The sequence below is a fragment of the Streptomyces sp. NPDC006309 genome (assembly GCF_040613095.1).
Classification (GTDB): Bacteria; Actinomycetota; Actinomycetes; order Streptomycetales; family Streptomycetaceae; genus Streptomyces.
In genome coordinates this window covers 369609-424990 of sequence record NZ_JBEXRO010000004.1, presented here as the reverse complement: position 1 = coordinate 424990, position 55382 = coordinate 369609, and the positions used below count along the sequence as shown (strand labels likewise).

Genomic DNA, 55382 nt, shown 5'->3' with positions numbered 1-55382 from the left:
GCCGGTGGGGTCCGGGTCCAGGTCCGGGCAGCCGCCCACCACGGAGGCGCCCATCTTCACCGCGTCCCGCAGCACCGCCAGCCCGTCCGCCCCGGCCACTCCGGTCAGCAGCCGGGGCATCGCCACCGCCGTCAGCTCCGCGAGCCCCCGCAGCGACCGCCGGGCCCGCAGGACCGCGCCCAGCGCACCGAGCCCCTGGACGTCACCCACGCGCACGTGCGCGCGTACCGCCGTCGCCCCGTGCCCGAGCTGGAGCAGGGAGGCCTCCGTCACCCGACGCTGGATGTCCTCGGGCGCGTACGACACCGGGCCGGGGCGCTCGGCGGTCAGGGCGGTGTCGCCGTGGGCGTGCGGTTCGGCCGGGGCAGGCAGGAGCAGGTAGCCGCTCAGGTCCACGCGCGCGGCGGCCGTGCGGGCCGGGCCCGGGGCCAGGCTGCCGGTCGTGCCCACCGCCTCGATGCGCCCGCCGCCCAGCCGTACGTCCACGGTCCGCCCGTCGGTGAGCCGGGCCCCGCTGAGCAGGAGGGCGCCCGCATCGGACGGCCCGGACGAGCCCGGCGAGTTCGACGGCGGTTGCGGCTGCGGCTGACTGTCGGGCATCGCGCTCCAGGGGCGGGGCCGGGGGATCGGTCGGACCGGGGTCGGGGGATCCCGGGGCCGTGCACGCCCCAAGATCACGCAGAGTGAGTCGAGCCTAGGGTGGCGAGCCGCGCGGGGCGCGTAGGAGCGCAATAGTCGTACCGGCGTGGTCCGCCCCGGGTGGTACACGTGTCGCCCACCCGCGTGGCCTGTGCCACGCACGGCGGCGTCCGGACGCACGATGACGCCGTCCGCCGCGTTCCTGGCCTGCCGCGCCCGGGCCCGGCGGGCACCCCGCCCGAGGCCGAGGAAGCCGGTGAGAGGCCCGGGAAGCGGGCCGCGACGGGCGGTGGGATACGGATTTGGGTGAACGGCGGCGGACCGTGTAATGTCTTCATCGCTCGCCCCAATAGCTCAGTCGGCAGAGCGTCTCCATGGTAAGGAGAAGGTCAACGGTTCGATTCCGTTTTGGGGCTCTGGTGTGAGAGGTTCCCGTCGTGAGACGGGAGCTGATCTCATCAAAGCGGTGTAGCTCAGTCGGTAGAGCAAGCGGCTCATAATCGCTGTGTCACCGGTTCAAGTCCGGTCACCGCTACTGACAGTAGCCGATTGCGGGGTCGGTCCTTCGATCGGCTACTCTTGCTTGCGTTGAACCAGTCCATCCGTTCGTCTTAGGAGCACTCACGTGGCTGCCACCGACGTCCGCCCGAAGATCACGCTGGCCTGCGTGGAGTGCAAGGAGCGGAACTACATCACCAAGAAGAACCGGCGTAACAACCCGGATCGTCTGGAGATGAAGAAGCACTGCCCGCGTTGCAATGCGCACACCGCGCACCGCGAAACGCGATAAAACAGGCTCGTCCGTGAGGCCGTCCCCTTCCGTGGGGGCGGCCTCACGGCGTTTTCACCGGCCAGGCACCCCGCCCCGCCCGCGCCCGGCCCCCTGCGCATTCCATGGCCGGCTTCCGGCTAATTTGGGGCCAGCACAGCAGACATCAGGAGGTGCGGGCCATGGCGCTCGACCAGTCCTTCGTGGGACGGACGTACCCGCCCACCGAGCCCTACGAGGTGGGCCGGGAGAAGATCCGCGAATTCGCCGAGGCGGTGGGCGAGACCAACCCGGTGTACACCGACCCCGAGGCCGCCAAGGCGCTGGGTCATCCCGACGTGATCGCCCCGCCGACGTTCGTGTTCTCCATCACGTTCCGGGCCGCCGGTCAGGTCGTCCAGGACCCGCAGCTGGGACTGGACTACAGCCGCGTGGTGCACGGCGACCAGAAGTTCGCCTACGTCCGCCCGGTCCGCGCCGGCGACCGGCTCACGGTCACCTCCACGATCGAGGCGATCAAGTCCCTCGCGGGCAACGACATCCTGGACGTCCGCGGCGAGGTGCACGACGAGACGGGCGAACGCGTCGTGACCGCCTGGACCAAGCTCGTGGCCCGCGCGGCCGAGGAGGCGTGAGGACACGATGACCGCGAAGATCGCGTACGACGACGTCGAGGTCGGCACCGAACTGCCCGCACAGAGCTTTCCCGTGACGCGCGCCACGCTCGTGCGGTACGCGGGCGCCTCCGGGGACTTCAACCCGATCCACTGGAACGAGAAGTTCGCCAAGGAGGTGGGCCTGCCGGACGTCATCGCGCACGGCATGTTCACCATGGCCGAGGCGATCCGGGTGGTCACCGACTGGACCGGGGATCCCGGCGCGGTCGTGGAGTACGGCGTCCGCTTCACCAAGCCCGTCGTCGTCCCGAACGACGACCGGGGCGCCCTCGTCGAGGTCAGCGCCAAGGTCGCGGCCAAGCTGGACGACAACACCGTGCGCGTCGACCTGACCGCCATGAGCGGCGGCCAGAAGGTGCTGGGCATGTCCCGGGCGGTCGTACGCCTGGCCTGACGGCCGGCTGCCTGCTGGAGGTAAAGGGGCGTCCTCCCTCGGGGGGCGCCCCTTACACCGAGTGGGCGCCCCTTGTGCGTACGCCCCCGCGCGGTGGCGGCTTGCTCAGTTAGTGATTGAGTACTAACTTAGCTGCATGGCCAGGATGAGCGCAGAGGAGCGGCGCGAGAGCGTCGTCCGCGCGGCGACCGCCGAGTTCGCGCGCGGTGGTTACCACGGCACCTCCACGGAGGCGATCGCCAGACGGGTCGGTGTCTCGCAGCCGTACCTCTTCCGGCTCTTCCCGAGCAAGAAGGCGATCTTCCTGGCGGTGGCCGAGCGCTGCGTGGAGGACACCATCCGGACCTTCGAGGAGGCCTCGGAAGGGCTGCGGGGCGAGGAGGCCCTGCACGCCATGGCGGACGCGTACACCAAGGTCATCGCGGAACGGCCGGAGCGGCTGATGATGCAGATGCAGATGTACGTCGCCGTGGCGTCCGCGGAGCAGGAGGGTGACCGCGAGTTCGGCGAGAGCGTGCGCGCCGGCTGGATGCGGCTGTGGGACACCGTACGGCTGGTGCTCGGCGCGGACGTCGACGGGACGACCGAGTTCCTGGCGTGCGGCATGCTCATCAACTGCCTCGTGGCCATGGGTTTCCCGCCCGGGCACCGGGTGTGGGAGGGGCTCTACCCGTCGGCCCGGCCCACGGGCCACCTGAAGGCGTAGCCCGATCGGGAGGGCGTCCCATGTGTCCTCCCACCGGGCGTCGCACTCCTCAGGGGCCGTCCACGGCCGCGCAAGTTAGTAATGGATAACTAACCGGAATTACCCGCTCAGGGGGAGCGATGCCACAGAAGACCGCAGCACCCGACACCACCACACCGTCCCGCGCGGGCGCCGTGTGGGCCCTCGTCATCACCAGCGTCGCCGGCTTCATGGCGTCCCTGGACAACCTCGTCGTCACCACGGCGCTGCCCTCCATACGCCAGGACCTCGGCGGCGCGCTGGACGACCTGGAGTGGACCGTCAGCGCCTACACGCTCACCTTCGCCGTCCTGCTGATGACCGGCGCCGCGCTCGGCGACCGCTTCGGACGCCGCCGGCTCTTCGTCGCCGGACTCGCCGTCTTCACCGGTGCCTCCGCCGCCGCGGCCCTGGCACCCGGCATCGGCTCGCTGATCGCGGCCCGCGCGGTCCAGGGCGTCGGCGCGGCCGTGATGATGCCGCTCACACTGACCCTGCTGACCGCCGCCGTCCCCGCGGCCAGACGCGGCACCGTGTACGGCATCTGGGGCGCCGTCAACGGGCTCGCCGTCGCCTCCGGGCCGCTCATCGGCGGCAGCCTCACCGAGCACGTCTCCTGGCAGTGGATCTTCTGGCTGAACGTCCCGCTCGGTCTGGTCGCGCTGCCGCTCGCCCGGCTGCGTCTCACGGAGTCCTACGGCGCCGGCACCCGGCTCGACGTCCCCGGCACACTGCTCGCCAGCGGCGGGCTCTTCGGAATCGTGTACGGGCTGGTCCGCGGGCCCGCCGACGGCTGGACCGACCCGGTCGTCCTGACCGCGCTGACGGCCGGCGGAGCGCTGCTGGCGGGCTTCGTGCTCTACAGCGCGCGCGCCGTGGCCCCCATGCTGCCCATGCGGCTGTTCCGCTCCCGTGCCTTCGCCGGGATCAACGCGGCCGGCCTGCTGATGTTCGTCGGCATGTTCGGCTCGATCTTCCTGCTCAGCCAGTACATGCAGGGCGTGCTCGGCTACTCGCCCACCGAGGCGGGCCTCAGGATGCTGCCGTGGACCGGCATGCCGATGCTCGTCGCGCCCGTCGCCGGGATCCTCTCGGACCGCATCGGCGGCCGGCCGGTCGTCGCCGCGGGCCTGTTCCTCCAGGCGGCCGGCCTCGGCTACATGGCCCGGGTGGCCACCACGGACGCCTCCTACGCCGTGCAGCTGCCCGCCCTGATCATCAGCGGCGTCGGCATGGCCCTGTACTTCGCCCCGGCCGCCGACCTGGTCATGTCCAGCGTCCGCCCCGAGGAGCAGGGCATCGCCTCCGGCGCGAACAACGCCCTGCGCGAGGTGGGCGGCGCGCTCGGCATCGCGGTCATGGCGTCGATCTTCTCCGCGCGGGGTGGCTACGGCTCCGCCCAGTCCTTCGTGGACGGGCTGCGGCCGGCCCTGGTCACCGGCTCGGCGGTGGTCGCCCTCGCCGCGGTCGCGGCCCTGCTGATCCCGGGCCGCCGCGGCGCCGGCCGGTCGGCGCGGGCGGCCGGACAGCCCTCGGCACCGGTCCTCGAGACCACCTCGGGCTGACCCGGCACCCGTAGGGGGAGACGGCGACCGCGGAAGAAACAGCGTGCACGCGCGCGTGGCGGTTCGCCACCCCGTGACGTGCGCGCGGCGGTTCGCCACCCCGTGCCCTGCCCGGTCCCGCGACATCAGCGGGACACGCGGGGGAGGGGCCCCGCCCGTCGCCGGCCCGTTCGCGTGCGTGCGGCATGCGGGGCGGTCGGAGGTGTCGGAGGTGTCGGAGGTGTCTCGTAGTCTTGGGCCCGTGCAGGTACTCCACGACGCTCCCCTCGCCCCGCTGACCACCTTCCGGCTGGGCGGTCCCGCGACGCGGCTGCTGACCGCCACGACCGATGCCGAGGTGATCGCCGCCGTCCGCGAGGCCGACGACAGCGGCACGCCGCTGCTGGTGATCGGCGGTGGATCGAACCTGGTCATCGGTGACAAGGGCTTCGACGGCACCGCACTGCGCATCGCCACGCGCGGTGTCGAACTGCGCGGCACCAGCCTGGAAGTTGCGGCCGGCGAGGCGTGGACCGACGCCGTGGCCCGCACCGTCGAGGCCGGACTCGCCGGAATCGAGTGCCTGGCCGGCATCCCCGGATCCGCGGGCGCCACCCCGGTCCAGAACGTGGGGGCCTACGGCCAGGAGGTGTCCTCGACGATCACCGAGGTGATCGCCTACGACCGGCGCGCCGGCGAGACCGTCACGCTGGCCGGCGAGGAGTGCGCGTTCTCCTACCGCCACAGCCGCTTCAAGGCCGACCCCGAGCGCTACGTCGTGCTCCGGGTCCGCTTCGAGCTGGAGGACGCCGGCGGGATGTCCGCGCCGGTGAAGTACGCCGAAGCGGCGCGCGCGCTCGGTGTCGGGCCCGGTGACCGGGTGCCGCTGGCCGACGCCCGCGAGACCGTGCTGAGGCTGCGCGCGGGCAAGGGCATGGTGCTGGACGCCGAGGACCACGACACCTGGTCGGCCGGGTCCTTCTTCACCAACCCGATCCTCACCGACGAGCAGTTCGCCGCGTTCCACGCGCGCGTGCGCCGGCGGCTGGGCGACGGCGTCGAGCCGCCCGCCTACCCGGCGGGACAGGGCCGTACGAAGACGTCCGCGGCCTGGCTGATCGACAAGGCGGGCTTCACCAAGGGCTACGGCACCGGGCCCGCCCGCATCTCCACCAAGCACACCCTCGCCCTCACCAACCGGGGCGACGCCACCACCGAGGACCTGCTGGCCCTCGCCCGCGAGGTGGTCGCCGGCGTCCGCGAGGCCTTCGGCGTCACGCTGGTCAACGAGCCGGTGACGGTCGGCGTCAGCCTGTAGCCGTACCGGCCCGGTGACCCGTCCGCCCGCGCATCAGGCCGCCGGACGGGTCAGCCAGTCGTCCACACCGGCCAGCAGCCGCGCCTTGACGTCCTGCGGGGCGGCCGAGCCCCGCACGGACTGCCGGGCCAGCTCCGCGATCTCGGCGTCCGTGAAGCCGTGCGCGTGGCGGGCGATCTCGTACTGGGCGGCCAGCCGGGAGCCGAACAGCAGCGGGTCGTCGGCCCCGAGCGCCATCGGGACGCCCGCCTCGAAGAGGGTGCGCAGCGGGACGTCCTCCGGCTTCTCGTACACACCGAGCGCCACGTTCGAGGCCGGGCAGACCTCGCAGGTCACGCCGCGGTCGGCCAGCCGCTTCATCAGCCGCGGGTCCTCGGCGGCGCGCACCCCGTGCCCGAGCCGCGTGGCGTGCAGGTCGTCCAGACAGTCCCGGACGGACGCCGGGCCGGCCAGCTCGCCGCCGTGCGGTGCCGACAGCAGGCCGCCCTCGCGCACAATGTGGAAGGCCCGGTCGAAGTCGCGCGCCAGACCCCGCCGCTCGTCGTTGGACAGCCCGAAGCCGACCACGCCCCGGTCCGCGTACCGCACCGCGAGGCGGGCCAGCGTGCGGGCGTCCAGCGGGTGCTTCATACGGTTCGCGGCGACCAGCACGCGCATGCCGAGGCCGGTCTCCCGGGAGGCCGTGTCCACCGCGTCCAGGATGATCTCCAGCGCCGGGATCAGTCCTCCCAGCCGCGGCGCGTACGACGTCGGGTCCACCTGGATCTCCAGCCAGCCCGAGCCGTCCTTCAGGTCCTCCTCGGCGGCCTCCCGCACCAGCCGCTGGATGTCCTCCGGCTCGCGCACACAGGAGCGGGCCGCGTCGTAAAGCCGCTGGAAACGGAACCAGCCCCGCTCGTCCGTGGCACGCAACTTGGGTGGTTCCCCGCTGGTGAGGGCCTCCGCCAGCGTCTCGGGCAGATGTACTCCGTACTTGTCGGCCAGTTCCAGAACCGTCCCCGGCCGCATCGAGCCGGTGAAGTGCAGGTGCAGATGGGCCTTCGGCAGCTCAGAGAGATCACGTACACGCTCCATTCCCAGATCCTGCCGTATGTCCCCGCCCTCCCGGTAGCCGTTTCCCCGTTCGTGGTCTTGCCCGCACACAGAAGCGGGCCGCCTCCCCGGAGGGAAACGGCCCGCACGCGCGCGTGGAGGGTAAGGAGAGGAACTAGTCCCGCGCCTCCGCCAGGAGCTTCTGCATCCGGCTCACGCCCTCGACGAGGTCCTCGTCACCGAGCGCGTACGACAGCCGCAGGTAGCCCGGCGTGCCGAAGGCCTCACCCGGGACGACCGCGACCTCGGCCTCCTCCAGGATCAGCGCGGCCAGCTCGACGGTGTCCTGCGGGCGCTTGCCGCGGATCTCCTTGCCGAGCAGCCCCTTGACCGACGGGTAGGCGTAGAAGGCGCCCTCGGGCTCCGGGCAGACCACGCCGTCGATCTCGTTGAGCATCCGCACGACGGTCCTGCGGCGCCGGTCGAAGGCCTCGCGCATCTGCGCCACGGCCTCCAGACCGCCGGACACGGCGGCCAGCGCGGCCACCTGGGCCACGTTGGAGACGTTGGAGGTGGCGTGCGACTGAAGGTTCGTCGCGGCCTTGACCACGTCCTTCGGGCCGATGACCCAGCCCACGCGCCAGCCGGTCATGGCGTACGTCTTCGCCACACCGTTGACCACGATGCACTTGTCGCGCAGCTCGGGCAGGAGCGCGGGCAGCGACACGGAGACGGCGTCGCCGTAGACCAGGTGCTCATAGATCTCGTCGGTCAGCACCCACAGGCCGTGCTCGACGGCCCAGCGGCCGATCGCCTCGGTCTCGGCCTCGGAGTACACCGCGCCGGTCGGGTTGGACGGGGAGACGAACAGCACGACCTTCGTCTTCTCCGTGCGCGCCGCCTCCAGCTGCTCGACCGAGACCCGGTAGCCCGTCGTCTCGTCGGCGACGATCTCCACCGGGACGCCGCCGGCGAGACGGATCGATTCCGGGTACGTCGTCCAGTACGGGGCCGGGACGATGACCTCGTCGCCCGGGTCGAGGATGGCGGCGAACGCCTCGTAGATGGCCTGCTTGCCGCCGTTGGTGACGAGGATCTGGGAGACGTCGGGCTCCCAGCCGGAGTCGCGCAGCGTCTTCGCGGCGATCGCGGCCTTCAGCTCGGGCAGGCCGCCGGCCGGCGTGTATCGGTGGTACTTGGGGTTCTTGCAGGCCTCGACGGCCGCCTCGACGATGTAGTCAGGGGTCGGGAAGTCGGGCTCACCGGCGCCGAAGCCGATCACCGGACGACCGGCGGCCTTCAGGGCCTTGGCCTTGGCATCCACGGCGAGGGTGGCGGACTCGGAGATCGCGCCGACGCGGGCGGAGACCCGGCGCTCGGTGGGAGGGGTTGCAGCGCTCATGCCGCCCATCGTTCCAGACCGGAAATGTCCCCGGCACACGGGTTTCACAGACTGAACAGCCACGGGTCGAGTCGTGAACACGGGTCCGAATCCGGCCCCCGGCCAGGACGATCTTCGGTCACGGCGTTCCGGACGGGCGCTTTCTGTTCGACGCCGGGCCGCGGACCACGTACACTCTCACCTCGTTGGCCTTCAGCAGCCGTGTTCCAGCCGGTGCACACCGAGCATCCGGACGGATGCGGTACGTTGGTGGGCAAACAAAGGGTCGTAGCTCAATTGGTAGAGCACTGGTCTCCAAAACCAGCGGTTGGGGGTTCAAGTCCCTCCGGCCCTGCTACACACACCGCCAGGATGTGTGCGCATGTACGTCCAGCAATGCACCGCCGTGCGGCTCAGAAACCGGGCGCGGCACGGCCACGACCCGGGATCAGGTGAGGACTATGACGGACGCCGTGGGCTCCATCGATACGCCTGATGCCCAGGACGAGGTGCCCGAGTCCAAGAAGGCCCGCAAGGGCGGCAAGCGCGCCAAGAAGGGCCCGCTGAAGCGCCTGGCCACCTTCTACCGCCAGATCGTCGCGGAACTCCGCAAGGTCGTCTGGCCGTCACGCAACCAGCTGACGTCGTACACCACCGTGGTGATCTTCTTCGTCGCCATCATGATCGCGCTGGTGACCGTGATTGACTATGGGCTCAACCACGCGGCCAAGTACGTTTTCGGCTGAGCCAAAAGCGAAGGGCGCCGTGGTACCGGCGCCCGTTTTCGCATGTTCCACCCCTATGTATCCAGGAAGAAGCAGCCATCGTGTCTGACCCGAACCTGAACGACGCCATCGAGCCGGACAAGTCGGTGGATGACGAACTCGACATCGTCGAGGGCGCGGACGAACAGGACGAGTTCGAGGCTGCCGAGGCCGAGTCGGGCGAGCCGGCCGAAGAGGCCGCTCTGCACGTCGAGGACGAAGACGGCGATGACGCCGACGAGGCCGACGAGGAGACCGCCGTCGCGGAAGCCGACGAGGACGCCCCCGTCGGCGAGACCGACGAGGACGCCGTCGCGGAGGTTGCCGACGAGGAGCCGGCCGCGCCCGTCGACCCGGTCCAGGCCCTGCGTGAAGAGCTGCGCTCCCTGCCCGGCGAGTGGTACGTCATCCACACCTACGCCGGTTACGAGAACCGCGTGAAGACCAACCTGGAGCAGCGCGCCGTCTCGCTGAACGTCGAGGACTACATCTTCCAGGCCGAGGTGCCGCAGGAAGAGGTCGTCCAGATCAAGAACGGCGACCGCAAGACGATCAAGCAGAACAAGCTGCCGGGTTACGTCCTGGTCCGCATGGACCTCACCAACGAGTCCTGGGGCGTCGTCCGCAACACCCCGGGCGTCACCGGCTTCGTCGGCAACGCCTACGACCCGTACCCGCTGACCCTGGACGAGATCGTCAAGATGCTCGCCCCGGAGGCCGAGGAGAAGGCCGCCCGCGAGGCCGCCGAGGCCGAGGGCAAGCCCGCCCCGCAGCGCAAGCTCGAGGTCCAGGTGCTGGACTTCGAGGTCGGCGACTCGGTCACCGTCACCGACGGCCCGTTCGCCACGCTCCAGGCGACCATCAACGAGATCAACCCCGACTCGAAGAAGGTCAAGGGCCTCGTGGAGATCTTCGGCCGCGAGACGCCGGTCGAGCTGTCCTTCGACCAGATCCAGAAGAACTGAGCATCGCCCCGAGGGCGCCCCACCGGTGACAACCGGGCCGGGGCGCCCTCGGCGTGTGCGCAGCGGGTGCCTGCGGCCCCTCGAGGGCCGCACCCGGTGAGCGGCAACGAGTCGTACGCCGGGGCCCCGAGTGCGCCGGACCCCGGCCGGTACGCCTACGCCCCCGCCCGTGCTGCCCGCCGGAGCCGCGCGGCCGACGGCCCGGAGGGTCCGCGCAAGCCGCCTGACCTGGACGATTTCTTGTCCCGAGGGGACAGCGGCTATCGTTGTGCGGTATGCCATCTGCGGGATCGTGCACGGCATGGATCCGGATGACGCGGATGGCAGTCAACCTCTCAGCAAGGACCCGGAGAGAGCATGCCTCCCAAGAAGAAGAAGATCACGGGGCTTATCAAGCTCCAGATCAACGCCGGTGCGGCGAACCCGGCTCCGCCGGTCGGCCCCGCACTGGGCCAGCACGGCGTCAACATCATGGAGTTCTGCAAGGCCTACAACGCCGCGACCGAGTCGCAGCGTGGCTGGGTGATCCCGGTGGAGATCACGGTCTACGAGGACCGCTCCTTCACCTTCGTCACCAAGACGCCGCCGGCCGCGAAGATGATCCTCAAGGCCGCTGGGGTCGAGAAGGGCTCGGGCGAGCCGCACAAGACCAAGGTCGCCAAGATCACCCAGGCGCAGGTCCGCGAGATCGCCGAGACCAAGATGCCCGACCTGAACGCCAACGACCTGGACGCCGCGTCGAAGATCATCGCCGGCACCGCCCGCTCCATGGGCATCACGGTCGAGGGCTGAACCCCACCCCCAGCAGTCATGCGGCCGTAGCCGGTCGCACGTGGCAGGGCCTGCTCGGCCCAGGGACCACGACTCCTTTCAGAACACACAGGAGCAAGTTGTGAGCAAGCGCAGCAAGGCTCTCCGCGCTGCGGACGCCAAGATCGACCGGGAGAAGCTGTACGCCCCGCTCGAGGCCGTCCGTCTCGCCAAGGAGACCTCCACGTCCAAGTTCGACGGCACCGTCGAGGTCGCCTTCCGTCTGGGTGTCGACCCGCGTAAGGCCGACCAGATGGTCCGTGGCACCGTGAACCTTCCGCACGGCACCGGTAAGACCGCCCGGGTCCTGGTCTTCGCGACCGGCGACCGTGCCGAGGCCGCGCGTGCCGCGGGCGCCGACATCGTCGGCGCCGACGAGCTGATCGACGAGGTGGCGAAGGGCCGTCTGGACTTCGACGCCGTCGTCGCCACCCCGGACCTCATGGGCAAGGTCGGCCGTCTCGGCCGCGTCCTCGGCCCGCGTGGTCTGATGCCGAACCCGAAGACCGGCACCGTGACCCCGGACACCGCCAAGGCCGTGACCGAGATCAAGGGCGGCAAGATCGAGTTCCGCGTCGACAAGCACTCGAACCTGCACTTCATCATCGGCAAGACGTCGTTCGACGACACCAAGCTGGTGGAGAACTACGGCGCCGCGCTGGAGGAGATCCTCCGGCTGAAGCCGTCCGCCGCCAAGGGCCGCTACATCAAGAAGGCCGCGATCAGCAGCACGATCGGCCCCGGTGTCCCGGTCGACCCGAACCGCACCCGCAACCTCCTCGTCGAGGAGGACCCGGCCGCCGTCTGAGCCCTCCGCTCAGCCCGGTAGCCGCGTCAGGTACGCGTAAGAAAAGGGCGGGCCCTGCAACCTTCGAGGTGCGGGGTCCGTCCTTTCTTTGTGCGACCTTTCGTACGACTGTCAGTGGCCTGGGTTACGGTGCAGGCACAGGACTCCAACAGGGGCGGGACCAGATGAACAGCACGACCGTGCGCCGTACGACTCTTTCCATCGCGGTGGCGGCCGCACTGACCGGGGTGGCCGCCTGCGGCTCCTCGCACTCGGACAAGGACGGAGGCGACGCGGCCGGCAAGGGCGTGACGCATGTCAGCCCCATAGCCGCCCTGCGCGCCGCCGAGCAGTCCACCGACAAGGCCGACTCGGCCAAGGTGCGCTCCAGCACGTCCGTCGGCAAGCTCATGGCGATGACCGCGAACGGCGCGCTGACCTGGTCCGGCGGCCTCAAGGGCAACCTCACCATCACGTACACCGGCGGCCAGATGGCCGAGATGATGAAGAAGGCCGGCACCTCGTCGATGGAGGCCCGGTATCTGCCGGACGCCTACTACGCGCACATGAGCGACGCGTACGCCCAGCAGACGGGCGGCAAGCACTGGCTCAGGTACTCCTACGAGGACCTCGCCAAGCTCGGCGGCGCCTCCGGTTCGTACATGAAGGACCAGATCCAGAACGCCACGCCGAACCAGTCCGTGAAGCTGCTGCTGGCCTCGGGCGACGTCAAGAAGGTCGGCGAGGAGACGGTTTCCGGCGTCCACACCACGCACTACTCGGGCAAGGTGAACGTCGCCGACCTCGCGGGGAAGACCAGCGACCTCAGCGCCGAGCAGCTGTCGGCCCTGAAGAAGCAGCTGACCCAGGCGGGCGTCACCACCGAGACCGTCGACCTGTGGATCAACGGCGACGACCTGCTCGTCAAGAAGACCGAGAAGGCCGACACGGCCAACGGTGCCATGACGAACACCACCTTCTTCAGCGACTACGGCGTGAAGGTCACCGCCGAGGCGCCTCCGGCGAGCGACACCAAGGACTTCGCCGACCTCCTGAAGTCCGGCACCGGTACCGGCACCGTCTCCTGACCAGCGACGTGAGCACGGGCCCGGCCCCGGGTCCGTGCCCGCGCCGGGGCCGCGGTGACCGCCCCCGGCCGTGAACACGGCGTACGTCGCCCGCACGCATCGCCCAAGCGCCCGGCCGGGCGCAGGCGGCGCAGGAAACACCGCCACCGCCCTCCGGGCCGGGCCCCGGCCCCGGGGGCACATGCCCGCCGCACACCGGTCCGCCCGCGCCCCGGCCCCGGGGGCACATGCCCGCCGCACACCGGTCCGCCCGCGCCCCGGTCCCCACCGCACACCGGCCCGGTGGGGACAACGGCCCACCGGCACCCGGCCGCGCGGAACACCCGCATCCGGCCGCGCGGCGGTGCCGGCAGCGAGCCGCAGGCCGCACCGGCAGACAACCGCAGGCCCCACCGGCACCCGGCCGCGCGGAACACCGCCACCCGGCCGCGCGGCGGTGCCGGCAGCGAGCCGCAGGCCGCACCGGCAGGAGCCGCGGCCCGCACCCGCCGCCGCTCGTGCGGCGCGCCGGCAGGAAGCCGCAGGTCGGTCCGGCACCAGGGCCGTGCTGTGCACCGGCAGAAGCCGCAGGTCGTTCAACACCAGGCCGTGCTGTGCACCGGCAGAATCCGCAGGTCGTTCGGCACCAGGCCGTGCGGCGCGTCGGCAGGAGCCGCGGCCCGCACCCGCCGCCAGCCGTGCGGCGCACCGGCAGGAAGCCGTCCCGCAGGCTCCCGGCCGGAGGCCGTGCCCGGCCCCGAACGGGCCGATTTGCTCGACAGCGTCCCGGTCCCGTACTCTTCTGAAGAAGCCAAAGACCGCTGGTCGTTGCCGTGCGCTCGAATGAGGGTGCGGTGGCCGAAGGATCCGCTGACAAGTGGACGACCCGCGCAGGTGACCGTGGAAGATCTCCTGGAAACACACGCCATGGCGTGTGCAGCCGGTTGAGTACGCCCCGTGCGCCTGCGCCGGGGCGTTTCGTTTTCCCAGTCCTCCTTCGGGTCCGCGCGGTCAGAATCACCCGGAAGGAGGCCGAGGCTCTATGGCGAGGCCCGACAAGGCTGCCGCAGTGGCCGAGTTGACGGAGCAGTTCCGCAACTCCAACGCTGCCGTGCTTACCGAGTACCGCGGTCTCACCGTGGCGCAGCTCAAGAACCTGCGCCGGTCGCTCGGTGAGAACGCTCAGTACGCCGTGGTGAAGAACACGCTGACCAAGATTGCGGCCAACGAGGCCGGGATCACGACGCTGGACGACCTGTTCAACGGTCCGACGGCAGTCGCCTTCGTCACCGGTGACCCGGTGGAGTCGGCGAAGGGTCTCCGTGACTTCGCCAAGGACAACCCGAATCTCGTCATCAAGGGCGGTGTCCTTGACGGTAAGGCGCTGTCGCCCGACGAGATCAAGAAGCTTGCGGACCTCGAGTCCCGCGAGGTTCTGCTCAGCAAGCTGGCCGGTGCCTTCAAGGGGAAGCAGTCCCAGGCTGCCTCCGTCTTCCAGGCGCTGCCGTCGAAGCTCGTCCGCACCGTGGACGCGCTGCGCGCCAAGCAGGCCGAGCAGGGCGGTGCCGAGTAATTCGGCTCGCTTTCTGACCCGCACCACAGGCGTGGGTCGCAGCGGGCCGACGTACGCCCGCCTTATCCAGTACATCCGGCACCTGCCGATTTGAGTGGAAGGACCGCCACCATGGCGAAGCTCACCCAGGACGAGCTGCTTGCTCAGTTCGAGGAGATGACCCTCATCGAGCTCTCTGAGTTCGTGAAGGCCTTCGAGGACAAGTTCGACGTCACCGCCGCCGCTGCCGCGCCGGTCGTCGTCGCCGGCGGTGCCGCTGGTGGCGCCGCTGCCGAGGCCGAGGAGGAGAAGGACGAGTTCGACGTCATCCTCACCGGCGCCGGCGAGAAGAAGATCCAGGTCATCAAGGTCGTGCGTGAGCTGACCTCCCTGGGTCTGAAGGAGGCCAAGGACCTCGTGGACGGCGCCCCGAAGCCCGTCCTCGAGAAGGTCGCCAAGGACGCCGCCGAGAAGGCCGCCGAGTCCCTCAAGGGCGCCGGCGCCTCCGTCGAGGTCAAGTAACACCCTTCGGGTCCGCAGGATCCGAACACACGCCGCACACGGTTCGCCGGGGCGCTGAAGTCAGTGCCCCGGAGGCTGTAACGCGAACGTACCGAAGAGCGATCATCCATCCGGGTGGTCGCTCTTCGGCGTATCCGGGGAGCCGACCACGGTTACCTTGCACCCGCTACGGCGGGGGGTATGGTGATCTTCGTCGTGTCTCCGGAGGGCCGGCTTCCGGCTGGGGGGCCTTGACGAACCGCACGCAGCGCGCAATTCTCAGGACGCGTCGTCACAAGGATCCGGATCCGAGGCATGGATCGACGACGAAGAGGGCAGTATCAACGTGCGTTGAGGGCAGGATGCCGAGGGCGCTGACGACGACGAGGGTGACGACAACGAGGGTCTTCGAAAACCCGCATTGGACATCAGTGTGCCAAGTGGCTACACTGACCCTTTGCGCTGCCTGTTAGCTGTCCCCTGCCCGTCACCAGGGGTCTGCCCTCTCTTGAGCACAGTCGACCAGAGCCCCCCGACCTGGGGTTTCCGTCTCTGTGCACGAGAGGGACCGGTACGCGCGTAGTGAGTCCGAGCCCTCGGAAGGACCCCCTCTTGGCCGCCTCGCGCACTGCCTCGACCGCGAATATGAACAACGGCGCCAGCACCGCCCCGCTGCGCATTTCCTTTGCAAAGATCAAGGAGCCCCTCGAGGTTCCGAACCTTCTCGCGCTGCAAACCGAGAGCTTCGACTGGCTGCTCGGCAACGACGCCTGGAAGGCTCGCGTCGAGGCGGCTCTGGAGTCCGGTCAGGACGTCCCCACCAAGTCCGGCCTCGAGGAGATCTTCGAGGAGATCTCCCCGATCGAGGACTTCTCCGGGTCGATGTCGCTGACGTTCCGCGACCACCGCTTCGAGCCTCCCAAGAACTCCATCGACGAGTGCAAGGAGCGCGACTTCACGTACGCCGCCCCGCTCTTCGTCACGGCTGAGTTCACCAACAACGAGACCGGCGAGATCAAGTCCCAGACCGTCTTCATGGGCGACTTCCCGCTCATGACGAACAAGGGCACCTTCGTCATCAACGGCACCGAGCGTGTCGTGGTGTCCCAGCTGGTTCGTTCCCCCGGTGTCTACTTCGATTCCAACATCGACAAGACGTCCGACAAGGACATCTTCTCCGCCAAGATCATCCCTTCCCGGGGTGCCTGGCTGGAGATGGAGATCGACAAGCGCGACATGGTCGGTGTCCGCATCGACCGCAAGCGCAAGCAGTCGGTCACCGTGCTGCTCAAGGCGCTCGGCTGGACGACCGAGCAGATCCTCGAGGAGTTCGGGGAGTACGAGTCGATGCGCGCCACCCTGGAGAAGGACCACACCCAGGGCCAGGACGACGCGCTGCTCGACATCTACCGCAAGCTGCGTCCGGGCGAGCCCCCCACGCGTGAGGCCGCGCAGACGCTGCTGGAGAACCTCTACTTCAACCCCAAGCGCTACGACCTCGCCAAGGTCGGCCGCTACAAGGTCAACAAGAAGCTGGGTGCGGACGCCCCGCTCGACGCGGGCATCCTGACCGTCGAGGACATCATCTCGACGATCAAGTACCTGGTGCAGCTGCACGCCGGCGAGACCGAGACCACCGGTGACAACGGCGACTCGATCGTCGTCGAGACCGATGACATCGACCACTTCGGCAACCGTCGTCTGCGCAGCGTCGGCGAGCTCATCCAGAACCAGGTCCGCACGGGCCTGGCGCGTATGGAGCGCGTCGTCCGCGAGCGCATGACGACCCAGGACGTCGAGGCGATCACGCCGCAGACCCTGATCAACATCCGGCCGGTCGTCGCCTCCATCAAGGAGTTCTTCGGCACCAGCCAGCTGTCGCAGTTCATGGACCAGAACAACCCGCTGTCGGGTCTCACCCACAAGCGCCGCCTGTCGGCGCTCGGCCCGGGTGGTCTCTCCCGTGAGCGGGCCGGCTTCGAGGTCCGTGACGTGCACCCCTCGCACTACGGCCGCATGTGCCCGATCGAGACGCCGGAAGGCCCGAACATCGGCCTGATCGGCTCGCTCGCCTCCTACGGCCGGGTCAACGCGTTCGGCTTCGTCGAGACCCCGTACCGCAAGGTCATCGACGGCCAGGTCACCGACGACGTCGACTACCTGACCGCCGACGAGGAGGACCGCTTCGTCATCGCGCAGGCCAACGCCACGCTCGGTGACGACATGCGATTCGCCGAGGCCCGCGTGCTGGTCCGCCGCCGTGGCGGCGAGGTCGACTACGTCGGCCCCGAGGACGTGGACTACATGGACGTCTCGCCGCGCCAGATGGTGTCGGTCGCGACCGCCATGATCCCCTTCCTGGAGCACGACGACGCCAACCGTGCCCTCATGGGCGCGAACATGATGCGGCAGGCCGTGCCGCTGATCAAGTCCGAGTCCCCGCTCGTCGGCACCGGCATGGAGTACCGCTCCGCCGTCGACGCCGGCGACGTGGTCAAGGCCGAGAAGGCGGGTGTGGTCCAGGAGGTCTCCGCGGACTACATCACCACCGCCAACGACGACGGCACGTACATCACGTACCGCCTGGCCAAGTTCGCCCGCTCCAACCAGGGCACCTCGGTCAACCAGAAGGTCATCGTCAACGAGGGCGACCGGATCATCGAGGGCCAGGTCCTCGCCGACGGTCCGGCCACCGAGAACGGCGAGATGGCCCTCGGCAAGAACCTGCTCGTGGCGTTCATGCCGTGGGAGGGTCACAACTACGAGGACGCGATCATCCTGTCGCAGCGCCTCGTGCAGGACGACGTCCTCTCCTCGATCCACATCGAGGAGCACGAGGTCGACGCCCGTGACACCAAGCTCGGCCCCGAGGAGATCACCCGGGACATCCCGAACGTCTCCGAGGAGGTCCTCGCCGACCTCGACGAGCGCGGCATCATCCGCATCGGTGCCGAGGTCGTCGCCGGCGACATCCTCGTCGGCAAGGTCACGCCCAAGGGCGAGACCGAGCTGACCCCCGAGGAGCGCCTGCTGCGCGCGATCTTCGGTGAGAAGGCCCGTGAGGTCCGTGACACCTCGCTGAAGGTGCCGCACGGCGAGATCGGCAAGGTCATCGGCGTGCGCCTCTTCGACCGCGAGGAGGGCGACGAGCTGCCGCCGGGCGTGAACCAGCTGGTCCGCGTCTACGTCGCGCAGAAGCGCAAGATCACCGACGGTGACAAGCTCGCCGGCCGCCACGGCAACAAGGGTGTCATCTCCAAGATCCTGCCGATCGAGGACATGCCGTTCCTGGAGGACGGCACCCCGGTCGACATCATCCTCAACCCGCTGGGTGTGCCGTCCCGCATGAACCCGGGACAGGTCCTGGAGATCCACCTCGGCTGGCTCGCCAGCCGCGGCTGGGACGTCTCCGGTCTCGCCGACGAGTGGGCCCAGCGTCTCCAGGTCATCGGCGCCGACCAGGTCGACCCCGGCACCAACGTCGCCACCCCGGTCTTCGACGGTGCCCGCGAGGACGAGCTGGCCGGTCTGCTCCAGCACACCATCCCGAACCGGGACGGCGAGCGCATGGTGCTCCCGACCGGCAAGGCGCGGCTGTTCGACGGCCGCAGCGGTGAGCCGTTCCCGGACCCGATCTCGGTCGGGTACATGTACATCCTGAAGCTCCACCACCTGGTCGACGACAAGCTCCACGCCCGGTCGACCGGTCCGTACTCGATGATCACCCAGCAGCCGCTGGGTGGTAAGGCCCAGTTCGGTGGCCAGCGGTTCGGCGAGATGGAGGTGTGGGCACTCGAGGCCTACGGCGCCGCGTACGCCCTCCAGGAGCTGCTGACCATCAAGTCCGACGACGTCACCGGCCGTGTGAAGGTCTACGAGGCCATCGTCAAGGGCGAGAACATTCCGGAACCCGGCATTCCCGAGTCCTTCAAGGTGCTCATCAAGGAAATGCAGTCCCTGTGCCTCAACGTGGAGGTGCTGTCCTCGGACGGCATGTCCATCGAGATGCGCGACACCGACGAGGACGTCTTCCGCGCTGCGGAGGAGCTCGGTATCGACCTGTCGCGGCGCGAGCCGAGCAGCGTCGAAGAGGTCTGACGGGAGTCCGGCGGGGCCCTTTCGCACAGGGCCCCGCCGACCCCCAGGCCCCCGTTTCAGACCACAGACTTAACAACCCTGAGAGGGATTGACGCATAGTGCTCGACGTCAACTTCTTCGATGAGCTCCGGATCGGTCTGGCTACCGCTGACGACATCCGTCAGTGGAGCCACGGCGAGGTCAAGAAGCCCGAGACCATCAACTACCGCACCCTCAAGCCCGAGAAGGACGGACTCTTCTGCGAGAAGATCTTCGGTCCGACCCGGGACTGGGAGTGCTACTGCGGCAAGTACAAGCGCGTCCGCTTCAAGGGCATCATCTGCGAGCGCTGCGGCGTCGAGGTCACCCGTGCCAAGGTGCGCCGTGAGCGGATGGGTCACATCGAACTGGCCGCCCCCGTCACGCACATCTGGTACTTCAAGGGTGTCCCGAGCCGGCTGGGCTACCTGCTCGACCTGGCTCCCAAGGACCTCGAGAAGGTCATCTACTTCGCGGCGTACATGATCACGTACGTCGACGACGAGCGCCGTACCCGCGACCTGCCCTCCCTGGAGGCGCACGTCTCCGTCGAGCGCCAGCAGATCGAGAACCGCCGGGACGCCGACCTGGAGACCCGCGCCAAGAAGCTCGAGACCGACCTGGCCGAGCTGGAGGCCGAGGGCGCCAAGGCCGACGTGCGCCGCAAGGTGCGCGAGGGTGCCGAGCGCGAGATGAAGCAGCTGCGTGACCGTGCGCAGCGCGAGATCGACCGCCTCGACGAGGTGTGGAACCGGTTCAAGAACCTCAAGGTCCAGGACCTCGAGGGCGACGAGCTGCTCTACCGCGAGCTGCGTGACCGCTTCGGCACGTACTTCGACGGCTCGATGGGTGCCGCGGCGCTCCAGAAGCGCCTGGAGTCCTTCGACCTCGACGAGGAGGCCGAGAGGCTTCGCGAGATCATCCGCACGGGCAAGGGCCAGAAGAAGACCCGTGCCCTGAAGCGGCTGAAGGTCGTCTCCGCGTTCCTCCAGACCTCCAACAGCCCCAAGGGCATGGTCCTGGACTGCGTCCCGGTCATCCCGCCGGACCTGCGTCCGATGGTGCAGCTGGACGGTGGCCGCTTCGCGACCTCCGACCTGAACGACCTGTACCGCCGTGTCATCAACCGCAACAACCGCCTGAAGCGGCTTCTCGACCTCGGCGCGCCCGAGATCATCGTGAACAACGAGAAGCGCATGCTCCAGGAGGCCGTCGACGCGCTGTTCGACAACGGCCGCCGCGGCCGCCCGGTCACGGGTCCCGGCAACCGCCCCCTGAAGTCCCTCAGCGACATGCTGAAGGGCAAGCAGGGCCGCTTCCGTCAGAACCTGCTCGGCAAGCGAGTCGACTACTCGGCGCGTTCCGTCATCGTCGTCGGCCCGCAGCTGAAGCTGCACCAGTGCGGTCTGCCCAAGGCGATGGCGCTGGAGCTCTTCAAGCCGTTCGTGATGAAGCGCCTGGTCGACCTGAACCACGCGCAGAACATCAAGAGCGCCAAGCGCATGGTGGAGCGCGGCCGTACGGTCGTGTACGACGTCCTCGAAGAGGTCATCGCCGAGCACCCGGTGCTGCTGAACCGTGCTCCCACCCTGCACCGCCTCGGCATCCAGGCCTTCGAGCCGCAGCTGGTCGAGGGCAAGGCCATCCAGATCCACCCGCTCGTCTGCACCGCGTTCAACGCGGACTTCGACGGTGACCAGATGGCCGTGCACCTGCCGCTGTCCGCGGAGGCGCAGGCCGAGGCCCGCATCCTGATGCTGTCCTCGAACAACATCCTCAAGCCGGCCGACGGCCGCCCGGTGACGATGCCGACCCAGGACATGGTCCTCGGTCTGTTCTTCCTCACCACCGACGGCGAGCTGCGTGACACCAAGGGCGAGGGCCGCGCGTTCGGCTCCACGGCCGAGGCGATCATGGCGTTCGACGCCGGCGAGCTGGCGCTCCAGTCGCAGGTCGACATCCGCTTCCCGGTGGGCACCATCCCGCCGCGCGGCTGGACCCCGCCGGCCCGCGAGGAGGGTGAGCCCGAGTGGCAGCAGGGTGACTCGTTCCGGCTGCGCACGACCCTGGGCCGCGCGCTCTTCAACGAGCTGCTGCCCGAGGACTACCCGTTCGTCGACTACTCGGTGGGCAAGAAGCAGCTCTCCGAGATCGTCAACGACCTGGCCGAGCGCTACCCGAAGGTCATCGTGGCGGCGACGCTCGACAACCTGAAGGCGGCCGGCTTCTTCTGGGCGACCCGTTCCGGTGTCACCGTGGCCATCTCCGACGTCGTCGTTCCCGAGGCGAAGAAGGAGATCGTCAAGGGGTACGAGGCGCAGGACGAGAAGGTCCAGAAGCAGTACGAGCGCGGTCTGATCACCAAGGAAGAGCGCACGCAGGAGCTCATCGCGATCTGGACCAAGGCGACCAACGAGGTCGCCGAGGCGATGAACGAGAACTTCCCCAAGACCAACCCCATCTTCATGATGGTCGACTCGGGTGCCCGAGGAAACATGATGCAGATGCGGCAGATCGCGGGTATGCGCGGTCTGGTGTCGAACGCGAAGAACGAGACCATCCCGCGTCCGATCAAGGCCTCCTTCCGTGAGGGCCTGTCCGTGCTGGAGTACTTCATCTCCACCCACGGTGCCCGTAAGGGTCTGGCGGACACCGCCCTGCGTACCGCCGACTCGGGTTACCTCACCCGTCGTCTGGTCGACGTCTCCCAGGACGTCATCATCCGCGAGGAGGACTGCGGCACCGAGCGCGGCCTCAAGCTCCACATCGCGGAGCGGGGCGCGGACGGTGTGCTGCGCAAGGCGGAGGACGTCGAGACGTCCGTGTACGCGCGCTGCCTCGCCGAGGACATCGTCGTCGACGGCAAGGTGCTGGCCCCGGCCGGCACCGACCTGGGCGACGTGCTCATCGACGAGCTGGTCAGGCACGGCATCGAGGAGGTCAAGACCCGCTCGGTCCTGACCTGCGAGTCCGCCGTCGGCACCTGCGCGATGTGCTACGGCCGTTCGCTGGCCACCGGCAAGCTGGTCGACATCGGTGAGGCGGTCGGCATCATCGCCGCCCAGTCCATCGGTGAGCCCGGCACCCAGCTGACGATGCGTACCTTCCACACCGGTGGTGTGGCCGGTGACGACATCACGCAGGGTCTGCCGCGTGTCGTCGAGCTGTTCGAGGCCCGTACGCCCAAGGGTGTCGCCCCGATCTCCGAGGCCTCCGGCCGCGTCCGGATCGAGGAGACCGAGAAGACGAAGAAGCTCATCGTCACCCCGGACGACGGCAGCGAGGAGACGGCGTACCCGATCTCCAAGCGCGCCAAGGTCCTGGTCCGCGAGGGCGACCACGTCGAGGTCGGCCAGCAGCTCACCGTGGGTGCCACCAACCCGCACGACGTGCTGCGCATCCTGGGTCAGCGTGCCGTCCAGGTCCACCTGGTCGGCGAGGTCCAGAAGGTGTACAACTCGCAGGGCGTGTCGATCCACGACAAGCACATCGAGATCATCATCCGGCAGATGCTGCGCCGTGTGACGATCATCGAGTCCGGTGACGCCGAGCTGCTGCCCGGCGAGCTGGTCGAGCGCTCCCGCTTCGAGCAGGAGAACCGTCGTGTGGTCCAGGAGGGCGGTCACCCGGCCTCCGGTCGTCCGCAGCTGATGGGTATCACCAAGGCCTCGCTGGCGACGGAGTCCTGGCTGTCGGCCGCCTCCTTCCAGGAGACGACCCGAGTCCTGACGGATGCGGCGATCAACGCCAAGTCCGACAGCCTCATCGGCCTCAAGGAGAACGTCATCATCGGTAAGCTCATCCCGGCCGGTACGGGTCTGTCCCGCTACCGCAACATCCGGGTCGAGCCGACCGAGGAGGCCAAGGCCGCGATGTACTCGGCCGTCGGCTACGACGACATCGACTACTCGCCGTTCGGCACGGGCTCCGGCCAGGCCGTTCCGCTGGAGGACTACGACTACGGTCCGTACAACCAGTAAGCGAGCGTGAGCCGGAGGGCGGCCATCCCGTTGACGGGGTGGCCGCCCTCCGGCGTGTGCGGCGGGGTCCTGGGGCCGGGCGGCCGGCGCCGGGCGGCACGGGGACCCGAGCCGCCCTGCGGGCCGCTGAGCGGCCGCCTGACGTGCGAGGAGGGGCCGGGCCGGCACGGTGGTCCGGACGGACTCCCGGCTGGTCCGCGATCGCCTGGAGCCCCCCGCGGGCGTACTGTCAAGGTCCGGCGTGCCGGTGCCGACCCCATTTGTTTTGACCGCAGCCAATGAGGTAGGTACGCTCATACCTTGTGCCTGGGGTGTGCCCTGGCTCCTGTGCGTGCCTGTGAACCGCATGGCGAGCCGTGAGCGGCCACCGTGATCTGCGCCCTTTCCGCCTCGCGGCGGGGATCCGGCGGATTCGACACACCCGACCGCGTGGGTCGGCGACGTTCCAGGTTAGCTTCACCATTCGGCACACAGAAACCGGAGAAGTAGTGCCTACGATCCAGCAGCTGGTCCGGAAGGGCCGGCAGGACAAGGTCGAGAAGAACAAGACGCCCGCACTCGAGGGTTCTCCCCAGCGTCGCGGCGTCTGCACGCGTGTGTTCACGACCACCCCGAAGAAGCCGAACTCGGCCCTGCGTAAGGTCGCGCGTGTGCGTCTGACCAGCGGGATCGAGGTCACTGCTTACATTCCGGGTGAGGGACACAACCTGCAGGAGCACTCCATCGTGCTCGTGCGCGGCGGCCGTGTGAAGGACCTGCCCGGTGTTCGCTACAAGATCATCCGCGGTTCGCTCGACACCCAGGGTGTCAAGAACCGCAAGCAGGCCCGCAGCCGCTACGGCGCCAAGAAGGAGAAGTAAGAATGCCTCGTAAGGGCCCCGCCCCGAAGCGCCCGGTCATCATCGACCCGGTCTACGGTTCTCCTCTTGTCACGTCGCTGATCAACAAGGTGCTGCTGAACGGCAAGCGCTCCACCGCCGAGCGCATCGTGTACGGCGCCATGGAGGGCCTGCGCGAGAAGACCAGCAACGACCCGGTCATCACGCTCAAGCGCGCGCTCGAGAACATCAAGCCGACCATCGAGGTCAAGTCCCGCCGTGTCGGTGGCGCGACCTACCAGGTGCCGGTCGAGGTCAAGCCGGGCCGTGCCAACACCCTGGCGCTGCGCTGGCTCGTCGGTTACTCCCGCGCCCGTCGCGAGAAGACCATGACCGAGCGCCTGCTCAACGAGCTCCTCGACGCGTCCAACGGCCTCGGCGCCGCTGTGAAGAAGCGTGAGGACACCCACAAGATGGCCGAGTCCAACAAGGCCTTCGCGCACTACCGCTGGTAGTCGCTACCCACATCGAGACCGAGAGAAGACTGAAGCCTTATGGCTACCACTTCACTTGACCTGGCCAAGGTCCGCAACATCGGGATCATGGCCCACATCGACGCGGGCAAGACGACCACCACCGAGCGGATCCTGTTCTACACCGGTGTGTCGTACAAGATCGGTGAGGTTCACGACGGCGCCGCGACCATGGACTGGATGGAGCAGGAGCAGGAGCGTGGCATCACGATCACCTCTGCTGCCACCACCTGTCACTGGCCGCTGGAGGACGTCGACCACACGATCAACATCATCGACACCCCGGGCCACGTCGACTTCACCGTCGAGGTGGAGCGCTCGCTGCGCGTGCTCGACGGTGCCGTGACGGTGTTCGACGGTGTCGCCGGCGTGGAGCCGCAGTCCGAGACCGTGTGGCGTCAGGCGGACCGCTACGGCGTCCCGCGCATCTGCTTCGTCAACAAGCTCGACCGGACCGGCGCCGAGTTCCACCGCTGCGTCGACATGATCAGTGACCGCCTCGGCGCTCAGCCGATCGTCATGCAGCTCCCGATCGGTGCCGAGGCCGACTTCAAGGGCGTCGTCGACCTCGTGACGATGAAGGCCCTCGTCTGGTCCGCCGAGGCCACCAAGGGCGAGATGTACGACACCGTCGACATCCCGGCCACGCACACCGAGGCTGCCGAGGAGTGGCGCGGCAAGCTGCTCGAGGCCGTCGCGGAGAACGACGAAGAGATCATGGAGCTGTACCTGGAGGGCGAGGAGCCTTCCGTGGAGCAGCTGTACGCCGCGATCCGTCGTATCACCATCGCCTCCGGCAAGGGCACCGGCACCACGGTGACCCCGGTGTTCTGCGGCACCGCGTTCAAGAACAAGGGCGTCCAGCCCCTGCTCGACGCGGTCGTGCGCTACCTGCCGTCCCCGGTCGACATCGAGGCCATCGAGGGCCACGACGTCAAGGACCCGGAGGCGGTCGTCAAGCGCAGGCCGTCCGACGACGAGCCGCTGTCGGCGCTGGCGTTCAAGATCATGAGCGACCCGCACCTCGGCAAGCTCACCTTCGTCCGCGTGTACTCCGGCCGCCTGGAGTCCGGCACCTCGGTGCTGAACTCCGTCAAGGGCAAGAAGGAGCGCATCGGCAAGATCTACCGCATGCACGCCAACAAGCGTGAGGAGATCGACGCGGTGGGCGCCGGCGACATCGTCGCGGTCATGGGTCTGAAGCAGACCACGACCGGCGAGACGCTGTGCGACGACAAGCAGCCGGTGATCCTGGAGTCCATGGACTTCCCGGCGCCGGTCATCCAGGTCGCCATCGAGCCCAAGTCGAAGGGCGACCAGGAGAAGCTGGGCATCGCGATCCAGCGCCTGGCCGAGGAGGACCCGTCCTTCCAGGTCCACTCGGACGAGGAGACCGGCCAGACCATCATCGGTGGCATGGGCGAGCTGCACCTCGAGGTGCTGGTCGACCGTATGCGCCGTGAGTTCAAGGTCGAGGCCAACGTCGGCAAGCCGCAGGTGGCCTACCGCGAGACGATCCGCAAGGCCGTCGAGCGCGTCGACTACACCCACAAGAAGCAGACCGGTGGTACCGGTCAGTTCGCGAAGGTGCAGATCGGCATCGAGCCGCTCGAGGGTGGCGACACCTCGTACGAGTTCGTGAACAAGGTGACCGGTGGCCGCATCCCGAAGGAGTACATCCCTTCGGTGGACGCCGGTGCGCAGGAGGCCATGCAGTTCGGCATCCTCGCCGGCTACGAGATGACCGGCGTGCGCGTCATCCTCCACGACGGTGCCTACCACGAGGTCGACTCCTCCGAGCTCGCCTTCAAGATCGCCGGTTCGCAGGCCTTCAAGGAGGCCGCGCGCAAGGCCAGCCCCGTGCTGCTCGAGCCGATGATGGCCGTCGAGGTCACCACGCCCGAGGACTACATGGGCGAGGTCATCGGTGACATCAACTCCCGCCGTGGTCAGATCCAGGCCATGGAGGAGCGGGCTGGTGCCCGCGTCGTGAAGGGCCTCGTGCCCCTGTCGGAGATGTTCGGCTACGTCGGCGACCTCCGCAGCAAGACGTCGGGTCGCGCAAGCTACTCGATGCAGTTCGACTCCTACGCCGAGGTTCCGCGGAACGTCGCCGAGGAGATCATCGCGAAGGCCAAGGGCGAGTAACGCACCGCGTTAACACGCCGTAGGCTTGACTCCGGAGCCTCATGGGGCAAACAACCGCAAAACGCGGATGTTCGCCCCGGGTTCCGGGCCTTTACAGCAAAGATCACCTGGCGCCGATGAAGTAAGGCGTACAGAACCACTCCACAGGAGGACCCCAGTGGCGAAGGCGAAGTTCGAGCGGACTAAGCCGCACGTCAACATCGGCACCATCGGTCACATCGACCACGGTAAGACGACCCTCACGGCCGCCATTACCAAGGTGCTGCACGACGCGTACCCGGACCTGAACGAGGCCACCCCGTTCGACAACATCGACAAGGCGCCCGAGGAGCGTCAGCGCGGTATCACCATCTCCATCGCGCACGTCGAGTACCAGACCGAGGCGCGCCACTACGCGCACGTCGACTGCCCTGGTCACGCGGACTACATCAAGAACATGATCACCGGTGCCGCGCAGATGGACGGCGCGATCCTGGTGGTCGCCGCCACCGACGGCCCGATGCCGCAGACCAAGGAGCACGTGCTCCTGGCCCGCCAGGTCGGCGTTCCGTACATCGTCGTCGCCCTGAACAAGGCCGACATGGTGGACGACGAGGAGATCCTGGAGCTCGTCGAGCTCGAGGTCCGTGAGCTCCTCTCCGAGTACGAGTTCCCCGGCGACGACCTCCCGGTCGTCAAGGTGTCCGCTCTGAAGGCCCTTGAGGGCGAGAAGGAGTGGGTGGACTCGGTCCTCAACCTGATGGCCGCGGTCGACGAGTCGATCCCGCAGCCCGAGCGCGAGGTCGACAAGCCGTTCCTCATGCCGATCGAGGACGTCTTCACGATCACCGGTCGCGGTACGGTCGTCACCGGCCGTATCGAGCGTGGTGTCCTGAAGGTCAACGAGACCGTCGACATCATCGGCATCAAGACCGAGAAGACCACCACCACGGTCACCGGTATCGAGATGTTCCGCAAGCTGCTCGACGAGGGCCAGGCCGGTGAGAACGTCGGTCTGCTCCTCCGTGGCATCAAGCGCGAGGACGTCGAGCGCGGCCAGGTCATCATCAAGCCGGGCTCGGTCACCCCGCACACCGAGTTCGAGGCGCAGGCCTACATCCTGTCCAAGGACGAGGGTGGCCGCCACACGCCGTTCTTCAACAACTACCGCCCGCAGTTCTACTTCCGCACGACGGACGTGACCGGCGTGGTGACCCTCCCCGAGGGCACCGAGATGGTCATGCCGGGCGACAACACCGAGATGACGGTGTCGCTCATCCAGCCCGTCGCCATGGAAGAGGGCCTGAAGTTCGCCATCCGTGAGGGTGGCCGCACGGTGGGCGCCGGCCAGGTCACCAAGATCCTGAAGTAAGCTCCGCTTGCTCCAGGTCACCAGCTGACCTAGAGGAGGCCCGTACGACTTCGGTCGTACGGGCCTCTTCTGCGTTCGGGCTCGCCCATAGGCTCCTTCAGTGTGCGGACACAACTTCGTCATGGCACGACCGCAGCGCCGTCACGACACGGGGGGCCGCCCGGCCGGTGGGGGAGGCGGAGGCCCGCGTGGTTCGTCCGGCGGGTCGGGCCCTGACCTGAAGGCGTCGCAGGGGCCGTGGACGAAGGCTTCCGGAGTGGCCGCAGAGCTGCGGACGGTCACGCACGCGGGGCTGACCGGACTCAAGACCGCCCACGCGGGAGTCAAGGACGGCACGAGCGGCTTCTCCAGTACCGGAGCGCTCGACGAGATCCTGCCCAGCTGGGAGGGCCGGCTGACCGCGGTGCGCAACGAGTGCGACCGGCTGCACGGTGCCCTCGCCAGGACCGGCCGTGACCTCGGTGAGACGGAGCACGGCGTCGCCGGCGAGGTGAACGCCGTCGACACCGGTTCCACGCCCGACTGGGCGCGGTGAGGCGAGCAATGCCCACATGGCAGCAGTTACGTGATGCGAAGTTCACCGAGTACTTGGACGCGGCCGACGGCTGGAGCGCGGTCAGCAACCGGGCCGACGCCGCACGCGCCCGTGTCGACCAGGAGATGACCGCCCCGCTCCGTGCGACGCAGAAGGGTGAGGCGCAGGCCTCGGCGGAGCGGGATCTGAGCCGGTTGGGCCGGAACTACCAGTACGTGCACAGCGAATGCGGTCTCGTCCGCACGGCCCTGAGCGCATCTCTCAGGCGGTGGGCAGTGCCATCGAGATCGACAACCGATACGCCAAGATCCTGCGCGAGCTGAAGGCGCCGGACGGACTGGCCGTGACCGATGACATGCTCACGGATGCGGCCCACGACATGGGTGACGTCCAGAAGGCGGTCGGCACCTACCTCAGCAAGGACGGCATCCCCCAGGAGAAGTCCGCGGCCGACAACAAGAAGTGGTGGGACGGCATCACGCAGGAGCAGCGTGAGGAGTATCAGAGGCTGTATCCGGCCGAGATCGGCGCACTCGACGGACTGCCGAGCGTCGTCCGGGACTCGTCCAACCGGACCGTGCTGGACGAGGCGCACGCCCAGGTCGAGCGCGATCTCGACGCGCTGGGCCCGGAGCCGGCCAAGTCGATCGTCACCGCGGGCGGGGTGATCCGCAATCCCGGGTGGAGCGCTTGGGATGCCATGGGCGGCAGCAGGTACCGGAGTCAGCTCAAGGGCATGGAAGCATCCAGTCCCGTTTCGACCGGACCGGATCGGCGGCTTGCCGCCGGCCTACTTACTGGGCTTCGACCTCAGGGGCAACGGGCACGTCATCCTGGCCAACGGCGATCGGATACGGCTGACAACACCGCGGTGTTCGTGCCGGGAACGACATCGAGACCGGCAGGCGCCGGAGGTGACATCGGGCGCATGACGCGGGTCTGGAAGGAGGCCAACAGCATGTCCCCGGCCAGTCGACCTCCACCATCACGTGGATCGGCTACGACGCCCCGCAGGACATCGTGACCGACTCCCCCCGAGCCGGGCTACGCCTATCGGGCGGCGCCCGCCCTGGACGGCTTCCTGGACGGCCTCCAGACAGCCCAGGGCGGTCCGGACGCCAGCCACACCACGGTCGTCGGTCATGGCTACGGGACCACCGTGATCGGTGTGGGCGCCAAGGAACACGGCACAGCGGCCGATGACATCGTCGTCGCGGGCAGCCCGGGCATGCTGGTGGGAGACGCGAGTGACCTGGGCGTGGGCAAGAAGCACGTGTGGTCGCACCGAACGCCCTGGAAGGTGTCCACTCCCCACTTCCCACAGGATGGACGTGGACACCGGTGGCCACAGCGGGTATTGGGACGAGGGATCGATGAGTCTCAAGAACCAGTCGGCGGTGGTCGTCGGCCGCTACGACAAGGTCCAGGAGGACAAGTGACCCGCTTCCTTCATGAACGCCCAAGGGTCCACCGGCTCGGCATCGCCGTCGTTGGCATCGTCCTCTCCCTCACCGGAACGGGTTGTTCGAACACCATGGAACACAGCGGAACCTCTGTGCCAGGACACGAGTCCAGCCGACCGAAGACCGCCACCCTGGACGTGGAAAAGGCCAAGGAGAAGGCGAAGGCGGTGTCCAGCCAGATCTACGAGCTGATCGGCATCCGGACCGGCAAGGCCACCCAGCCGGGGCCGAGCATCTCGACGTGTGACCAGGACCCCGAGCATCTCTACAAGACCGTTCACCCCTGGTCCAGTCCGACGGCCGGCCGGGAGAAGGACCCGAAGATCCTCGTCAACGTCGTCTCCGGCTGCTGGCGGGCTCCCAAGGGCACGGACCTCGGCACCCAGTACTGATGCACTTCCGCTCACCCGGGATCACTGGAGAACTTCATGAGGCTGTCCCGGGCGGCGTCGGTGTGGCGCCTTCCGGTTCGGCGTTCGATCGTCCCGGGTTTGACCTACGTCACTCTCGGGGTAATCTCTTCCGCTCGATTGGCGGAGTGCCTGTCCTGTATGGCAGACTGTCCGAGTTGCTCGGTCGAGTGTTGATGCTGCGCGCCTCCCGCCGGGAGGACCGGAAGCGAGTCCCACAGTACTCGTCGCCCTAACTGCCATCACGGCAGCGCTGGGGCGGACGTACGGGAATCTTTCGGGAAGTGCGGTGCGGCACCGGCCAGGCATCCGGTGGGCCTTTCGCCCCCGGCCTACGGTTCCGGAAGGGCCGTGTGCATTCCCCGCAGGGATGTTCGAACAAGGGACATCCGTGTCAGCGGGAGCGCGACACGCCCGACCGCGTGGGTCGGAAGGAAGGATACGGAACCACCGGGTTCCAGAGCGTGAGAAGAGACAGGACTACTGAGTAGCCATGGCGGGACAGAAGATCCGCATTCGGCTCAAGGCCTACGACCACGAGGTCATCGACTCTTCGGCGAAGAAGATCGTCGAGACGGTGACGCGCACGGGCGCGTCGGTCGCGGGCCCGGTGCCGCTGCCCACTGAGAAGAACGTGTACTGCGTCATCAAGTCGCCGCACAAGTACAAGGACTCGCGCGAGCACTTCGAGATGCGCACGCACAAGCGCCTGATCGACATCCTCGACCCGACTCCCAAGACCGTTGACTCTCTGATGCGACTCGACCTCCCGGCCGGTGTCGACATCGAGATCAAGCTCTGAGGCCGGGTGATCTGAGAGATGACTAAGCAGATCAAGGGCATCCTGGGCGAGAAGCTCGGCATGACGCAGGTGTGGGACGAGAACAACCGTGTTGTTCCGGTCACCGTCGTCAAGGCCGGCCCCAACGTCGTCACCCAGGTCCGTACGAACGATGTCGACGGCTACGAGTCCGTCCAGATCGCTTTCGGCGAGATCGACCCGCGCAAGGTGAACAAGCCCCTCAAGGGCCACTTCGCCAAGGCCGACGTCACTCCCCGCCGCCACCTCGTCGAGATCCGTACCGCTGACGCCAGCGAGTACACCCTCGGCCAGGAGATCACCGCTGAGGTGTTCGAGGCCGGCATCAAGGTCGACGTGACCGGCAAGAGCAAGGGCAAGGGCTTCGCCGGTGTCATGAAGCGTCACAACTTCAAGGGCCTCGGCGCCGGACACGGCACCCAGCGCAAGCACCGCTCGCCCGGCTCCATCGGTGGCTGTGCCACCCCGGGCCGCGTGTTCAAGGGCCTCCGCATGGCGGGTCGCATGGGCAACGAGCGGGTCACCACCCAGAACCTGACCGTCCACGCCGTTGACGCGGAGAAGGGTCTGCTGCTCATCAAGGGCGCGGTTCCCGGTCCGAACGGCGGCCTCGTCCTGGTCCGCACCGCGGCCAAGGGGGCCTGAGGTAACCGATGAGCACTGTTGACATCCTTTCGCCGGCGGGCGACAAGGCCGGTTCCGTCGAACTCCCCGCGGAGATCTTCGACGTGGAAAAGATCAGCATTCCGCTGATCCACCAGGTCGTCGTCGCACAGCTGGCCGCTGCCCGCCAGGGCACTCACAAGACCAAGACGCGTGGCGAGGTCCGCGGCGGTGGCAAGAAGCCGTACCGCCAGAAGGGCACCGGCCGCGCCCGTCAGGGTTCGACCCGCGCGCCGCAGTTCGCCGGCGGTGGCGTCGTCCACGGCCCGCAGCCGCGTGACTACTCGCAGCGGACCCCGAAGAAGATGAAGGCCGCGGCCCTGCGCCACGCCCTCACCGACCGGGCCCGCCACAACCGCATCCACGTCGTCTCCGGCGTCATCGAGGGTGAGAACCCGTCGACGAAGGCCGCCCGGACGCTGTTCGGCAAGATCTCGGAGCGCAAGAACCTGCTCCTGGTCGTCGAGCGCGCCGACGAGGCCGCGTGGCTGTCCGCCCGCAACCTGCCCCAGGTCCACATCCTGGAGCCGGGCCAGCTGAACACGTACGACGTTCTCGTCTCGGACGACGTGGTCTTCACCCAGGCCGCTTTCGAGTCCTTCGTGTCCGGCCCGAAGGCCACTGACACCGAAGGGAGCGAGGTCTGATGGCCATCCGTCACCCCGCTATCGCCTCGAAGGCCGCCAAGGCCGCCAAGGCCGCGCGCGTCGCCAAGGCGCGTCGTCACGCCGCCGAGGGCAAGAACACCGTCGAGACCCCGCTGAGCAAGTCCTTCACGGACCCCCGTGACGTGCTGCTCAAGCCGGTCGTCTCCGAGAAGAGCTACGCGCTCCTCGACGAGAACAAGTACACGTTCATCGTCGCCCCGGGCGCCAACAAGACCCAGATCAAGCAGGCCGTCCAGGCGGTCTTCGACGTCAAGGTCACCGGGGTCAACACGATCAACCGCCAGGGCAAGCGCAAGCGCACGAAGACCGGCTTCGGTCAGCGTGCCGGCAGCAAGCGCGCGATCGTGACCCTCGCCGAGGGCGACCGTATCGACATCTTCGGCGGTCCGACCGCCTGAGGGCGGTCCGGATCGTCCGATATCGGACGAGGACTGAGAAATGGGAATCCGCAAGTACAAGCCGACTACGCCGGGCCGTCGTGGCGCCAGCGTCGCCGACTTCGTCGAGGTCACGCGGTCCACGCCGGAGAAGTCGCTGGTCCGTCCCCTGCACAGCAAGGGCGGCCGTAACAACGCCGGTCGTGTGACCGTTCGCCACCAGGGTGGCGGACACAAGCGCGCCTACCGAGTGATCGACTTCCGTCGTCACGACAAGGACGGCGTGCCGGCGAAGGTCGCGCACATCGAGTACGACCCCAACCGCACCGCGCGCATCGCGCTGCTGCACTACGCGGACGGCGAGAAGCGCTACATCCTCGCCCCGCGCAACCTCCAGCAGGGCGACACCGTGGAGAACGGTCCCGGGGCCGACATCAAGCCGGGCAACAACCTGGCCCTCCGCAACATCCCGGTCGGTACCACGATCCACGCGATCGAGCTCCGTCCCGGTGGCGGTGCCAAGTTCGCCCGCTCCGCCGGTGCCTCCGTGCAGCTGCTCGCGAAGGAGGGCGCCTACGCCCACCTGCGCATGCCCTCCGGTGAGATCCGCCTGGTCGACGTGCGCTGCCGCGCCACCGTCGGCGAGGTCGGCAACGCCGAGCAGAGCAACATCAACTGGGGCAAGGCGGGCCGCAAGCGGTGGCTGGGCGTTCGCCCGACCGTCCGTGGTGTGGTCATGAACCCGGTCGACCACCCGCACGGTGGTGGTGAGGGCCGGACCTCCGGTGGCCGCCACCCCGTGTCCCCGTGGGGCAAGAAGGAAGGCCGTACTCGTTCGCCCAAGAAGGCGTCGAACAAGTACATCGTCCGCCGCCGCAAGACGAACAAGAAGCGCTAAGGACGGGTTGAGATGCCTCGTAGCTTGAAGAAGGGGCCCTTCGTCGACGACCACCTGATCAAGAAGGTGGACACGCAGAACGAAGCCGGCACCAAGAACGTCATCAAGACCTGGTCCCGTCGCTCGATGATCGTCCCGGCGATGCTCGGTCACACGATCGCGGTGCACAACGGCAAGACCCACATCCCGGTGTTCGTCACCGAGTCGATGGTCGGCCACAAGCTCGGCGAGTTCTCGCCGACGCGCACCTTCCGGGGCCACGTCAAGGATGACCGGAAGTCGAAGCGCCGCTAGCAGCGGATCGCATTCAGACACGTAAGTAACTGAAGGGACAACCATGGAAGCCAGGGCCCAGGCGCGGTACATCCGCGTCACGCCCATGAAGGCCCGCCGCGTGGTGGACCTCATCCGTGGCATGGACGCCACGGAGGCCCAGGCCGTCCTGCGATTCGCTCCGCAGGCCGCCTCCGTGCCGGTCGGCAAGGTGCTCGACAGCGCCATCGCCAACGCCGCGCACAACTACGACCACACCGACGTCGACAGCCTCGTCATTTCCGAGGCCTACGTCGACGAGGGCCCGACCCTGAAGCGGTTCCGTCCGCGTGCACAGGGCCGTGCCTACCGGATCCGCAAGCGGACCAGCCACATCACCGTGGTCGTCAGCAGCAAGGAAGGAACCCGGTAATGGGCCAGAAGGTAAACCCGCACGGGTTCCGGCTCGGTGTCACGACCGACTTCAAGTCGCGTTGGTACGCCGACAAGCTGTACAAGGACTACGTCAAGGAAGACGTCGCCATCCGTCGGATGATGACGTCCGGCATGGAGCGCGCCGGCATCTCCAAGGTGGAGATCGAGCGCACCCGTGACCGCGTGCGTGTGGACATCCACACCGCTCGTCCGGGCATCGTCATCGGCCGCCGTGGCGCCGAGGCCGACCGCATCCGCGGTGACCTCGAGAAGCTCACGGGCAAGCAGGTCCAGCTGAACATCCTCGAGGTCAAGAACCCCGAGACCGATGCCCAGCTGGTCGCCCAGGCCGTCGCCGAGCAGCTCTCCTCCCGCGTCTCCTTCCGTCGGGCCATGCGCAAGAGCATGCAGTCCGCCATGAAGGCCGGCGCCAAGGGCATCAAGATCCAGTGCGGTGGCCGCCTCGGTGGCGCCGAGATGTCCCGCTCGGAGTTCTACCGCGAGGGCCGCGTGCCCCTGCACACGCTCCGCGCGAACGTGGACTACGGCTTCTTCGAGGCCAAGACGACCTTCGGCCGCATCGGTGTGAAGGTCTGGATCTACAAGGGCGATGTCAAGAACATCGCCGAGGTCCGCGCCGAGAACGCTGCTGCCCGCGCCGGCAACCGCCCGGCCCGTGGCGGCGCTGACCGCCCGGCCCGTGGTGGCCGCGGTGGCGAGCGTGGCGGGCGCGGTCGCAAGCCGCAGCAGGCTGCCGGTGCCGAGGCCCCCAAGGCCGAGGCCCCCGCGTCCGCTCCGGCTGAGAGCACCGGAACGGAGGCCTGACCGACATGCTGATCCCCCGTAGGGTCAAGCACCGCAAGCAGCACCACCCGAAGCGCCGCGGTCAGGCCAAGGGTGGTACGACGGTCGCGTTCGGCGAGTACGGCATTCAGGCCCTCACGCCGGCGTACGTGACCAACCGCCAGATCGAAGCGGCTCGTATCGCGATGACCCGCCACATCAAGCGTGGCGGCAAGGTCTGGATCAACATCTACCCGGACCGCCCGCTCACGAAGAAGCCTGCCGAGACCCGCATGGGTTCCGGTAAGGGTTCGCCGGAGTGGTGGATCGCGAACGTGCACCCGGGCCGGGTCATGTTCGAGCTGTCCTACCCCAACGAGAAGATCGCCCGTGAGGCCCTGACTCGCGCAGCCCACAAGCTGCCGATGAAGTGCCGGATCGTCAAGCGCGAGGCAGGTGAAGCGTGATGTCGGCCGGTACCAAGGCGTCCGAGCTGCGCGAACTGGGTGACGAGGAGCTGCTGAACAAGCTCCGCGAAGCCAAGGAAGAGCTGTTCAACCTCCGCTTCCAGGCGGCGACGGGTCAGCTCGAGAACCACGGCCGGCTGAAGGCCGTCCGTAAGGACATCGCGCGGATCTACACCCTGATGCGTGAGCGCGAGCTGGGCATCGAGACGGTGGAGAGCGCCTGATGAGCGAGAGCAACGTGACTGAGCAGAACACCGAAGCGCGCGGTTTCCGCAAGACCCGTGAGGGTCTGGTCGTCAGCGACAAGATGGACAAGACCGTCGTCGTCGCCGTCGAGGACCGTGTCAAGCACGCGCTGTACGGCAAGGTCATCCGCCGTACGAACAAGCTCAAGGCCCACGACGAGCAGAACGCCGCGGGTGTCGGCGACCGCGTCCTCCTCATGGAGACCCGGCCGCTGTCCGCGACGAAGCGCTGGCGCGTCGTCGAGATCCTCGAGAAGGCCAAGTAATTCCTGCGGGCAAACCCGCAGGTCAGTTCCGCCAGGCTCGGCAGGGGTCCTCGATCTGAGGCCCCTGCCGGGAACCGGCAGACGATCAGGAGATAGACGTGATCCAGCAGGAGTCGCGACTGCGCGTCGCCGACAACACTGGTGCGAAGGAAATCCTTTGCATCCGTGTGCTCGGTGGCTCCGGTCGCCGCTACGCGGGCATCGGTGACGTCATCGTCGCCACCGTCAAGGACGCGATCCCCGGCGGCAACGTGAAGAAGGGTGACGTCGTCAAGGCGGTCATCGTTCGCACCGTCAAGGAGCGCCGCCGTCCGGACGGCTCGTACATCCGCTTCGACGAGAACGCCGCCGTCATTCTGAAGAACGACGGTGACCCTCGCGGCACCCGCATCTTCGGCCCGGTCGGGCGCGAGCTGCGCGAGAAGAAGTTCATGAAGATCATCTCGCTGGCTCCGGAGGTGCTGTAAGCATGAAGATCAAGAAGGGCGACCTGGTCCAGGTCATCACCGGCAAGGACAAGGGCAAGCAGGGCAAGGTCATTGCCGCTTACCCGCGCGAGGACCGCGTCCTGGTCGAGGGTGTCAACCGGGTCAAGAAGCACACCAAGGCCAGCCCGACCGCCAGCGGTTCCCAGGCCGGCGGCATCGTGACCACCGAGGCCCCGATCCACGTGTCCAACGTTCAGCTGGTCGTGGAGAAGGACGGCAACAAGGTCGTCACGCGCGTCGGTTACCGCTTCGACGACGAGGGCAACAAGATCCGCGTTGCCAAGCGGACGGGTGAGGACATCTGATGGCTACCACCACGACTCCGCGTCTGAAGCAGAAGTACCGCGAGGAGATCGCGGGCAAGCTGCGTGACGAGTTCAAGTACGAGAACGTCATGCAGATCCCCGGTCTCGTCAAGATCGTGGTCAACATGGGTGTGGGCGACGCCGCCCGCGACTCCAAGCTGATCGAGGGCGCCATCCGCGACCTCACCACGATCACCGGTCAGAAGCCAGCCGTCACCAAGGCCCGCAAGTCCATCGCGCAGTTCAAGCTGCGTGAGGGTCAGCCGATCGGTGCCCACGTCACGCTCCGTGGCGACCGCATGTGGGAGTTCCTGGACCGCACCCTGTCGCTCGCGCTGCCGCGCATCCGCGACTTCCGTGGTCTGTCCCCCAAGCAGTTCGACGGCCGCGGCAACTACACGTTCGGTCTCACGGAGCAGGTCATGTTCCACGAGATCGACCAGGACAAGATCGACCGTACCCGGGGCATGGACATCACCGTGGTCACCACGGCGACCAACGACGCTGAGGGCCGCGCGCTCCTTCGTCACCTCGGCTTCCCGTTCAAGGAGGCGTGAGCGAGATGGCGAAGAAGGCTCTGATTGCCAAGGCTGCTCGCAAGCCCAAGTTCGGTGTGCGTGGCTACACCCGCTGCCAGCGCTGCGGCCGCCCGCACTCCGTGTACCGCAAGTTCGGCCTGTGCCGCGTGTGCCTTCGTGAGATGGCTCACCGTGGCGAGCTGCCGGGCGTGACCAAGAGCTCCTGGTAATCCCCTTCAGGGATTCCGGAGACTCTCGGTAAGCATCTGGGTCGGCAGAGGCCCGTCTCCGCATGCCGTAGGCTAGCGGGGTTGGGCGTCTGCCGCCCGTACGACTTACTACGCCGTAGGTCCACCGCGCCGCACCCGTCCCGTCTCGGATCGGGGAGAGGGATGGCGCACCAGGAAACCCCGGCGAGAGAGGCCGAAGGCCAATTCATGACCATGACTGATCCGATCGCAGACATGCTTACGCGTCTGCGGAACGCGAACTCGGCATACCACGACTCCGTGACGATGCCGGCATCGAAGATCAAGTCTCACATCGCGGAGATCCTCCAGCAGGAGGGCTTCATCACGGGCTGGAAGGTCGAGGACGCCGAAGTCGGCAAGAACCTCGTCCTGGAGCTGAAGTTCGGCCCCAACCGTGAGCGCTCCATCGCGGGGATCAAGCGCATCTCCAAGCCCGGTCTCCGGGTGTACGCGAAGTCCACCAACCTGCCGAAGGTGCTGGGCGGCCTCGGCGTGGCGATCATCTCCACGTCGCACGGTCTCCTCACCGACAAGCAGGCCGGCAAGAAGGGCGTGGGTGGGGAAGTCCTCGCCTACGTCTGGTAGCGGAAGGGAACGGAGGAAACAGCTATGTCGCGCATCGGCAAGCTCCCCATCGCGGTTCCCGCCGGCGTGGACGTCACCATCGACGGCCGTACGGTCAAGGTCAAGGGCCCCAAGGGCGAGCTGACCCACACCGTCGTGGCACCGATCGAGATCGTCAAGGGTGAGGACGGCGTTCTGAACGTCACCCGCCCGAACGACGAGCGTCAGAACAAGGCCCTCCACGGCCTGTCCCGCACGCTGGTGGCGAACATGATCACCGGCGTGACCACGGGTTACGTGAAGAAGCTCGAGATCAGTGGTGTCGGTTACCGCGTGACCGCCAAGGGTGCGAACCTCGAGTTCGCGCTCGGCTACAGCCACCCGATCGTGGTCGAGGCCCCGGAGGGCATCACCTTCAAGGTCGAGGCGCCCACGCGTTTCTCGGTCGAGGGCATCGACAAGCAGAAGGTCGGCGAGGTTGCGGCCAACATCCGCAAGCTGCGCAAGCCCGACCCGTACAAGGCCAAGGGCGTCAAGTACGAGGGCGAAGTCATCCGCCGCAAGGTCGGAAAGGCGGGTAAGTAAGCCATGGCATACGGACAGAAGATCCTCAAGGGCGACGCTTACAAGCGCGCCGCGATCAAGCGTCGCCACATCCGGATCCGCAAGCACATCTCGGGTACGGCTGAGCGTCCGCGCCTCGTCGTGACGCGCTCGAACCGCCACATCGTGGCCCAGGTCATCGACGACATCAAGGGTCACACCCTGGCGTCGGCGTCGACCCTGGACACCACGATCCGCGGTGGCGAGGGCGACAAGTCCGCGCAGGCCAAGCAGGTCGGCGCCCTGGTCGCCGAGCGTGCCAAGGCCGCCGGTGTCGAGGCTGTCGTATTCGACCGTGGTGGCAACCAGTACGCCGGGCGCATCGCCGCTCTGGCGGACGCCGCCCGCGAAGCCGGCCTGAAGTTCTGAGCCGGTTCCGTAGCTAGCGGAAACAGAGAGAGGTAATTCCAATGGCTGGACCCCAGCGCCGCGGTGGCGGTGCCGGTGGCGGCGAGCGGCGGGACCGGAAGGGCCGTGACGGCGGCGCAGCTGCCGCCGAGAAGACCGCGTACGTTGAGCGCGTCGTCGCGATCAACCGCGTCGCCAAGGTTGTGAAGGGTGGTCGTCGCTTCAGCTTCACCGCGCTGGTCGTGGTGGGCGACGGTGACGGCACCGTGGGTGTCGGATACGGCAAGGCCAAGGAGGTGCCGGCCGCCATCGCCAAGGGTGTTGAGGAGGCCAAGAAGCACTTCTTCAAGGTCCCCCGCATCCAGGGCACCATCCCGCACCCGATCACGGGTGAGAAGGCTGCGGGCGTCGTCCTGCTCAAGCCGGCTTCCCCCGGTACCGGCGTCATCGCCGGTGGCCCGGTGCGAGCCGTGCTCGAGTGCGCCGGCGTGCACGACATCCTGTCGAAGTCGCTCGGCTCGTCGAACGCGATCAACATCGTGCACGCGACCGTGGCGGCCCTGAAGGGCCTGCAGCGTCCCGAGGAGATCGCGGCTCGCCGTGGTCTGCCGCTCGAGGACGTCGCTCCCGCGGCTCTGCTGCGCGCGCGTGCCGGGGCTGGTGCTGCGTAATGGCTCAGCTCAAGATCACGCAGGTCAAGTCCTACATCGGCAGCAAGCAGAACCACCGTGACACTCTGCGGTCGCTTGGTCTCAAGGGGATCAACACCGTGGTCGTCAAGGAGGACCGCCCCGAGTTCCGCGGCATGGTGCACACCGTCCGCCACCTCGTGACGGTCGAGGAGGTCGACTGATCATGGCGGAGAACAACCCGCTCAAGATCCACAACCTCCGTCCCGCCCCGGGCGCCAAGACCGCCAAGACCCGTGTGGGTCGTGGTGAGGCGTCGAAGGGTAAGACGGCCGGTCGTGGTACCAAGGGCACGAAGGCCCGCTACCAGGTTCCGGAGCGCTTCGAGGGTGGCCAGATGCCCCTCCACATGCGTCTCCCGAAGCTCAAGGGCTTCAGGAACCCGTTCAAGACCGAGTACCAGGTCGTGAACCTCGACAAGCTGGCCGCTCTCTACCCCGAGGGTGGTGAGGTCACCGTCGAGTCGCTGATCGCGAAGGGTGCCGTTCGCAAGAACAGCCTCGTCAAGGTCCTCGGCCAGGGCGAGATCTCCGTGGCGCTCCAGGTGACGGTCGACGCCGTCTCCGGGTCCGCCAAGGAGAAGATCACCGCCGCCGGCGGCACGGTCACCGAGCTCGTCTGAGTCGCTCAGGCGACGCCTCGATGACGTAAACGAACCCGACCGGGGATACCTCACAATGAGGTATCCCCGGTTGGTCGTTCCTAGGGAGGCAGTGTCGCCGGTATGGTGGCCTGCACTGTTCTTTTTCGTATTCGTCGAACCTCAGACCGTCACCCTTGACGCAGTTGCGCGGGGGTCGCAGGAGGCACCGTGCTCACCGCGTTCGCCCGGGCGTTCAGGACGCCCGACCTGCGCAAGAAGCTGCTCTTCACGCTGGGCATCATCGTGGTCTACCGGGTCGGTACCCACATCCCGATCCCCGGCGTCAACTACCAGGCCGTCCAGAAGTGTGTGAACGAGGCGTCGGGCAACCAGGGCCTCTTCGGCCTCGTGAACATGTTCAGCGGTGGCGCGCTGCTCCAGATCACGGTCTTCGCGCTCGGCATCATGCCGTACATCACCGCCAGCATCATCCTTCAGCTGCTGACCGTGGTCATCCCGCGTCTGGAGGCCCTGAAGAAGGAGGGCCAGGCCGGCACGGCGAAGATCACGCAGTACACCCGCTATCTGACGGTGGCGCTCGCCATCCTCCAGGGCACGGGTCTGGTCGCCACCGCCCGCAGCGGCGCGCTCTTCAACGGCTGCTCGGTCGCGTCGAGCATCGTTCCCGACCAGGCCATCTTCACGACGATCACCATGGTCATCTGCATGACCGCGGGTACGGCCGTCGTGATGTGGCTCGGTGAACTGGTCACCGACCGCGGCATCGGCAACGGCATGTCGATCCTGATGTTCATCTCGATCGCCGCGACGTTCCCGTCCGCGCTGTGGGCCATCAAGAAGCAGGGCACGCTGGCCGGCGGCTGGATCGAGTTCGGCACGGTCATCGCCGTGGGCCTGGTCATGGTCGCGCTCGTCGTCTTCGTCGAGCAGGCCCAGCGCCGCGTCCCGGTGCAGTACGCGAAGCGGATGATCGGCCGCCGGTCCTACGGCGGTACGTCCACCTACATCCCGCTGAAGGTGAACCAGGCGGGTGTGATCCCCGTCATCTTCGCCTCGTCGCTGCTCTACATCCCGGCGCTCGTGGCCCAGTTCGCGGGCAACGACAAGTCGGGCTGGAAGACCTGGGTCGAGCAGAACCTGACCAAGGGCGACCACCCGATCTACATCACCACGTACTTCCTGCTGATCGTTTTCTTCGCGTTCTTCTATGTGGCGATCTCCTTCAACCCCGAGGAAGTCGCCGACAACATGAAGAAGTATGGTGGCTTCATCCCGGGCATCCGGGCTGGCCGACCGACCGCTGAGTACCTCAGTTACGTGCTCAACCGGATCACCTGGCCGGGTTCGCTGTATCTGGGCCTGATCGCTCTCGTACCGACAATGGCGTTGGTGGGCTTTGGGGCAAGCCAGAACTTCCCCTTCGGCGGCACCAGCATCCTCATCATCGTGGGTGTCGGCCTCGAGACGGTGAAGCAGATCGAGAGCCAGCTCCAGCAGCGCAATTACGAAGGGTTCCTCCGCTGATGCGTATCGTCCTCGTCGGGCCGCCGGGTGCCGGTAAGGGAACGCAAGCCGTCCGGCTCGCAGAGAAGCTGGCCATCCCGCACATCTCCACGGGTGACCTGTTCCGGGCCAACATCAGCCAGCAGACCGAGCTGGGCAAGCTCGCGAAGTCCTACATGGACGCCGGCAACCTCGTACCCGACGAGGTCACCATCGCGATGGCCAAGGACCGCATGGAGCAGCCGGACGCCGAGGGCGGTTTCCTGCTGGACGGCTTCCCGCGCAATGTCTCCCAGGCCCAGGCGCTGGACCAGCTGCTGGAGAACGAGGACATCACGCTGGACGCGGTCCTGGACCTGGAGGTCCCCGAGGAGGAGGTCGTCAAGCGGATCGCCGGCCGGCGCATCTGCCGCAACGACTCCTCGCACGTCTTCCACGTGACGTACAGCCCGGCGAAGCAGGAGGGCGTGTGCGACGTCTGCGGCGGTGAGCTGTACCAGCGCGACGACGACTCCGAGGACACGGTCCGCAAGCGGCTCGAGGTCTACCACACGCAGACCGAGCCGATCATCGACTACTACAAGGCGCAGGGCCTGGTCGTCACGATCTCCTCCCTGGGCCCGGTGGACGAGATCACGCGGCGGGCGCTGGAGGCCCTCAAGCGCGAGAAGGCCGAGCAGTAGATCCCGGCCCGTTCCGGCCGCGGTGCCCTCCTCCTCCCGGATGATGTCCGGGAAGACCCCCGGGGCGCCGCGGCCGTACTGTTGTACAGGTAACCCAGTCGACGTGAGTGACGGAGAGCGCAGGCCCCCCATGGTGCAGATCAAGACCCCCGAGCAGATCGCCAGGATGCGGGCGGCGGGCCTGGTCGTCGCCGCCATCCACGCGGCCACGCGCGAGGCCGCCGTGCCGGGTGCCAGCACCAAGGACCTGGACGAGGTGGCCCGCAAGGTCCTCGCCGAGCACGGCGCCCGGTCGAACTTCCTCGGCTACGGCGGCTTCCCGGCCACCATCTGCACCTCCGTCAACGAAGTCGTCGTGCACGGCATCCCCTCCGAGGGCGTCGTCCTGAAGGACGGCGACATCATCTCCGTCGACTGCGGGGCGATCGTCGACGGCTGGCACGGCGACGCGGCCTACACGGCGTTCGTCGGCTCCGGCCACGCGCCGGAGCTGATCGAGCTGTCGCGGGTGACGGAGGAGTCGATGTGGGCCGGCATCGCGGCCATGAAGCCGGGCGGCCGCCTGGTCGACGTCTCCCGGGCGATCGAGACGTACATCCGCCGCCAGCCCAAGCCCGGCGGCGGCCGGTACGGGATCATCGAGGACTACGGCGGCCACGGCATCGGCACCGAGATGCACATGGACCCGCACCTGCTGAACTACGTCGACCGCCGGCGCGGCAAGGGCCCGAAGCTGGTGCCCGGTTTCTGCCTGGCGATCGAGCCGATGGTCTCCCTCGGCACCCCGCGCACCGAGGTCCTCGAGGACGACTGGACCGTCATCACCACGGACGGCACCTGGTCCTCCCACTGGGAGCACTCGGTCGCCCTCACCGAGCAGGGGCCGCTGGTCCTGACGGCGCCGGACGGCGGCCGGGCGAAGCTGGCGGAGTACGGCATCACGGCCGCTCCGGACCCTCTGGCATAAGGATCACCCGCATGGGGCAGACTTCCTCGATTCGCCTTTCCGGGTGTGCCGACGTAGACTGACTCGTCGGCTCTCGTGCACCCGCATGTCCGCATGCTCCCGCAAGGGAATCCCAGGGTACGCCCGAGGGTCGATCAAGGTAGTCGATTCGAAGGGCGAAGCGTGGCCAAGAAGCAAGGTGCCATCGAGATCGAGGGCACTGTCGTCGAGTCTCTTCCGAACGCCATGTTCAAGGTTGAGCTCCAGAACGGCCACCAGGTCCTGGCGCACATCAGCGGCAAGATGCGTATGCACTACATCCGCATCCTCCCTGATGACCGGGTCGTGGTGGAGCTTTCTCCGTACGACCTCACGCGCGGCCGGATCGTCTACCGGTACAAGTAGATCTTGCCCGAGCCCCGGGCCCGCCCGGAGCGATGGCACTGACCCGGAGAACCTCACCCCATGAAGGTCAAGCCGAGCGTCAAGAAGATCTGCGACAAGTGCAGGGTGATCCGCCGTCACGGCCGGGTCATGGTCATCTGCGAGAACCCGCGCCACAAGCAGCGCCAGGGCTGACGCAGGAACACCACCCTCTGCACCGCTATCGCAGAGATTCGCGCGACGCGAGCTGAATATGTTCATACGCAGGGCCCAAGTCGTCGCGAGCGGCTTGACACCCCCGGTCGGAGGCCGGGGACCCGGTTCGTACCTGGTACGGCGGCCGGGAGCCGGTCCTGTGGAAGACCTCCGAAGAATCACCAGGAGCCATTGAATGGCACGCGTTTCCGGTGTCGACATCCCGCGCGACAAGCGCGTGGAGATCGCGCTCACCTACGTGTTCGGCATCGGCCGGACCCTCTCGAAGGAGACGCTGGCTGCGACCGGCGTCGACCCGAACGCCCGCGTCCGTGACCTGTCCGAAGAGCAGCTGGTCGCGATCCGCGAGTACGTCGACAACAACATCAAGACCGAGGGTGACCTCCGTCGCGAGATCCAGGCCGACATCCGCCGCAAGGTCGAGATCGGTACCTACCAGGGTCTCCGTCACCGTCGCGGTCTGCCCGTCCGCGGTCAGCGCACCAGCACCAACGCTCGTACCCGCAAGGGTCCGCGTCGCGCCATCGCCGGCAAGAAGAAGCCGGGCAAGAAGTAGTCCGCAGCGGACATCTGTCCACGGTCTTCGCTGTAGGACCGACCACCTCCCTAGGAGTAAGTAGATGCCCCCCAAGGGACGTCAGGGCGCCGTCAAGAAGGTGCGCCGCAAGGAAAAGAAGAACGTCGCTCATGGCCACGCCTACATCAAGAGCACGTTCAACAACACGATCGTCTCCATCACGGACCCGTCCGGCAACGTGATCTCCTGGGCCTCCGCCGGCCACGTCGGCTTCAAGGGCTCCCGGAAGTCCACGCCGTTCGCCGCGCAGATGGCCGCCGAGTCGGCTGCCCGCCGCGCGCAGGAGCACGGCATGCGCCGCGTCGACGTGTTCGTCAAGGGCCCGGGTGCCGGTCGTGAGACCGCGATCCGTTCCCTTCAGGCCACGGGTCTCGAGGTCGGCTCCATCCAGGACGTCACCCCGACCCCGCACAACGGCTGCCGCCCGCCGAAGCGTCGTCGCGTCTGACGCGTCGGCCGCGTGCCGGTCTGAGGTTTTCGGGCGGTACGGCTCCGTGAAAGGGCCGTATCGCCCGTACCCTTGCCATACCCGTGCGGTGCGAACCCACGGTTTTGTCGGACGTCAAATAGCGGGCGTCCACGAATGAAGGATCTGATCCACTCATGCTGATCGCTCAGCGTCCCTCGTTGACCGAAGAGGTCGTCGACGAGTTCCGCTCCCGGTTCGTGATCGAGCCGCTGGAGCCGGGCTTCGGTTACACCCTCGGCAACTCCCTGCGCCGTACCCTCCTGTCCTCGATCCCGGGTGCCGCCGTCACCTCGATCCGGATCGACGGCGTGCTGCACGAGTTCACCACCGTGCCGGGCGTCAAGGAGGACGTCACCGACCTGATCCTCAACATCAAGCAGCTGGTCGTCTCCTCGGAGCACGACGAGCCGGTCGTGATGTACCTGCGCAAGCAGGGCCCGGGTCTGGTCACCGCCGCCGACATCGCGCCCCCGGCCGGTGTCGAGGTGCACAACCCCGACCTCGTCCTCGCCACGCTCAACGGCAAGGGCAAGCTGGAGATGGAGCTGACCGTCGAGCGCGGTCGCGGCTACGTCTCCGCCGTGCAGAACAAGCAGGTGGGCCAGGAGATCGGCCGTATCCCGGTCGACTCCATCTACTCGCCGGTGCTGAAGGTCACGTACAAGGTCGAGGCCACGCGTGTCGAGCAGCGCACCGACTTCGACAAGCTGATCGTCGACGTCGAGACCAAGCAGGCGATGCGTCCGCGTGACGCCATGGCCTCCGCGGGCAAGACGCTGGTCGAGCTGTTCGGTCTCGCCCGCGAGCTGAACATCGACGCCGAGGGCATCGACATGGGTCCGTCCCCGACGGACGCCGCCCTGGCCGCCGACCTCGCGCTGCCGATCGAGGAGCTGGAGCTGACGGTCCGCTCCTACAACTGCCTCAAGCGTGAGGGCATCCACTCCGTGGGTGAGCTGGTCGCGCGCTCCGAGGCCGACCTGCTGGACATCCGCAACTTCGGTGCGAAGTCCATCGACGAGGTCAAGGCGAAGCTGGCCGGCATGGGCCTGGCCCTGAAGGACAGCCCGCCCGGATTCGACCCGACCGCCGCCGCCGACGCCTTCGGCGCCGACGACGACGCGGACGCCGGGTTCGTGGAGACCGAGCAGTACTGAGCACTCCGCGAGGAGGCCGGTCCTGCGGCTGCCGGCCCGCTGCGGCGGGTCGTGCGGTTCCCGCGCCCCTGACGGGGCGCGGACCCTCCGGGCGCCTTGAAGAAGGCGCCCGGATCTCCGACGGGTGATCGCCCGCTCGGACACTGACTCCGGTACCTGACACGGCCGGGGCAGACACCTAGGAGAGACACCATGCCGAAGCCCACCAAGGGTGCCCGTCTGGGCGGCAGCGCCTCGCACGAGAAGCTGCTCCTCGCGAACCTCGCGAAGGCGCTGTTCGAGCACGGCCGCATCACCACCACCGAGGCGAAGGCGCGCAAGCTGCGTCCGTACGCCGAGCGTCTGGTCACCAAGGCGAAGAAGGGCGACCTTCACAACCGCCGCCAGGTGCTCCAGGTCATCACGGACAAGAGCATCGTGCACACGCTCTTCACCGAGATCGGCCCGCGGTACGAGAACCGTCCCGGTGGCTACACCCGCATCACCAAGATCGGTAACCGCCGTGGCGACAACGCGCCCATGGCCGTCATCGAGCTGGTCGAGGCGCTGACGGTGCAGCAGAACGCCGTGGGTGAGGCCGAGGCCGCCACCAAGCGCGCGGTCAAGGAGTCCGACGAGGCCAAGGCCGAGGAGACCAAGGTCGAGGAGACCGAGGCTCCGGCCGAGGAGTCCAAGGACGCCTGAGGCTCTGCCTGACGCTGTGAGCGGGTCCGCCCTTAGGGGCGGGCCCGCTCTCGCGTTCCCCCCGGTCCCGCCCTGAGAGGATCCCTACGTGAGTGACGAAGTACAGCCCGGACTCGTACGCATCCGCCTCGAGCTGTCCTACGACGGCAGCGCCTTCCACGGCTGGGCCAAGCAGGCCGGCGGCAGGCGGACCGTGCAGGGCGAGATCGAGGACGCCCTGCGGACGGTGACGCGGTCGAAGGAGACGTACGACCTGACCGTGGCCGGGCGGACCGACGCGGGCGTGCACGCGCGCGGGCAGGTGGCGCACGTCGACCTGCCGGCCGGGCTGTGGGCGGAGCACGGGGAGAAGCTGCTCAAGCGGCTCGCCGGGCGGCTGCCGAAGGACGTCCGGGTGTGGCGGCTGGCCGAGGCCCCGGCCGGGTTCGACGCCCGGTTCTCGGCGGTCTGGCGGCGCTACGCGTACCGGGTCACCGACCATCCGGGCGGGGTCGATCCGCTGCTGCGCCACCACGTGCTGTGGCACGACTGGCCGCTCGACGTGGACGCCATGAACGAGGCGGCCCGGGCGCTGCTGGGGGAGCACGACTTCGCCGCGTACTGCAAGCGGCGGGAGGGGGCCACGACCATCCGGACGCTCCAGGAGCTGAGCCTGGTGCGGGGCGGTGACGGGATCATCACCGCCACCGTCCGCGCGGACGCGTTCTGCCACAACATGGTGCGTTCGCTGATCGGGGCGCTGCTGTTCGTGGGCGACGGGCACCGGGGCCCGGAGTGGCCGGGGAAGGTGCTGGCCGCCGGTGTGCGGGACTCCGCCGTGCATGTCGTACGGCCGCACGGGCTGACCCTGGAGGAGGTCGGCTACCCCGCCGACGAGCTGCTGGCGGCCCGGAACAAGGAGGCCCGGAACAAGCGGTCGCTTCCCGGGGCCCCGGGTTGTGAAACCTGTTAGTTACGTTCCATTCCGCAGGACATATGCGCCATGTCTGCTTTTTCCGGGCGTAGGTGCCTTACTGACCCTTACGCGGTTCATACCTCTCGGATAGAGTTTCGCCTCCCGGCCAGGAGATCGATGGGGCCGGCCGGGGTTGGCTGGGGGGTCGACGGGTCGTCATGGCCCGGGGTTGGACAACGGAATGACTTCAGTGGGTCCCGTGCGGGCCGGGGGGCGTCGCGCGGCGCGCCAGAGCAGTGGGCGGCGACGGGCCGGGCGCGGCGGGAGCGCCACGCTGGGGCTGCTGCCACTGCCGCCGACGGAGAAGGAGAAGTACTCCTACGCCCGCCGGAATCTGTGGATCCTGACGATCAGTTCGCTCGTCAGCTTCTGCTGTCTGGTGGTGAGCCAGTTCAAGCTGGCGTCGTCCACGCCGGTGCTGTGGATCTACACACCGCTGCTGGTGTTCACGGTCTTCTACTACCTGGTGTCGTTGCGGGTGAACGGCTTCACCCGGGACTTCGACATCGCCCGCCACCGGCGGCTGGTGCACGACTGGCGGCCCGAGGTGTATCCCACCGTCGACGTGTTCCTGCCGGTGTGCGGGGAGCCCATCGAGGTGCTGCACAACACCTGGCGCCATGTGCGGGCGATGGCCGACCGCTATCCCGGGGTGTGCGTGCCGTTCGTGCTCGACGACGGCGCGGACCCGCAACTGGCCGCGATGGCGCGGGACTTCGGTTTCCGCTACGGCACCCGGGAGAACCGCGGCTGGTTCAAGAAGGCCGGCAACCTGCACTTCGGCTTCGGCCGGTCCGACGGCGAGTTCCTCCTCATCCTGGACGCCGACTTCACCCCGCGGGCCGACCTGCTGGAGGAGCTGCTGCCGTACATGGACGACGATCCGCGGATCGGTATCGTCCAGTCGCCGCAGTACTTCCGTGTGCTCGACTCGCAGAACTGGATCGAGCGCGGGGCGGGCGCGGTGCAGGAGCTGTTCTACCGCTCCGTGCAGGTCTCGCGGCAGGGCAGTGACGGCGCCATCTGCGTAGGGTCCTGCGCGATCTACCGGCGGGCGGCCCTGGAGACCAACGGCGGTACGACGCTGATCGAGCACTCCGAGGACGTGCACACCGGCTTCGACCTGCGGGGGCTCGGCTGGGACCTGCGGTACGTGCCGGTCGCGGTGTCCACCGGCGTCTGCCCGGACACGGCGGGCGCCTTCTTCAACCAGCAGTACCGCTGGTGCTCGGGCTCGATGAGCCTGCTCGGCAGCGCGAAGTTCTGGCAGCGCAAGATCCGGCTGTCCAGCCGCCTGTGCTACATGTCCGGGTTCTTCTACTACATCCACACCGCGCTGTTCACCTTCGCGGCACCGGTCATCCCGATCGTGCTGCTGCTGGTGATGCCGGACAAGCTCAAGGTCGAGCACCTGCTCCTGGTGGTGCCGAGCATCGTCTACACCACGATCATCTTCCCGGTGTGGCACCGGGCGCCCTACCGCCTGGAGGCCTGGGCGGCCCGCATGATGTACGGCTGGGCGCACGTCTTCGCCATCTGGGACATCCTGCGCAAGAACCGCATGGGCTGGCAGCCGACCGGCTCCTCCGGCGCGAAGAAGAACAAGACGCGGCGCTTCTGGATCGGCATGTGGGCGTGGAGCGGTGGCACCGCGGTGGTCTGGGTCCTGGCGGCGGTGTACCGGACGTTCACCATGAACGCCCCCGACTTCGCCCTGGTCCTGTCCTCCGGGCTGTTCTACGCGCTGGTCGTCGGCCGGGTCCTGGTCCAGCCCCGCTCGGCGGCGGACGCCTGATGCGCCTGAAGGAACGATTCCGCTCCGTGCGCGTCACCCTGGCCGGCTGTCTGGCCGGCGCCCTCGCCCTCGGCGGCTGCTCGCTGCTCGGCGACGACTCCGGTGACACACCGGCGTCCGGCGGCGGCCCGGCCGCACCGCGCCCCGCGGCGAGCGCCGCCGGGGACATCCCCTACGACGTCACACCGCTGCTGGCGCCGGCGAAGAAGTACTTCGGGGTGGCCGTGCCCGGCGCCCCGAACGTCATGAAGAACGTCGACGCGTACACGCGGATGACCGGCAAGCAGCCCAACCTCGTCGAGTACTACGCCGGCTGGGGCGACGGCTTCGACGCCACCGGCGTGCGCAACGCCTGGGCCGAGGGCGCGCTGACACTGATGTCCTGGGAGCCGTTCGACACCCCGGTCGCCGACATCGCGGCGGGCAGATCCGACGCGTACATCAAGGAGTACGCGGCCGCGGTCCGCAAACTGAACCTGCCCGTGGTGATCGACTTCGCCGACGAGTTCAACGGCCACTGGGAGAAGTGGGGCACGGACCACGTGACCCCCGACCGGTACGTGGCCGCCTGGCGCCACATCCACCGGCTCTTCGTCGGCACCGGCGCCACCAACGTCATCTGGTCCTGGTCGCCCAACATCATCAACCCGGTCCCGGACGTGAAGCTCCAGCCGTACTACCCGGGCGACGCCTACGTCGACTGGGTGGGCCTGATCGGCTACTTCACCGGCACGGCGGACAACGGCTTCGACAGCGTCTTCGGCCGGACCCGGGACCGGATCCGCACCTTCACCAAGAAGCCCATGCTCCTGCTGGAGACCGCCGCCATGCCCGGCGAGCGGCGCCGCGCCGACATCCGCAACCTGTTCACGGGCGTCGAGGCGGACGACGGCATGCTCGGCTTCGTCTGGTTCAACCACCGCAAGCGCGCCGACTGGCGGCTGGAGGCGAGCCCGCTGGCGCTGAAGGAATTCAAGCGCCTGGCCGCCGACGACCGTTTCGGCTTCGACGTACGGAAGCCGTCATGACCTCTTCGCCCGAGTACTACACGCCCCAGCCGTACGACCCGTACGCCGAGGACGACGGCCAGGCCGGCTGGTTCAACTCCGACGGGTACATCCCGCGCCAGCCCCAGGCCCACGACATCGGCGCCGGGTACGACTACGACCCGCGCACCTACCCGTACCAGCAGCAGGACGACCAGCCGACGTACGCCCTGCGCACGGTGGCGGAACCGGCGGAGACCGCCGAGCCCGCCGAGGCGGCCGAACCGGAGTACCACGTCCCGCGGACCCCCGAGGTCGGCTGGGACATGGCCACCGGCCGGCGGCGCGCCTGGGTCAGCCGGGCCGTACTGCTGTGCGTCCTCGTCGTCCAGGCGGTGCTCTCGCTGCGCCTGGCCAACACGGCGTTCCAGGACGAGGCCCTGTACCTGGCGGCCGGGCACGCGGAGCTGGCGCACCTGCTGCACGGCACCCCCCTGCCCGTCGACTACGCCGCCTACTTCTCCGGCTCGCCGCAGCTGTACCCGGTGCTCGCCGCCGCCGTGGACGGCCGTTTCGGGCTGACCGGGGCGCGCCTGCTCAGCCTGGCCTTCATGCTGGGCACCACCGCCCTGCTGTACTCGTTCACCCGGCGGCTGTTCAACGAGCGGGCCGCGCTGGCCGGCGCGTCACTCTTCGCGGTCGTGCAGTCGACCGTCGTCATGGGCTACTTCGCCACCTACGACGCCCCCGCCGTGTTCCTGCTGGCCCTGGCCACCTGGATCGTCGTACGCACCGACCGGGCGCCCGTCGCCGCCGTGCTGCTCGCCGCACCGGTCGCCGTCCTCGCCGTCGGGGTGAAGTACGCCTCCGGCCTGTACCTGCCGACCATCGTCGTCCTCGCGCTGCTCACCGGCCGGCCGCACAAGGGCGGCAGGGCGTTCCTGCGGATGCTGCTGCTCGCCCTCGGCATCGCCGGGCTGCTCGCGGCCGGCCTGTACACCACCGACCTGCTCGCCGGTGTGCGGCAGACCACGACCGACCGCTCCCACGGCACCGACAGCGCCGTCTTCCTGCTCCAGCGGTCGGCGCAGTGGGGCGGGCTGATGTTCCTCACCGCCGTCGGCGGCGCGCTGTCCTACGTGCGGCGCAGCCGCATGAACGAGTCGCCGCTCGCCCAGCGGCTCGGCAACCCCGGCCGGCGCCGGCGGGCCCTGCTCGGACTGGTGCTCTGCGGCACAGCGCTGCTCGCGCCCGCCTACCAGATGCACCTGGGGACCGTCGTCTCGCTGTTCAAGCACGTCGGTTTCGGTCTGCTGTTCGCCGCCCCGATGGCCGGGGTGGGCGTGACCCGGCTGATCGGCGCCCACTTCCGCTACCCCCAGCTCGGCATCATGCTGTGGACGGCGACGCTCTGCCTCGGCATATCCCAGGCGGACTGGCGCTACGGCGTCTGGCCCGACTCCTCGAAGATGATCAAGGTCGTCGGCCCCCACGTGGACCGCAAGGGCCACTACCTCGCCTCGACACCCGAGGTGCCCGTCTACTACCTGCGTGACAGGACCAGCCAGCGGCAGTGGCAGGGCGTCTTCGCGATGGAGTACACGGACCGCAAGGGCACCTACCACTCCGGTGACGCGGCCTACCGCTCGGCGCTGCGCGACGGCGAGTTCGATCTCATCGTGCTGGACGGCCTGACCAACCCGCGGGTGGACGCCGTCGTCGCTGGGGCGGTCCGGGGCAACCCGCACTACCGACTCCTCGCGGACCTGCCCTTCCGCAACTCCAGCGGCACGGGCCACTACCGCGTCTGGACGAGGACCTCCTGAGCGTCCCGGCGCCCACGGAACGAGAGAGGCCGTCCCCGTACGGCTCACCGCCATAGGCACCGGCTACCTCGGTGCCACCCGTGCGGTTCACCACCTCCTACCCGGAGGCCGGGGCCTTCGGCGAGGTGCACTTCGTGTGCGTCGGCACCCCGCAGCGCGCGGATTCCTGCGCCGCCGACCTGCGCCACGCCGGTGCCGCGTTCGCCGCCCTCGCGGCACCGGACGCGCTCCTCGGGGGCAAGTCGGCCGTGCCGGCGGGGCGGCTGGCCCGCACGCACGGCACGGAGATCGCCCTTCAGGTACAGCCCGTCCAGCGGAAGCCCAGCACGGCCTCGACCATGCGCGGCAGGTTCGCCGCCTCGTTGTAGGTCGGCATCACCAAGGTGACCGGCGTCTCCTCGTGAGCCCTCAGATCGTCGACGACTCCCGGACGGCACCGGGCGGATCGCCGAGGAACTGGCGGAGAAGTACGGCAGCGGCGGCCGGCGCCGGATGAGTGTGCTGCACCGCACGGAGAAGGACGGGCCGGGGCGGCCCCGCACGGCCGGCATGTCCGCCGCGTCGGAGGAGGCCGCGGCCGCGTCGGCTCGGGCGCCGGTCTCGTCGGCGGCAGCCGCTACGTCGGGGGCGGCTCGCCGGACGGGCAGTGGGGCGCGCACCGGGTGCTGCTGTCGCGCTTCGCCGACCGGTACGGGCGCGCCGTCCTCGGCGCCGAGATCCAGGGCGTCACGGCCGGGTTCGCCCCTCAGGGACGTGGACCTGGCGTCCCTGGACTGCGCGGGGCTACAGCTTCCAGGTGGAGCTGAAGCACAAGGCCGTACGGGCCGGACACCGGGCCGTCGAGACCCGATGCGCTTCACCGGGCGGACGAAGGGTGTCCCGAAGGTGACCCTGCGCACCCGGCTGGAGTCGGCGGTGGTCCCGCTGCGGCTGCGCCTGAAGCGGAGCCGGCCGCCCGCCGGCTGCTGCCGCCGCGCCGCTAGCGTGCGGCGGCGGCCGACGCCTGGACCTGTCCGCGGCGGTTGATCTGGTTGACGGTGAACTGGGCCAGGTCGTTGCCGGTGCGGAAGACCGCGGCGTCCTTGGTGGTGACGTCCTTGCCGCTGGTGAAGCCGGAGATCGTGAAGTAGGCGTAGCGGCCGTAGGCGTTGCGGGTCGAGCGGCAGAACGCACCGTCGCAGAACGGCTTGACCCCCTTGCCGAACAGCGAGCGCACGATGCTCCTGTCGTCGGTCTGGGAGCGGGCCTTCGCGGCCTGGGCCGCGGTGTCGAAGACGGCGACGCCCACGGTGGCCCCGATGCCGCCGTCGGTGTAGGTCACCCGCATCAGACGGGTGCAGCCGTTGGCGGTGAGGATCTTGGGCAGGGTGGCGCCGGCGGCCGTGGCACAGCTCGTGGTGTCGGCCGTGAGGCCCTTCTTGTACACCGTGCCGCCGATGGTCAGCCGCGTGCCCGGGAACAGCGTGTCGGGGCTGAGCGGGGCGGTGTCCTTCCTGGCGCTGGAGATGAACTCCTTGGGGTCCAGTGGCGGCGGGGCGCTGGTGGGCGCGAACGACGGCGTCGCGGTGCCGGTGCCGGGCAGCGCGGAGCCGGCGGCCGGACCGCCGGCGCCCGCCTTGCCGTCCCCGCCGTTCGCGGAGACGACGGCCATGGCGACCGCGGTGCCTATCGCGACGGTGGCGAGCGCGCCGCCGGCTGTGAACAGCAGCTTGCGGCGCTTGTTCCGCGTCTCCGAGGCCTCGGCGAGCGCGGCCCAGTCCGGCGACCCGTCGTCGGCTGCGCTGTTCCATGGCTGCTGGGAATGCGGTTTCCAGGGATCCCACTGAGACTGGGGTCCCCCCTGCCCGTAACTCATGGGGCGCATCTTAGACGGGGCGCGGGGGGTGCCGGAGGGCGTCGGGCGGCATGCCGCGTTTGTCCGCCGCCCGGTTCCGGGGCGTTTCGCGCGGGGTGTCGGGCGGACTCGTTTTGACCCGTCCGGGGGCTGACCGGTAACCTACTTCTTCGTTGTGTATTGGCTTGCTCATTCTCACGGGACGGGCCCTTACACCGGTCCACCGGGCCGATGACCAGCGACCAGCACGCGGTTTGCGTCACCGCTGTGCGGTCAGGGCTGTCGTGATCGTTTCGGTGACCTTGTTTAGGACCATTCACTCGAAGCGAAGGCTACGAACCGTGCGTACGTACAGCCCCAAGCCCGGCGATGTGACGCGCCAGTGGCACGTCATCGACGCTCAGGACGTAGTCCTGGGCCGTCTCGCCACCACCGCAGCGACCCTCCTCCGGGGCAAGCACAAGCCGATCTACGCGCCGCACGTCGACGCTGGTGACTTCGTCATCATCATCAACGCCGACAAGGTGCACCTGTCCGGCAACAAGCGGACCCAGAAGATGGCGTACCGCCACTCCGGCTACCCGGGTGGTCTGCGCTCCGTCCGCTACGACGAGCTGCTCGACAAGAACCCCGAGAAGGCCATCGAGAAGGCCGTCAAGGGCATGCTCCCCAAGAACACGCTGGGCCGTCAGATGCTCTCGAAGCTGAAGGTCTACAAGGGTGACCAGCACCCCCACGCTGCCCAGCAGCCGGTGCCGTTCGAGATCACCCAGGTCGCGCAGTAAGTCCGGCCACCCCCTAAGACCGAAGAGAATCTGAGGAGAATCGTGGCCGAGACCACTGCC

General features: G+C 68.3%; 63 protein-coding genes, 3 tRNA genes and 2 pseudogenes (2 of these 68 cut by a window edge). 64 read left to right on the top strand and 4 right to left on the bottom strand.

Translation table 11 applies throughout. The annotated features are described in order from the left end of the window. Positions 1-600, bottom strand: the beginning of a protein-coding gene (locus ABZ117_RS09005; protein ID WP_356818767.1) for an amidohydrolase family protein. Its footprint begins 666 nt before the window's first position; the window shows 600 of its 1266 coding nt (coding positions 1-600); its start codon is at positions 598-600; its stop codon lies off the left edge, out of view. A gap of 382 nt (positions 601-982) precedes the next feature. Here ABZ117_RS09005 and ABZ117_RS09000 point away from each other — a divergent pair. From ABZ117_RS09000 to ABZ117_RS08965, 8 genes are all read left to right on the top strand, one after another. Beyond that, positions 983-1055: transfer RNA gene (locus ABZ117_RS09000), tRNA-Thr, on the top strand. Positions 1056-1101: 46 nt separating this feature from the next. After that, positions 1102-1174 (top strand) — tRNA-Met (locus ABZ117_RS08995). Between the two features lie 90 nt (positions 1175-1264). Beyond that, positions 1265-1429: a 50S ribosomal protein L33 gene (gene rpmG / locus ABZ117_RS08990; RefSeq protein ID WP_003948671.1), complete on the top strand. Its 165-nt coding sequence runs from the start codon at positions 1265-1267 to the stop codon at positions 1427-1429. A gap of 161 nt (positions 1430-1590) precedes the next feature. Beyond that, a complete protein-coding gene (locus tag ABZ117_RS08985; RefSeq protein ID WP_356818765.1) occupies positions 1591-2043 on the top strand; it encodes a MaoC family dehydratase N-terminal domain-containing protein in 453 nt (150 codons plus the stop codon). 7 nt (positions 2044-2050) lie between these two features. Beyond that, positions 2051-2479, top strand: coding sequence for a MaoC family dehydratase (locus ABZ117_RS08980; protein ID WP_356818763.1), 429 nt, complete (start codon positions 2051-2053; stop codon positions 2477-2479). A 136-nt stretch (positions 2480-2615) separates the two neighbouring features. Continuing rightward, entirely contained in the window at positions 2616-3185 is a 570-nt protein-coding gene (locus ABZ117_RS08975) for a TetR/AcrR family transcriptional regulator (RefSeq protein ID WP_356818761.1), read from the top strand. 119 nt (positions 3186-3304) lie between these two features. Further along, positions 3305-4768, top strand: coding sequence for an MFS transporter (locus tag ABZ117_RS08970; RefSeq protein WP_356818759.1), 1464 nt, complete (start codon positions 3305-3307; stop codon positions 4766-4768). 220 nt (positions 4769-4988) lie between these two features. Continuing rightward, positions 4989-6065, top strand: a complete 1077-nt coding sequence (locus ABZ117_RS08965) for a UDP-N-acetylmuramate dehydrogenase (protein WP_356818758.1) — start codon at positions 4989-4991, stop codon at positions 6063-6065. Positions 6066-6098: 33 nt separating this feature from the next. Here the strand turns inward: ABZ117_RS08965 and ABZ117_RS08960 are convergent, their stop codons facing one another. Then, the gene (locus ABZ117_RS08960) at positions 6099-7139 is read right to left on the bottom strand and encodes an adenosine deaminase (protein ID WP_356818757.1); all 1041 of its coding nucleotides are present in this window, start codon (positions 7137-7139) and stop codon (positions 6099-6101) included. Positions 7140-7272: 133 nt separating this feature from the next. Next, positions 7273-8499, bottom strand: coding sequence for a pyridoxal phosphate-dependent aminotransferase (locus ABZ117_RS08955; RefSeq protein ID WP_356818755.1), 1227 nt, complete (start codon positions 8497-8499; stop codon positions 7273-7275). 261 nt (positions 8500-8760) lie between these two features. Between ABZ117_RS08955 and ABZ117_RS08950 the strand changes: the two genes are divergently transcribed. The 54 genes and pseudogenes from ABZ117_RS08950 to ABZ117_RS08685 all read left to right on the top strand — a co-directional run. After that, a tRNA-Trp gene (locus ABZ117_RS08950) sits at positions 8761-8833 on the top strand. 106 nt (positions 8834-8939) lie between these two features. Next, on the top strand, positions 8940-9224 hold the full coding sequence (gene secE, locus ABZ117_RS08945; RefSeq protein WP_121787390.1) for a preprotein translocase subunit SecE: 285 nt from the start codon (positions 8940-8942) through the stop codon (positions 9222-9224). Between the two features lie 80 nt (positions 9225-9304). Further along, positions 9305-10207, top strand: coding sequence for a transcription termination/antitermination protein NusG (gene nusG / locus ABZ117_RS08940; protein ID WP_356818753.1), 903 nt, complete (start codon positions 9305-9307; stop codon positions 10205-10207). A 357-nt stretch (positions 10208-10564) separates the two neighbouring features. Then, positions 10565-10999, top strand: coding sequence for a 50S ribosomal protein L11 (gene rplK, locus ABZ117_RS08935; RefSeq protein WP_121787388.1), 435 nt, complete (start codon positions 10565-10567; stop codon positions 10997-10999). A 100-nt stretch (positions 11000-11099) separates the two neighbouring features. After that, positions 11100-11825, top strand: a complete 726-nt coding sequence (rplA, locus tag ABZ117_RS08930) for a 50S ribosomal protein L1 (RefSeq protein WP_356818751.1) — start codon at positions 11100-11102, stop codon at positions 11823-11825. 164 nt (positions 11826-11989) lie between these two features. Then, on the top strand, positions 11990-12892 hold the full coding sequence (locus ABZ117_RS08925; RefSeq protein WP_356818749.1) for a hypothetical protein: 903 nt from the start codon (positions 11990-11992) through the stop codon (positions 12890-12892). Between the two features lie 1021 nt (positions 12893-13913). Continuing rightward, positions 13914-14444 carry a 50S ribosomal protein L10 gene (gene rplJ, locus ABZ117_RS08920; RefSeq protein ID WP_356818747.1) on the top strand — a complete coding sequence of 177 codons (531 nt, stop codon included), beginning with the start codon at positions 13914-13916 and terminating at the stop codon, positions 14442-14444. Positions 14445-14555: 111 nt separating this feature from the next. Further along, positions 14556-14945, top strand: coding sequence for a 50S ribosomal protein L7/L12 (rplL, locus tag ABZ117_RS08915; protein ID WP_121787384.1), 390 nt, complete (start codon positions 14556-14558; stop codon positions 14943-14945). Between the two features lie 591 nt (positions 14946-15536). Further along, positions 15537-19022: a DNA-directed RNA polymerase subunit beta gene (gene rpoB, locus ABZ117_RS08910; RefSeq protein ID WP_356818745.1), complete on the top strand. Its 3486-nt coding sequence runs from the start codon at positions 15537-15539 to the stop codon at positions 19020-19022. A gap of 98 nt (positions 19023-19120) precedes the next feature. Continuing rightward, the gene (locus tag ABZ117_RS08905; protein WP_356818743.1) at positions 19121-23020 is read left to right on the top strand and encodes a DNA-directed RNA polymerase subunit beta'; all 3900 of its coding nucleotides are present in this window, start codon (positions 19121-19123) and stop codon (positions 23018-23020) included. Between the two features lie 488 nt (positions 23021-23508). Next, positions 23509-23880 carry a 30S ribosomal protein S12 gene (gene rpsL, locus ABZ117_RS08900; RefSeq protein WP_003948652.1) on the top strand — a complete coding sequence of 124 codons (372 nt, stop codon included), beginning with the start codon at positions 23509-23511 and terminating at the stop codon, positions 23878-23880. A gap of 2 nt (positions 23881-23882) precedes the next feature. Beyond that, positions 23883-24353: a 30S ribosomal protein S7 gene (gene rpsG, locus ABZ117_RS08895; RefSeq protein ID WP_121787381.1), complete on the top strand. Its 471-nt coding sequence runs from the start codon at positions 23883-23885 to the stop codon at positions 24351-24353. A 39-nt stretch (positions 24354-24392) separates the two neighbouring features. Then, positions 24393-26519, top strand: coding sequence for an elongation factor G (fusA, locus tag ABZ117_RS08890; RefSeq protein WP_356818741.1), 2127 nt, complete (start codon positions 24393-24395; stop codon positions 26517-26519). Positions 26520-26676: 157 nt separating this feature from the next. Then, a complete protein-coding gene (gene tuf, locus ABZ117_RS08885; RefSeq protein WP_356818739.1) occupies positions 26677-27870 on the top strand; it encodes an elongation factor Tu in 1194 nt (397 codons plus the stop codon). A gap of 256 nt (positions 27871-28126) precedes the next feature. Next, entirely contained in the window at positions 28127-28405 is a 279-nt protein-coding gene (locus ABZ117_RS08880; protein WP_356818737.1) for a hypothetical protein, read from the top strand. Positions 28406-28673: 268 nt separating this feature from the next. Then, positions 28674-29429 carry a hypothetical protein gene (locus ABZ117_RS08875; RefSeq protein WP_356818735.1) on the top strand — a complete coding sequence of 252 codons (756 nt, stop codon included), beginning with the start codon at positions 28674-28676 and terminating at the stop codon, positions 29427-29429. A gap of 36 nt (positions 29430-29465) precedes the next feature. Continuing rightward, positions 29466-29687 (top strand): annotated as a pseudogene (locus ABZ117_RS08870) (alpha/beta hydrolase); the annotation flags it as partial. A gap of 273 nt (positions 29688-29960) precedes the next feature. Then, entirely contained in the window at positions 29961-30260 is a 300-nt protein-coding gene (locus ABZ117_RS08865) for a hypothetical protein (RefSeq protein WP_356818733.1), read from the top strand. A 511-nt stretch (positions 30261-30771) separates the two neighbouring features. Beyond that, positions 30772-31080: a 30S ribosomal protein S10 gene (gene rpsJ, locus ABZ117_RS08860; protein ID WP_003948644.1), complete on the top strand. Its 309-nt coding sequence runs from the start codon at positions 30772-30774 to the stop codon at positions 31078-31080. A gap of 18 nt (positions 31081-31098) precedes the next feature. Further along, complete coding sequence (gene rplC / locus ABZ117_RS08855) at positions 31099-31743, top strand: 50S ribosomal protein L3 (protein WP_356818731.1); 645 nt, start codon at positions 31099-31101, stop codon at positions 31741-31743. 8 nt (positions 31744-31751) lie between these two features. After that, complete coding sequence (rplD, locus tag ABZ117_RS08850; protein WP_356818729.1) at positions 31752-32408, top strand: 50S ribosomal protein L4; 657 nt, start codon at positions 31752-31754, stop codon at positions 32406-32408. Beyond that, entirely contained in the window at positions 32408-32827 is a 420-nt protein-coding gene (rplW, locus tag ABZ117_RS08845; protein WP_121787376.1) for a 50S ribosomal protein L23, read from the top strand. Before rplD ends, rplW begins: the two co-directional genes overlap by 1 nt. A gap of 40 nt (positions 32828-32867) precedes the next feature. After that, positions 32868-33704: a 50S ribosomal protein L2 gene (gene rplB / locus ABZ117_RS08840; protein WP_030601203.1), complete on the top strand. Its 837-nt coding sequence runs from the start codon at positions 32868-32870 to the stop codon at positions 33702-33704. Positions 33705-33716: 12 nt separating this feature from the next. Continuing rightward, the gene (gene rpsS, locus ABZ117_RS08835) at positions 33717-33998 is read left to right on the top strand and encodes a 30S ribosomal protein S19 (protein WP_003974263.1); all 282 of its coding nucleotides are present in this window, start codon (positions 33717-33719) and stop codon (positions 33996-33998) included. 43 nt (positions 33999-34041) lie between these two features. Continuing rightward, positions 34042-34389: a 50S ribosomal protein L22 gene (gene rplV / locus ABZ117_RS08830; RefSeq protein WP_026252021.1), complete on the top strand. Its 348-nt coding sequence runs from the start codon at positions 34042-34044 to the stop codon at positions 34387-34389. After that, complete coding sequence (rpsC, locus tag ABZ117_RS08825; protein ID WP_116148545.1) at positions 34389-35216, top strand: 30S ribosomal protein S3; 828 nt, start codon at positions 34389-34391, stop codon at positions 35214-35216. The genes rplV and rpsC overlap by 1 nt, the downstream gene beginning before the upstream one ends. A 5-nt stretch (positions 35217-35221) precedes the next feature. Continuing rightward, entirely contained in the window at positions 35222-35641 is a 420-nt protein-coding gene (rplP, locus tag ABZ117_RS08820; protein ID WP_004927269.1) for a 50S ribosomal protein L16, read from the top strand. Continuing rightward, complete coding sequence (rpmC, locus tag ABZ117_RS08815; protein ID WP_005481220.1) at positions 35641-35865, top strand: 50S ribosomal protein L29; 225 nt, start codon at positions 35641-35643, stop codon at positions 35863-35865. Before rplP ends, rpmC begins: the two co-directional genes overlap by 1 nt. Then, positions 35865-36152, top strand: a complete 288-nt coding sequence (rpsQ, locus tag ABZ117_RS08810; protein ID WP_030641193.1) for a 30S ribosomal protein S17 — start codon at positions 35865-35867, stop codon at positions 36150-36152. The genes rpmC and rpsQ overlap by 1 nt, the downstream gene beginning before the upstream one ends. A 98-nt stretch (positions 36153-36250) precedes the next feature. Then, positions 36251-36619: a 50S ribosomal protein L14 gene (rplN, locus tag ABZ117_RS08805; RefSeq protein WP_003998823.1), complete on the top strand. Its 369-nt coding sequence runs from the start codon at positions 36251-36253 to the stop codon at positions 36617-36619. A gap of 2 nt (positions 36620-36621) precedes the next feature. After that, complete coding sequence (gene rplX, locus ABZ117_RS08800) at positions 36622-36945, top strand: 50S ribosomal protein L24 (RefSeq protein WP_356818727.1); 324 nt, start codon at positions 36622-36624, stop codon at positions 36943-36945. After that, positions 36945-37502 carry a 50S ribosomal protein L5 gene (rplE, locus tag ABZ117_RS08795; protein WP_023547375.1) on the top strand — a complete coding sequence of 186 codons (558 nt, stop codon included), beginning with the start codon at positions 36945-36947 and terminating at the stop codon, positions 37500-37502. Before rplX ends, rplE begins: the two co-directional genes overlap by 1 nt. A gap of 5 nt (positions 37503-37507) precedes the next feature. Next, the gene (locus ABZ117_RS08790) at positions 37508-37693 is read left to right on the top strand and encodes a type Z 30S ribosomal protein S14 (protein ID WP_003948630.1); all 186 of its coding nucleotides are present in this window, start codon (positions 37508-37510) and stop codon (positions 37691-37693) included. 207 nt (positions 37694-37900) lie between these two features. Continuing rightward, positions 37901-38299 (top strand): 30S ribosomal protein S8, encoded by a 399-nt coding sequence (gene rpsH / locus ABZ117_RS08785; RefSeq protein ID WP_007384075.1) that lies wholly within the window; start codon positions 37901-37903, stop codon positions 38297-38299. A 24-nt stretch (positions 38300-38323) separates the two neighbouring features. Beyond that, the gene (rplF, locus tag ABZ117_RS08780; RefSeq protein WP_121787372.1) at positions 38324-38863 is read left to right on the top strand and encodes a 50S ribosomal protein L6; all 540 of its coding nucleotides are present in this window, start codon (positions 38324-38326) and stop codon (positions 38861-38863) included. A gap of 3 nt (positions 38864-38866) precedes the next feature. After that, positions 38867-39250, top strand: a complete 384-nt coding sequence (rplR, locus tag ABZ117_RS08775; protein ID WP_356818725.1) for a 50S ribosomal protein L18 — start codon at positions 38867-38869, stop codon at positions 39248-39250. A gap of 41 nt (positions 39251-39291) precedes the next feature. Beyond that, positions 39292-39900: a 30S ribosomal protein S5 gene (gene rpsE, locus ABZ117_RS08770; protein ID WP_007384078.1), complete on the top strand. Its 609-nt coding sequence runs from the start codon at positions 39292-39294 to the stop codon at positions 39898-39900. Next, positions 39900-40082: a 50S ribosomal protein L30 gene (gene rpmD / locus ABZ117_RS08765; RefSeq protein WP_003998814.1), complete on the top strand. Its 183-nt coding sequence runs from the start codon at positions 39900-39902 to the stop codon at positions 40080-40082. The genes rpsE and rpmD overlap by 1 nt, the downstream gene beginning before the upstream one ends. Positions 40083-40084: 2 nt before the next feature. Beyond that, on the top strand, positions 40085-40540 hold the full coding sequence (gene rplO, locus ABZ117_RS08760) for a 50S ribosomal protein L15 (RefSeq protein WP_356818722.1): 456 nt from the start codon (positions 40085-40087) through the stop codon (positions 40538-40540). A 189-nt stretch (positions 40541-40729) separates the two neighbouring features. Continuing rightward, positions 40730-42046 (top strand): preprotein translocase subunit SecY, encoded by a 1317-nt coding sequence (secY, locus tag ABZ117_RS08755; RefSeq protein WP_356818721.1) that lies wholly within the window; start codon positions 40730-40732, stop codon positions 42044-42046. After that, positions 42046-42708: an adenylate kinase gene (locus ABZ117_RS08750; RefSeq protein ID WP_356818719.1), complete on the top strand. Its 663-nt coding sequence runs from the start codon at positions 42046-42048 to the stop codon at positions 42706-42708. The genes secY and ABZ117_RS08750 overlap by 1 nt, the downstream gene beginning before the upstream one ends. A gap of 130 nt (positions 42709-42838) precedes the next feature. Next, positions 42839-43675 (top strand): type I methionyl aminopeptidase, encoded by an 837-nt coding sequence (gene map / locus ABZ117_RS08745; RefSeq protein ID WP_356818841.1) that lies wholly within the window; start codon positions 42839-42841, stop codon positions 43673-43675. Positions 43676-43837: 162 nt separating this feature from the next. Next, entirely contained in the window at positions 43838-44059 is a 222-nt protein-coding gene (gene infA, locus ABZ117_RS08740; protein WP_003948620.1) for a translation initiation factor IF-1, read from the top strand. 60 nt (positions 44060-44119) lie between these two features. Further along, positions 44120-44233, top strand: a complete 114-nt coding sequence (rpmJ, locus tag ABZ117_RS08735) for a 50S ribosomal protein L36 (protein ID WP_003998809.1) — start codon at positions 44120-44122, stop codon at positions 44231-44233. A 196-nt stretch (positions 44234-44429) separates the two neighbouring features. Continuing rightward, entirely contained in the window at positions 44430-44810 is a 381-nt protein-coding gene (gene rpsM / locus ABZ117_RS08730) for a 30S ribosomal protein S13 (protein ID WP_121787367.1), read from the top strand. 64 nt (positions 44811-44874) lie between these two features. After that, positions 44875-45279, top strand: a complete 405-nt coding sequence (gene rpsK / locus ABZ117_RS08725) for a 30S ribosomal protein S11 (protein WP_201832311.1) — start codon at positions 44875-44877, stop codon at positions 45277-45279. A 155-nt stretch (positions 45280-45434) separates the two neighbouring features. Then, on the top strand, positions 45435-46457 hold the full coding sequence (locus ABZ117_RS08720) for a DNA-directed RNA polymerase subunit alpha (RefSeq protein WP_003966937.1): 1023 nt from the start codon (positions 45435-45437) through the stop codon (positions 46455-46457). 192 nt (positions 46458-46649) lie between these two features. Next, entirely contained in the window at positions 46650-47141 is a 492-nt protein-coding gene (gene rplQ / locus ABZ117_RS08715) for a 50S ribosomal protein L17 (RefSeq protein WP_356818716.1), read from the top strand. 88 nt (positions 47142-47229) lie between these two features. Further along, positions 47230-48093 carry a tRNA pseudouridine(38-40) synthase TruA gene (gene truA / locus ABZ117_RS08710; RefSeq protein WP_356818714.1) on the top strand — a complete coding sequence of 288 codons (864 nt, stop codon included), beginning with the start codon at positions 47230-47232 and terminating at the stop codon, positions 48091-48093. A 382-nt stretch (positions 48094-48475) separates the two neighbouring features. Continuing rightward, positions 48476-49891, top strand: a complete 1416-nt coding sequence (locus ABZ117_RS08705) for a glycosyltransferase family 2 protein (protein ID WP_356818840.1) — start codon at positions 48476-48478, stop codon at positions 49889-49891. After that, positions 49891-50919 carry a glycosyl hydrolase gene (locus tag ABZ117_RS08700; RefSeq protein ID WP_356818712.1) on the top strand — a complete coding sequence of 343 codons (1029 nt, stop codon included), beginning with the start codon at positions 49891-49893 and terminating at the stop codon, positions 50917-50919. The genes ABZ117_RS08705 and ABZ117_RS08700 overlap by 1 nt, the downstream gene beginning before the upstream one ends. Beyond that, a complete protein-coding gene (locus ABZ117_RS08695; RefSeq protein WP_356818710.1) occupies positions 50916-52703 on the top strand; it encodes a glycosyltransferase family 39 protein in 1788 nt (595 codons plus the stop codon). Before ABZ117_RS08700 ends, ABZ117_RS08695 begins: the two co-directional genes overlap by 4 nt. A gap of 80 nt (positions 52704-52783) precedes the next feature. Beyond that, positions 52784-53071 carry a hypothetical protein gene (locus ABZ117_RS08690; RefSeq protein WP_356818846.1) on the top strand — a complete coding sequence of 96 codons (288 nt, stop codon included), beginning with the start codon at positions 52784-52786 and terminating at the stop codon, positions 53069-53071. A 58-nt stretch (positions 53072-53129) separates the two neighbouring features. Continuing rightward, positions 53130-53648: pseudogene (locus ABZ117_RS08685) on the top strand (polyprenol monophosphomannose synthase); the annotation flags it as partial. Positions 53649-53682: 34 nt separating this feature from the next. On the opposite strand, the gene ABZ117_RS08680 reads toward ABZ117_RS08685, so the two are convergent. After that, positions 53683-54558: a hypothetical protein gene (locus ABZ117_RS08680; protein ID WP_356818708.1), complete on the bottom strand. Its 876-nt coding sequence runs from the start codon at positions 54556-54558 to the stop codon at positions 53683-53685. A gap of 320 nt (positions 54559-54878) precedes the next feature. Between ABZ117_RS08680 and rplM the strand changes: the two genes are divergently transcribed. Further along, on the top strand, positions 54879-55322 hold the full coding sequence (gene rplM, locus ABZ117_RS08675) for a 50S ribosomal protein L13 (RefSeq protein ID WP_030345455.1): 444 nt from the start codon (positions 54879-54881) through the stop codon (positions 55320-55322). 42 nt (positions 55323-55364) lie between these two features. Then, a protein-coding gene (gene rpsI, locus ABZ117_RS08670) for a 30S ribosomal protein S9 (RefSeq protein ID WP_301972785.1) crosses the window boundary here: on the top strand, positions 55365-55382 show its beginning. Its footprint extends 495 nt past the window's final position; the window shows 18 of its 513 coding nt (coding positions 1-18); it begins with the start codon at positions 55365-55367; the stop codon falls past the right edge of the window.

Bases quoted from the DNA above. Each gene is read 5' to 3' on its own strand.
- ABZ117_RS08985 (WP_356818765.1), top strand. From the start codon at position 1,591: ATGGCGCTCGACCAGTCCTTCGTGGGACGGACGTACCCGCCCACCGAG.
- ABZ117_RS08980 (WP_356818763.1), top strand. From the start codon at position 2,051: ATGACCGCGAAGATCGCGTACGACGACGTCGAGGTCGGCACCGAACTG.
- ABZ117_RS08975 (WP_356818761.1), top strand. From the start codon at position 2,616: ATGGCCAGGATGAGCGCAGAGGAGCGGCGCGAGAGCGTCGTCCGCGCG.
- ABZ117_RS08970 (WP_356818759.1), top strand. From the start codon at position 3,305: ATGCCACAGAAGACCGCAGCACCCGACACCACCACACCGTCCCGCGCG.
- ABZ117_RS08960 (WP_356818757.1), bottom strand. From the start codon at position 7,139: ATGGAGCGTGTACGTGATCTCTCTGAGCTGCCGAAGGCCCATCTGCAC.
- ABZ117_RS08955 (WP_356818755.1), bottom strand. From the start codon at position 8,499: ATGAGCGCTGCAACCCCTCCCACCGAGCGCCGGGTCTCCGCCCGCGTC.
- secE (WP_121787390.1), top strand. From the start codon at position 8,940: ATGACGGACGCCGTGGGCTCCATCGATACGCCTGATGCCCAGGACGAG.
- rplK (WP_121787388.1), top strand. From the start codon at position 10,565: ATGCCTCCCAAGAAGAAGAAGATCACGGGGCTTATCAAGCTCCAGATC.
- ABZ117_RS08925 (WP_356818749.1), top strand. From the start codon at position 11,990: ATGAACAGCACGACCGTGCGCCGTACGACTCTTTCCATCGCGGTGGCG.
- rplJ (WP_356818747.1), top strand. From the start codon at position 13,914: ATGGCGAGGCCCGACAAGGCTGCCGCAGTGGCCGAGTTGACGGAGCAG.
- rplL (WP_121787384.1), top strand. From the start codon at position 14,556: ATGGCGAAGCTCACCCAGGACGAGCTGCTTGCTCAGTTCGAGGAGATG.
- rpsG (WP_121787381.1), top strand. From the start codon at position 23,883: ATGCCTCGTAAGGGCCCCGCCCCGAAGCGCCCGGTCATCATCGACCCG.
- fusA (WP_356818741.1), top strand. From the start codon at position 24,393: ATGGCTACCACTTCACTTGACCTGGCCAAGGTCCGCAACATCGGGATC.
- rpsJ (WP_003948644.1), top strand. From the start codon at position 30,772: ATGGCGGGACAGAAGATCCGCATTCGGCTCAAGGCCTACGACCACGAG.
- rplC (WP_356818731.1), top strand. From the start codon at position 31,099: ATGACTAAGCAGATCAAGGGCATCCTGGGCGAGAAGCTCGGCATGACG.
- rplD (WP_356818729.1), top strand. From the start codon at position 31,752: ATGAGCACTGTTGACATCCTTTCGCCGGCGGGCGACAAGGCCGGTTCC.
- rplW (WP_121787376.1), top strand. From the start codon at position 32,408: ATGGCCATCCGTCACCCCGCTATCGCCTCGAAGGCCGCCAAGGCCGCC.
- rplB (WP_030601203.1), top strand. From the start codon at position 32,868: ATGGGAATCCGCAAGTACAAGCCGACTACGCCGGGCCGTCGTGGCGCC.
- rpsS (WP_003974263.1), top strand. From the start codon at position 33,717: ATGCCTCGTAGCTTGAAGAAGGGGCCCTTCGTCGACGACCACCTGATC.
- rplV (WP_026252021.1), top strand. From the start codon at position 34,042: ATGGAAGCCAGGGCCCAGGCGCGGTACATCCGCGTCACGCCCATGAAG.
- rpsC (WP_116148545.1), top strand. From the start codon at position 34,389: ATGGGCCAGAAGGTAAACCCGCACGGGTTCCGGCTCGGTGTCACGACC.
- rplP (WP_004927269.1), top strand. From the start codon at position 35,222: ATGCTGATCCCCCGTAGGGTCAAGCACCGCAAGCAGCACCACCCGAAG.
- rpmC (WP_005481220.1), top strand. From the start codon at position 35,641: ATGTCGGCCGGTACCAAGGCGTCCGAGCTGCGCGAACTGGGTGACGAG.
- rpsQ (WP_030641193.1), top strand. From the start codon at position 35,865: ATGAGCGAGAGCAACGTGACTGAGCAGAACACCGAAGCGCGCGGTTTC.
- rplX (WP_356818727.1), top strand. From the start codon at position 36,622: ATGAAGATCAAGAAGGGCGACCTGGTCCAGGTCATCACCGGCAAGGAC.
- rplE (WP_023547375.1), top strand. From the start codon at position 36,945: ATGGCTACCACCACGACTCCGCGTCTGAAGCAGAAGTACCGCGAGGAG.
- ABZ117_RS08790 (WP_003948630.1), top strand. From the start codon at position 37,508: ATGGCGAAGAAGGCTCTGATTGCCAAGGCTGCTCGCAAGCCCAAGTTC.
- rpsH (WP_007384075.1), top strand. From the start codon at position 37,901: ATGACCATGACTGATCCGATCGCAGACATGCTTACGCGTCTGCGGAAC.
- rplF (WP_121787372.1), top strand. From the start codon at position 38,324: ATGTCGCGCATCGGCAAGCTCCCCATCGCGGTTCCCGCCGGCGTGGAC.
- rplR (WP_356818725.1), top strand. From the start codon at position 38,867: ATGGCATACGGACAGAAGATCCTCAAGGGCGACGCTTACAAGCGCGCC.
- rpsE (WP_007384078.1), top strand. From the start codon at position 39,292: ATGGCTGGACCCCAGCGCCGCGGTGGCGGTGCCGGTGGCGGCGAGCGG.
- rpmD (WP_003998814.1), top strand. From the start codon at position 39,900: ATGGCTCAGCTCAAGATCACGCAGGTCAAGTCCTACATCGGCAGCAAG.
- rplO (WP_356818722.1), top strand. From the start codon at position 40,085: ATGGCGGAGAACAACCCGCTCAAGATCCACAACCTCCGTCCCGCCCCG.
- ABZ117_RS08750 (WP_356818719.1), top strand. From the start codon at position 42,046: ATGCGTATCGTCCTCGTCGGGCCGCCGGGTGCCGGTAAGGGAACGCAA.
- map (WP_356818841.1), top strand. From the start codon at position 42,839: ATGGTGCAGATCAAGACCCCCGAGCAGATCGCCAGGATGCGGGCGGCG.
- rpmJ (WP_003998809.1), top strand. From the start codon at position 44,120: ATGAAGGTCAAGCCGAGCGTCAAGAAGATCTGCGACAAGTGCAGGGTG.
- rpsM (WP_121787367.1), top strand. From the start codon at position 44,430: ATGGCACGCGTTTCCGGTGTCGACATCCCGCGCGACAAGCGCGTGGAG.
- rpsK (WP_201832311.1), top strand. From the start codon at position 44,875: ATGCCCCCCAAGGGACGTCAGGGCGCCGTCAAGAAGGTGCGCCGCAAG.
- ABZ117_RS08720 (WP_003966937.1), top strand. From the start codon at position 45,435: ATGCTGATCGCTCAGCGTCCCTCGTTGACCGAAGAGGTCGTCGACGAG.
- rplQ (WP_356818716.1), top strand. From the start codon at position 46,650: ATGCCGAAGCCCACCAAGGGTGCCCGTCTGGGCGGCAGCGCCTCGCAC.
- ABZ117_RS08700 (WP_356818712.1), top strand. From the start codon at position 49,891: ATGCGCCTGAAGGAACGATTCCGCTCCGTGCGCGTCACCCTGGCCGGC.
- ABZ117_RS08695 (WP_356818710.1), top strand. From the start codon at position 50,916: ATGACCTCTTCGCCCGAGTACTACACGCCCCAGCCGTACGACCCGTAC.
- ABZ117_RS08680 (WP_356818708.1), bottom strand. From the start codon at position 54,558: ATGAGTTACGGGCAGGGGGGACCCCAGTCTCAGTGGGATCCCTGGAAA.